The sequence below is a fragment of the Cellulomonas uda genome, from assembly GCF_006538705.1.
In the GTDB taxonomy this organism is placed as follows: Bacteria; Actinomycetota; Actinomycetes; order Actinomycetales; family Cellulomonadaceae; genus Cellulomonas; species Cellulomonas uda.
The window spans coordinates 1-57671 of the sequence record NZ_BJLP01000019.1 but is presented as its reverse complement, the minus strand read 5'-3'; the positions used below and the strand labels follow the sequence as shown (position 1 = coordinate 57671).

Below are 57671 nucleotides of genomic sequence, written 5' to 3'. Positions count from 1 at the left end.
CCCTCGCGCTCACGCACTCCTCCGAGGACCTCAACTTCGTCCTCGTCGACTTCAAGGGCGGCGCGACGTTCGCCGGCATGGCGGACATGCCGCACGTCTCGGCGATCATCACGAACCTCGGCGAGGAGCTCACGCTCGTCGACCGCATGCAGGACGCGCTGCAGGGCGAGATGGTGCGCCGTCAGGAGCTGCTGCGGGCCGCGGGCAACTTCGCGAACGTCGCGGACTACGAGAAGGCGCGTCGTACCGACCGGCCGGACCTGCAGCCGCTGCCCGCGCTGCTGATCGTGGCCGACGAGTTCTCCGAGCTGCTCGCCGCCAAGCCCGAGTTCGTCGACCTGTTCGTCGCGATCGGGCGCCTCGGCCGCTCGCTGCAGATGCACCTGCTGCTGTCCAGCCAGCGCCTCGAGGAGGGTCGCCTGCGCGGCCTCGAGTCCCACCTGTCGTACCGGATCGGCCTGCGCACGTTCTCCGCGTCCGAGTCGCGCGCCGTGCTCGGCGTGCCCGACGCGTACGAGCTGCCGCCCGTGCCCGGCGTCGGCTACCTCAAGCCCGACCCGACGACGATGATCCAGTTCCGCGCGTCCTACGTCTCGGGTCCGCCGAAGGCGCGGCGCCGCACGGCCGCCGGGGCGGGCCCCGTCGCCACGGGCCGTGCGCGCCTCGAGTCGTTCACCGCCGCGCCGGTGCTGACCGCCGCCGCGGGTCGCGACGAGCCCGACGAGCCGGACCTCGACGACGACGAGAAGCGCGCCACGTTCGACATCGCGGTCTCGCTCATGCGCGGCCAGGGCCCCGCCGCGCACCAGGTGTGGCTCCCGCCGCTCGTCGTGCCCGAGACGTTCGACCGGCTCATGCCGGACCTCGCGGTCGACCCCCAGCTCGGGCTCGTCTCGCGCGGCTGGCGCGAGGCCGGCGCGCTGACGTTCCCGCTCGGCATCGTCGACCGCCCGCTCGAGCAGCGGCGCGAGAACCTCACGCTGTCGCTCGCGGGTGCGGGCGGGCACCTCGCCGTCGTCGGCGGCCCGCGGTCCGGCAAGAGCACGGTCCTGCGGTCCGTCCTGACGGGTCTCGCGCTCACCCGCACGCCGCTGGAGGTGCAGCTGTACGTGCTCGACTTCGGCGGCGGCACGTTCACGCCGCTCGTCGGGCTCCCGCACGTCGCGGGCGTCGCCACGCGCGCCGAGCCCGACGTCGTGCGGCGGATCGTCGCCGAGGTCGAGGGGATCGTCGACGCGCGCGAGCGGTACTTCCGGGCGCACGGCGTCGACTCCGTCGAGACGTACCGCCAGCGGCGCGCCGCGGGCCAGGTCGACGACGGGTACGGGGACGTCTTCGTCGTCGTCGACGGCTGGTCCACGATCCGCCAGGAGTTCGACGAGCTCGAGCCGCGCCTCCAGGCGCTCGCCGGGCGCGGGCTCACGTTCGGCATCCACGTGCTCGCGTCCGCGAGCCGCTGGATGGACTTCCGCACCCAGATCAAGGACCTGTTCGGCACGAGGCTCGAGCTGCGTCTCGGCGACCCGACGGACTCCGAGCTCGACCGCAAGGTCGCGGCGTCCGTCCCGCGCGAGCGGCCCGGCCGCGGGCTCGTCGCGTCCAAGCACCACGTGCTCACCGCGCTGCCCCGCATCGACGGCGACGGGTCGCCCGACACGCTCGGCGCCGGCGTGCAGCACCTCGTGCAGACCGTCGCGCAGTCGTGGCGCGGCGCTCCTCCGCCCAAGCTGCGCCTGCTGCCCGAGCAGGTCACGCTCGACGAGCTGCGCGCGCGCGCACCTCAGGCGCCCGGCATCCTGCTCGGCATCGACGAGGCAGCGCTCGCCCCCGTCGTCGTCGACGTACGCGACGAGCACCACCTGTACGCGTTCGGCGACTCGGGTGCCGGCAAGTCCGCGTTCCTGCGCGCCGTCGCGAGCGAGATCCAGCGCCTGCACACGCCGCAGCAGGCCCAGATCATCGCGGTGGACTTCCGCCGCGCGCTGCTGGGCGAGATCCCCGACACCTACCTCACGAGCTACCTGACCACGCACGAGCAGGCGACCGCCGAGCTCACGGACCTCGCCGCGTACCTGCGCGGGCGGCTGCCCGGCCCCGACGTCACACCCGACCAGCTGCGAGCCCGCTCCTGGTGGACCGGTGCCGAGGTGTACGTCCTCGTCGACGACTACGACCTCGTCGCCACCTCGTCCGGGAACCCGCTCACGTCGCTCGTCCCGCTGCTCGCACAGGCCGGCGACGTCGGGCTGCACCTGGTGCTCACCCGACGCACCGGTGGCGCGTCACGCTCGCTGTACGACCCCGTCCTGCAGGCCGTGCGCGACCTCGCGGCGCCCGGGATCGTCATGTCGGGCAGCCCCGACGAGGGTGCGCTCGTCGGCGCCGCACGGCCCGTGCCGTCGGTGCCCGGACGCGCCCAGCTCGTCACGCGCGAGGCGGGCCTGCAGGTGGTCCAGCTCGCCTGGACGCCGTCGACGACCTGAGTCAGCGCGCCTCGATGCGCACCGTGCGCTCGCCCAGACGCAGCGACCAGCCCGGGCCGACGCTCGCGCGCGTGCCCGCCGGCAGGGTCGCCGCCGTCCCGTCGGGACGCACCACGAGCGTGCCGTTGGTCGAGCCGCGGTCCACGACCCACAGCGTCCCGGGCTCGGCGGGGCCGAACGCGAGGTGCGTCTTCGACAGCGACCGCGCCGGGTCGTCGATCGCCACGACGTGCTCGACGTCGCCCTGGGGCGCGCGCCCCACGACGCCCTCACCCAGCACGTCGACGCGCTCACCCGTGTCGAACACCAGGCGCAGGCCGGGCGGCACGGGCGGCTGACCGGTCACGGGCGTGCGCAGGCGCGTGAGCTCGATGTCGTCGAGCTCCTCCGTCCAGCGCGGGTGGTCCGCCGCCGCCCGCGCGATCGGCTGCGCGGCGGTCGACGTGTCCTCGCCGCGCGCGGCCGCGGGCTCGACCCGGTCATGGCCCGCGGGCGGGGTGTCGCCCGGCGTGCGCCGCACCTCACCGGCGAGCGTGTCGGACCAGCCCGACGTGGGCGCGGGCGGGGCCGGCTCGGCGGACGTGGGCTGCGTGCGGGCGGGCGGGCCCGTGATGAGGCCGTCGGCCGGCGGGCGCTCGGTGGGCCGGCCCGTCCCGACGCCCGGCGGGAGCGGCACGAGACCGATCGCGGCGGCGGGCTCCGGCTCCGCCGCCGCGGCGTCCGCCGCCGGCTCCGCCGGGGGCGCAGCCGCGACAGGCGGCGCGGTGACGGGCGGGGTGGTGACGGGCGCAGCGGTCACGGGCGCAGCGGTCACGGGCGCAGCGGTGACGGGCGCAGCGGTCACGGGCGCGGGGGTCACGGGTGCGGGGGTCACGGGTGCGGGGGCGACCGGCGCGGGAACAGGGGCGGGAGCAGGCGCCGGCGCAGACGACGGCGGCGGCGGGGGCACGGGCCCGACCGCGCGCGCCACGGCCCGGTCCCACGCCTGCGCGGGGTCCTCGGACCGGGCGACGCCCGTCGCGTTCGCGAGCAGCACGATCGTGCCCGCGGCCTTGTCGTGCCAGCCCCGCTGCGCGGGCGTCTTGTCGAACACGCCCGACGCCACGACGAGCCACTCCCCGACGAGGCACGCGACGTAGCCGAGTCCCACGACGAGCTGCCGGACGAAGATGCGCAGCAGACCCGCGGGACGGCCGGTCTCGGCCGACACCGTCCGGATCCCCAGCAGCGCACCACCGACGGTCGCGCCGGTGACCGACTCGCAGATCCACAGCGCGAGCCCGCCGAGCCCGCCCAGCAGGGACGGCAGGAACGACGCCGCGCTCGGGCGCACTCCCGCCTCGGGGGTGCCCGCCACGGCCAGCGAGATCACCACGCCCAGCCCGGCGAGCAGTGAGAGCGCGGCGAGGTCGATCGCGTACGCGGCGACGCGGCGCCCGACGGGCGCAACGCTCCCCGGCACGACCGGGAACGTCCCGGCCGCACGCGCGTCGCGACGCCCACCGCCGCTCGGCGGTGCGGCGGCCGACGCGGCGGTGACCGGCTCCGAGCCCCACGCGGTCGCGGCCGTCGTGGGCGCAGGAGCCGGCGCGGCGGTCGCGGCGGGCGCGCTCGGGGGCACGTCGCGCGACGTCCGGACGGGGTCGTCGGCAGCGGGTACGGCAGCGGGCGCGGCAGCGGGTACAACAGCGGGTATAACAGCGGGTACGGGTCCGGGCGCCGGCGGCGCGGGCGGGGCCTGGACGCGCGCGCCACACTCGGCGCAGAACATCGCCCCCGCCTCGAGCTCAGCCCCGCACGTCCCGCACAGCTTGCCGCTCACGCTCGCCACCCTCCTCGTCGCGGTGGCCGGTCCGCTCGCGCGCTCCCCGGCCTGCCGCGAGCATCGTGCCAGATGCGCCCGATGCGTTCGCCCGGTCCGTGCACAGCACCGCACGTGCAGGTCGTACCGCGAGACGCGCGGGGCCCGAGGTGTCCCCCGCACGGGTGGTGCGCGGGGTGCGACGGCCCGTCGTCAGGACGCGCGGTCGACGAGTGCGTCGGCGAAGGAGACGAGCGCGTCCTTGACCGGCCCGGCCGGCAGCGGCTCGAGCACGCGCACGGCGTCGTGCGCGAGCGCGACCGCCTGGTCCCGGGTCTCGTCGAGGACGGCGTGGGCCCGCAGCAGCGCGACGGCCTCGTCGAGCGCGGCGTCGTCGGACAGGTCCCCGTCGAGGCGCGCGAGCAGCGCCCGGTCCTCGTCGCTCGCGGCGGGACCCGCGCAGCGGGCCCGCAGCAGGAGCACGGGCATCGTCGGGACACGCTCGCGCAGGTCCGTCCCGGGGGTCTTGCCGGTCAGCGCACCGTCGGAGGTGAGGTCGATGACGTCGTCGGCGAGCTGGAAGGCGACGCCGATGCGCTCGCCGAACTCCATGACGATGGAGACGACCTCGGGCGTGCAGCCGGCGAACATCGCGCCGAGCCGCGCGGACGTCGCGAGCAGCGACGCGGTCTTGTCGGCGAGCACCTGCAGGTAGTGCGCGACCGGGTCGTCACCCTCGCGCGGGCCGACCGTCTCGTGGAGCTGGCCGAGGCACAGCCGCTCGAACGTGCGCGCCTGGATGCGCACCGCCTCGGGGCCGAGGCCGGCGACGGTCGTGGAGGCCCGGGCGAACAGGAGGTCGCCCGTGAGGATCGCGACGGAGTTGCCCCAGACCTCGTGCGCGGACGGCGCACCGCGGCGCAGCGGTGCGGAGTCCATGACGTCGTCGTGGTAGAGCGTCGCGAGGTGCGTGAGCTCGACGACGACGGCAGCGTCGATGACCTCCCGGCGCGCCCCGTCACCCAGCTCGGCGACGAGCAGGGTCAGCAGCGGGCGCAGGCGCTTCCCGCCGGCGTTGACCAGGTGGCGCGACGCCGAGTCCGCGAGGGCGTCGGCGTTGCCGACCGCGTCACGCAGCGCCTCCTCGACGAGGGCGAGGCGCGCGGTGAGCCGGTCGGCGAGGGCCTGGTCGGCCAGCGGGATGGCCGCGGTCGAAGTCACGAGACGAACCTATCCCGGCCACGAGGGTGCGCCGGCACGCCCGACCGGGCGTAACGGACGAACCGGACGGTGATCTCGGGAGCCGGACCGGGCCTGGTCAGGGCAGGAACCTCGCGACGTCGGAGATGAGGTCGAGCACGGGCGTCGGGAACACGCCGAGCACGACCGTGAGGACGGCGGCGACCGCGATCGCGACCGCGGCGAGCCCTTCGGACGGCACGACCGTCGTCGTGGTCGTCGCGGTCGGCGCGGCCACGAGCGTCGCGACGGCGGACGACCCGTCGGCCCCGGCGAGCGCGACGTCCTCGCCCGGTGCGGCGTTCTCGTCGGACGCGCGGCTTTCGACGACCGGTGCGGCGTCCTCGTCGGACGGCTCCACGGCGGCGTCGTCGCGGCCGGGCGCGGGCGTGAAGTACATCAGCACGATGATCCGCACGTAGAAGAACGCGGCCGCGGCCGAGCTCAGCACGCCGACGAGCGCGAGCGGCCAGGCGCCGCCGTCGACCGCGGCGGAGAACACGGCGAACTTCCCGATGAACCCCGCGGTGAGCGGGATGCCCGCGAAGGAGAGCAGGAACAGCGCGAACGCGCCCGCGAGCGCGGGGTGCGTGCGCCCGAGCCCGGCCCACTGCGACAGGTGCGTGGCCTCGCCGAGCACGCTGGTGCGCAGGTCCTCGTCCCCGGCCTCCGCGAGCTCGTCGGCCGCCACGTCGGTCGACGCCTGCGGGACCGTGCGCTCACGCACGAGCCACACCACGCCGAACGCCCCGACCGTCGCGACGCCGTACACCAGCAGGTAGAACAGCACCGCGCTGATGCCCGCCTCGTCGAGCGCGACGACGCCCGTGAGGATGAACCCCGCGTGGGCGATCGACGAGTACGCGAGCAGGCGCTTGATGTCGGTCTGGACCAGCGCCACGACCGTCCCGACGACCATGGTGGCGATCGCGACGGTCCACAGGAACACGTCGAGGTCCCACTGCAGGCCGGGGAAGATCGTGTAGTACACGCGCAGCAGCGCACCGAACGCGGCGACCTTGGTGCACGCGGCCATGAAGCCGGTGATCGGGGTCGGGGCACCCTGGTAGGCGTCGGGCGTCCACGAGTGGAACGGCACCGCGCCGACCTTGAACAGCAGGCCGACGAGCAGCAGCACGGCGCCGACGAGCAGCAGCGGGTCGAGCGCCGAGGGCGTGCCCGTGGCGGCGGCGATCTCCGAGTAGCGCAGCGTGCCCGAGTAGCCGTAGACGAGCGCGACGCCGAAGATCAGCAGCGCGGACGCGAACGCACCGAGCAGGAAGTACTTGAGCGCGGCCTCCTGCGAGAGCAGGCGGCGGCGGCGCGCCATGCCGGTCAGCAGGTACAGCGGCAGCGAGAGCACCTCGAGCGCGACGAACAGCGTGAGCAGGTCGCCGGTCGCGGGCAGGATCATCATGCCGCCGGTCGCGAGGAGCAGCAGCGGGTAGACCTCGGTCTGCGTGAGGCCCTTGCGCCGTGCGAGCTCCTCGTAGTCCGAGCCGGGGATCGACGCCGCGGTGGGTGCGAACGCGTCCTCGCCGGTGGCCGTGCGGTCGGCGACGACGAGCAGCGCGAGCAGGGTGAGGACCGCGATGACGCCCTGGATGACGAGCGTCGGGCCGTCGACGAGCAGCGAGCCGTCGAGCACGTCCGTCCCGCCGGACGACGAGACGCCGTCCCACAGCGCCGCGACCGCGACGATCGCGCCGACGGGCGCGCCGAACGCGAGCACGAGCTGTGCGGCCCGCCGCGCGCGGTCGGGCACGAACGCCTCGACGAGCACGCCGACGATGCCCGCGACGAGCACGATCACGACGGGGCTGAGCGCGCCCCAGGCGATCTCCGGTGCGGTGAAGCTCACTGGTCGCTCCCTTCGAGAGCAGCGGCCGGGACGTCCTGCACGCCGACGACGTCGAGCGTCACGGACGCGGGCGGACGCACGAGGTCGAGCGCGGGGCCGGGGACGAAGCCGAGCACGAGCATCGCGGCGACGAGCGGCGCGACGGCCCACCGCTCGGTCGCGGTGACGTCGCGGAAGCCCGCGACCTCCTCGCGCGGCGGCCCGGTGAAGATGCGCTGGTAGGTCCACAGCACGTAGATCGCGGCGAGCACGACGCCGAGCGTCGCGACGACCGCGGCGGCCGGGTGCCGGGCGAACGTGCCGACGATGACCATGAACTCGGACACGAACGTCGACAGACCCGGCAGCGACAGGGCGGACAGGCCGGCGACGAGGAACAGGCCCGCCAGGACGGGCACGACCTTCTGCAGGCCGCCGAAGGCGTCGATCTGCTGCGAGCCGCGGCGCGCGACGAGGAAGCCGGCGATCAGGAACAGCGCACCGGTCGAGAGCCCGTGGTTGACCATGTAGAACGACGAGCCCGCGACCGACGTCGACGTGAAGGCGAAGATGCCGAGCACGATGAACCCGAAGTGCGACACGGACGTGTACGCGATGAGCCGCATGAGGTCCTTCTGGCCGATCGCGAGCAGCGCGCCGTAGAGGATCGACACGACGGCGAGCACGATGACGACAGGCGCGGCCCACCGCGACGCCTGCGGGAACAGCGGCAGGCAGAGCGTGAGCATGCCGAACGTGCCGACCTTGTCGAGCACGCCGACCAGCAGGGTCGACGTGCCGGCGGGTGCCTGCTCGGCGGCGTCGGGCAGCCACGTGTGCACGGGGAACATGGGCGCCTTGATCGCGAACGCGATGAAGAACGCGACGAACAGCCACCGCTCGGTGCCGGTCGGCAGGTCGAGCCCGGTGAGCTTCTCGGTGAGGAAGCCGTCCTCGCCGCGCGGGCCCTGCAGGTACAGCGCAATGACGCCGACGAGCATGATCAGGCCGCCCGCGAGCGAGTAGAGCAGGAACTTCACGGCCGCGTACCGGCGCTCGGCTCCCCCGTACCCGCCGATCATGAAGTACACGGGGATGAGCATGGCCTCGAACAGCACGTAGAACAGGAAGACGTCACGTGCGGCGAACACCGCGACGATGAACGCCTCGAGCACGAGCGCGAGCGCGAGGTAGTGGCGCAGCGCGTCGCTCGTCGTGGTGCCCGAGCCCTGCTCGCGCCACGCCGCGAGGACGACGAGCGGGACGAGCAGCACGGACATCGCGATGAGCGCGAGGCCCACGCCGTCGACCCCGACCGCGTAGGACGCGCCGATCGCGGGGATCCACCGGTGCGTCTCGGTGAGCTGGACGGTGCCGGCGTCGGCGGTGTCGAACGCGGTGAGCGCGAGGCCGAGCAGGACGAGCTCGACGAGCGCGACACCGAGCGCCACGACGCGCGCCCGGGGGCGCAGCGCCCTCGGCGCGAACCACAGCACCAGCGCACCGAGGACCGGCCACGCGATCAGCGTGGTCAGCCAGGGGAAGTCGGGCGACATCGCTCTCCTCAGCTCTGGACGGCCAGCACGACGACGAGGAGGACCACGAGGCCTCCGAGCATCGTCGCGGCGTACGTGCGGACGTATCCGGTCTGCAGGCGGCGCAGCAGCGCGCCCAGACCGACGGTCGCGTGCGTGACCCCCTTGACCCCGCCGTCGACGACCGCGTGGTCGGCGTAGACCAGCGAGCGCGTCAGGTGCTGCCCGGGCTCGACCAGCACGGCGTCGTTGACGGCGTCCTGGTAGAGGTCGACGCGCGCGGCGCGCGTGAGCGCGGTGCCGAGCGGCGGGACGACGGGCACGGTCGCGGTCGCGTACCGGCGCCACGCCAGCACGAGGCCGACGACGACCACGGTGAGCGTGAGGGCGATGAGCACACCCGCGGGCAGGACGGGCTCCTCGTGCTCGACGTGCCCCGTGACGGGCTCGAGCCAGCCGGTGAACCGGTTGCCGAGCGCGAGGAACAGGCCGAGGCCGACCGAGCCGACCGCGAGGACGATCATCGGCCACGTCATGAGGGCCGGGGACTCGTGCGGGTGCTGCTCGGAGCCGTCCTTGCGGGTGGTCCAGCGGCGCTCGCCCTCGAACGTCATGAAGAACAGGCGCGACATGTAGAACGCCGTGATGCCGGCGCCGACGAGCGCCACGGTCCCGAACACCCACGCGCGCCACTGCGCGCCGTCGGTGGGGATGAACGCGGCCTCGATGATCTTGTCCTTGGAGAAGAAGCCGGAGAACGGCGGGATCCCGAGGATCGCGAGCCAGCCCATCATGAACGTGATCCAGGTGACCTTCATGTAGCGGGCCAGGCCGCCGAAGCGGCGCATGTCCACCTGGTCGTCCATGCCGTGCATGACGGACCCGGCACCGAGGAACATCCCGGCCTTGAAGAACCCGTGCGTCACCAGGTGGAAGATCGCGAACGCGTAGCCGACGGGGCCGAGGCCGGCCGCGAGCACCATGTAGCCGATCTGCGACATCGTCGACGCCGCGAGGGCCTTCTTGATGTCGTCCTTGGCGCAGCCGACGATCGCCCCGAACAGCAGCGTGATCGCGCCGACGACCACGACGACGAGCTGCGCGCTCGGCGCGGCCTCGAAGATCGCACCCGAGCGCACGATCAGGTACACGCCCGCGGTGACCATCGTCGCGGCGTGGATGAGCGCCGAGACGGGGGTCGGGCCGGCCATCGCGTCACCCAGCCAGGACTGCAGCGGGAACTGCGCCGACTTGCCGCACGCCGCGAGCAGCAGCATGAGGCCGATGGCGGTGAGCGTCCCCTCGCTCGCGTGCGCCGCCGGGTCGGCGAGGACGGTCCCGAAGTCGAGCGCGCCGAAGTGCGCGAACATCAGGCCCATCGCGACGAGCAGGCCCACGTCACCGACACGGTTCGCGACGAACGCCTTCTTGGCGGCCACCGCGTACGGCGTGTTGTGGTTCCAGAACCCGATGAGCAGGTAGGACGCCAGACCGACGCCTTCCCAGCCGACGAACAGCAGCACGAACGAGTCGGCGAGCACGAGCAGGAGCATCGCGGCGACGAACAGGTTCAGGTACGCGAAGAACCGGCGACGGTCGGTGTCGTGCTCCATGTACGCCACGGAGTAGACGTGGATGAGCGTGCCGACGAACGTCACGAGCAGCACGAACGTGAGCGACAGCGGGTCGAACCGCAGCCCCGCGTCGAGGTGCAGCGCACCCGCGTCGATCCACGTCCCGAGCCGCAGGTCCCACACCCGCGAGGACGCGGCCTGCCCGAGGACCTCGAGCATCGCGAGCAGGCCGACGACGAACGCGCCGGTGGAGGCGAGCACGCCGAGCCAGTGCCCCCACCGGTCGGCACGCCGGCCGAGGAGCAGCAGCACGGCCGCGGAGGCGAGCGGCAGGGCGACCACCAGCCAGGCGAACGACCAGACACCGCCGGAGGCGGTCGCCCCGGCCGGGTTCACCACCGGGGACACCGCGGGCAGGGTCGCCGCGAGGGCAAGAGAGTGCACAGCCGTCCCCTCAGCTCTTCAGCAGGTTGACGTCGTCGATCGAGGCCGACCGACGGGTACGGAAGATCGCCACGATGATCGCGAGCCCGACGACGACCTCGGCGGCGGCCACGACCATCACGAAGAACGCGAGCACCTGGCCCGTGAGCTCGCCGTGCATGCGCGAGAACGTCACGAGGCAGAGGTTGGTGGCGTTGAGCATGAGCTCGACGCCCATGAACGCGATGATCGCGTTGCGGCGCAGCAGCACGGCGGCCGCACCGATCGAGAACAGGATCCCCGACAGCACGAGGTAGTGGGTGAGCGTCACTTGCCCTCCTCCGAGTCCGGTGCGCCGGCGTCCACGCCCGCGACCGCGTCCGCGATGCGCGGCTCGCCGATCGGCGCCGACTGCGGCTCGGCGTGCGGCGGCGCGGTGGTGCCCTGCTCGTCGGACGCGCTCGTGCCGCGGTCGACCGCCGCCTTGCCCGCGAGCACGCGGTCGATCCGCGCGGCGTACTCGGCGGCGTCGGCCTCCTGGCCGCGCACGCGCAGCACGCGCGGCACCGAGCTCTCGATCGGCTGCCCGTACGGGTCGAGCGCGGGCACGTCCATGGCGTTGTGCTTGGCGTACACGCCCGGCGCGGGCAGCGGCGCCAGGTGCTGCCCGTCGCGCACGCGCGCCTCGGCGCGCTCACGCTGGCCGAGGCGCGGGGTGAGCCGGCGGCGGTGCGTGTAGACGAGGGCGCCGAGCGCGGCGGTCACGAGCAGTGCGCCGACCACCTCCATCGCGAACACGTACCTGCCGAAGATCAGGTGCGCGATGCCCACGGGGTTGGACGCCTCGTTGGCGCTCCCCAGCCCGGTGGGCTCGGGGTACGCGGCGGTCCCGATCACGCCCGCGAGCACGACCAGCAGCCCGAGCCCTGCCACCCAGCCGATCCAGCGCTGCCCGCGGATGGTCTCGACGAGCGAGTCCGCGGTGCTCACGCCGACGAGCATGAGGACGAACAGGAACAGCATCATGATCGCGCCGGTGTAGACGACCACCTGGACGACGCCGAGGAAGACCGCACCCTGCGTGACGTACATGAACGCGAGGCAGATCATCACGAGGATGACCGACAGCGCGGCGTGCACGGCCTTGCGCGCGAAGAGCAGCCCGAGCGACGCGAGGACCATGACGGGCGCGAGCACCCAGAACAAGACGGCCTCGGCGGTCGACGGGTCCCCGGCCGAGTCGACCGCGCGGGGCAGCGCCCCGACGGCGGGCAGGCTCGAGGTGAGGTCGGCGGCCAGCGCGGCCGCCGAGAGCGCTGCGCTCATCGGGCACCGCCCTGGCGGTGCGCGGCGGCGACGTTCGCGGCCATGGCCGCTGCGGTCGGCCCGACCTGCTCGGCCGGGGTGAGCCCCGGTCCCTCGGGCAGCGTCGGGTCGTCGGGCCGCTGCTCGCGGACCCAGTCCTGCTGCTCCTGCGTGGCCCCGGTGACCTCGCCGCGGTAGTAGTCGGTGTCGGTCGTGCCCTCGGCCATGGGGTGCGGCGCCGCGAGCATGCCGTCACGCAGCGGCGCGAGGAGGTCCTGCTTCTCGTAGATCATCCCGGCGCGCGTCGGCCCCGCGAGCTCGTAGTCGTTCGTCATCGTCAGCGCGCGCGTGGGGCACGCCTCGATGCACAGCCCGCAGAAGATGCAGCGCAGGTAGTTGATCTGGTAGACGCGGCCGTAGCGCTCCCCGGGCGAGTACTGCTCGTCGGGGGTGTTGTCCCCGGCCTCGACGTAGATCGCGTCCGCGGGGCACGCCCACGCGCACAGCTCGCAGCCGATGCACTTCTCCAGGCCGTCGGCGTAGCGGTTGAGCTGGTGACGGCCGTGGTAGCGCGGCTTCGTCGGGACCGTCTCGCGCGGGTACTGCTCGGTGACGGTCTTGCGGAACATGTTCGACAGCGTCACGCCGAACCCGCCGACGGGGGCGAGCAGCGCGCGCAGGCCCGACGACTGCGGGATGAGCGACTCGTACTGCGGTGCCGCGGGCGCTCCCACCTCCGAGGCGGGCTTGCGGGCGACGGCCTTGCCCCCGGCGGGCGCACCGGCCTGCTGCGGGCGCGGGGCGGGCGGCTTCTTGCGCGGCTCAGCCACCGTGCACCTCCTTCGTGTCGGTCTGCGCATCGGGCTCGTCGGGCTCGCCCGGGGCACCCGCGGGCACGCGCGCCCGGCGCGGCGACGGCGGGAGCACCTGACCGGGCAGGGGCGGGACGGGGTAGCCGTCGGCGAACGCGTCGAGGACGCGCGGCGGCGTCGCCGGCTCCGGGCGCTTCTTCTCGGGGACGAACAGCGAGATCACCACGCCGACCGCCACGATGCCCGCGATGACGAACAGGATGGTCCGCAGCTCGAGGTCCGCGAACTCGGGGAACTGGCGCAGCCCCTGCACGACGGCGACGAGGACGAGCCACGCGAGCGCGGCGGGGATCAGCACCTTCCAGCCGAGCTTCATGAACTGGTCGTACCGGAACCGCAGCACCGAGCCGCGCACCCAGACGAAGAAGAACATGAGCGCCCACAGCTTCGCCAGGAACCACAGCACGGGCCACCAGCCCTGCTGCAGGAAGTGGTCGGCCGGGATGAACGGTGCGCGCCAGCCGCCGAGGAACAGCGTCGTCGCGACCGCGGAGACGTTGAGCATGTTGATGTACTCCGCGAGGAAGAACCACGCGAACTTCATCGACGAGTACTCGGTCATGTAGCCGGAGACCAGCTCACCCTCGGCCTCGGGGAGGTCGAACGGCAGACGGTTGGTCTCGCCGACCATCGAGATCACGTAGATCACGAACGCGGGCAGCAGCGGCAGGAACCACCACAGCTGCGTCTGCGAGGACACGATCTGCGACGTCGACATCGACCCGGCGAGCACGAACACGCTGACCAGCGACAGGCCCATCGCGAGCTCGTAGGAGATCACCTGGGCGGTGGAGCGCACACCACCGAGCAGCGGGTACGTCGAGTTCGACGACCAGCCGCCGAGGACGATGCCGTACACGCCGACCGACGCGCACGCGAGGATGTACAGCACGGCGACCGGGAAGTCGGTGAGCTGCAGCGGCGTCTCGACGCCGAACATGCTCACGGTCGGCCCGAGCGGGATCACCGCGAACGTCAGCAGCGAGCAGAACACCGCGATGAGCGGCGCGACGATGTACACGACCTTGTCGGCCGCCTTGACGGTCATGTCCTCCTTGAACAGGAGCTTCATGGCGTCGGCGAGCGACTGCAGCAGGCCGAACGGCCCGTGCACGTTGGGGCCGGGGCGCACCTGCATGCGCGCGACGACCTTGCGCTCGAACCAGATCGCGAACAGCACGCTCGTGAGCAGGAACACGAGGATCGCGACGGCCTTGATGAGCCAGATCCACCACGTGTCGTTCGAGAAGTCGGCCGTGACCGGCGCGACGGGCTCGGCGAGCAGGATCGTGTGCACGTCAGACCTCCTCGTCCTGCGTGACGGCGGTGCCGGGCGCGAGCCGCACCAGGTCACCGCCGACGGCGTGCAGCGTGTCGCGCACGGCCGAGCCGGGCGCGTTCGTCGGCAGCCAGACGACGAAGTCCGGCACGTCGCTGACCTGCGCCGGCAGCGTCACGGTCCCGGCGTCGGTGCTCACCGCGAGCGGCGCGCCGTCGGCCACGCCGACCGACGCCGCGGTCGCTGCCGAGACGCGCGCGACGGGTCGCTTGGCCGTGCCGGCCAGGTGCGGCTCGCCGTCCTGCAGCCGGCCCGCGTCGAGCAGCTGGTGCCACGTCGCGAGGACCGCGTGGCCCGCGGGCACGGCGGGCGGCTCGCCGGGCCGGACGTCGGGCGCGTCGAGCCGCGTCCCGTCCCACCCGCCGAGCTGGTCGAGCTCCGCGTGCACGTCGCTCACCGAGCCGAGCCCGAGGTCGACCCCGAGCTCCGCGGCGAGACCGTGCAGGACGCGGTGGTCGCTCAGCGCGTGGGACACGAGCGCCTGCGGGAACGGCCGCGGTCGGCCCTCCCACGTGACGAACGTGCCCGGCTTCTCGACCGGAGGCGCGACGGGCAGCACCACGTCCGCGCGCTCCGTGACACCCGACGGGCGCACCTCGAGCGAGAGCACGAAGCGGGCCTTCTCGAGAGCGTCGCGCGCGAGCGCCGGGTCCGGCAGGTCCGCCGGGTCCACGCCGCCGACGACGAGCCCGGCGAGCGAGCCGTCGCGCGCGGCGGCGACGATCTGCGTGACGCTGCGGCCGGGAGCCTCGGGGAGGTGCTCGGCGCCCCACACCGCGGCGATGTCGACGCGCGCGGCCGCGTCCGCGACCGGGCGACCGCCCGGCAGCAGCGTCGGCAGCGTGCCTGCCTCGACCGCACCGCGCTCACCGGCGCGACGCGGCACCCACGCCACGCGCGCCCCCGTGCGGGCCGCGAGCCGCAGCACCGCGGAGAGCGCACCGGTCGACGAGGCCGCGCGCTCACCGACGAGCACCACGGCACCGGGTGCGGCGAGCGCCTCGGCGGCGCGCGCGAGCACCGGCTCGTCGGAGCCGGCGTCGATGCCCTCGATCACCTCGGCCTCGGTGCCGGGCGCGGCCGGCACGAGCGTGCCGGACAGGCGCTCCAGCCCGCGGCTCGCGAGCGCGGCCACCGAGAGCACGGCCGTGCCGCGCTTGACGACCGCGTCGCGCAGCCGCAGGAACAGGATGCCGCCCTCCTCCTCGGCCTCGAGGCCGACGAGCAGCACGGTCGGCGCGGACGTCACGTCCGCGAACGTCACGTCCAGCGTGCGGCCCGCGACGTGGTGGCCGAGGAACGCGGCCTCCTCGTCGGAGTGCGGGCGCGCCCGGTGGTCGACGTCGTTGGTGCCGAGCACGACGCGCGCGAACTTGGCGTACGCGTACGCGTCCTCGAGCGTGACCCGGCCGCCGGGCAGCACGCCCACGCCGCCCGCGGCGAGCGCGTCGCGCAGGCCCGCGGCCGCGGCCCCGTAGGCCTCGACCCAGCTCGCGGGGCGCAGCTCGCCGCGCGTGCCGTCGGGGTTGCGGTCGCGCACCAGCGGGGTGGTGATGCGGTCCGGCGAGGACTGCCAGCGGAACGCGAAGCGGTCCTTGTCGGTGATCCACTCCTGGTTGACCGCCGGGTCCTCGCCCGCGAGGCGACGCATGACGACGCCGCGGCGGTGGTCGACGCGGATCGCGGAGCCCTGCGAGTCGTGCTCGGACACCCCGGGCGTGGAGACCAGGTCGAACGGGCGTGCGCGGAACCGGTAGGCGGCCGACGTGAGGGCGCCCACGGGGCAGATCTGCACGGTGTTGCCCGAGAAGTACGACGCGAACGGCTGCCCGCTCGTGTCGAGCGTCGACGCGCCGACGGGCACGTCGCCCGCGAAGCCGAGGACCTCGACGTCGAACGTGCCGATCTGCTGCTGCGCACCGCGCTTCTGCAGGTCGATCCAGACGTCGCCGGCGATCTCCTCGGAGAACCGCGTGCAGCGCTGGCACAGGATGCACCGCTCGCGGTCGAGCAGCACCTGCGTCGAGATCGCGATGGGCTTGGGGAACGTGCGCTTGACGTCGACGAACCGCGACGTGGCGCGGCCGTTGCTCATCGCCTGGTTCTGCAGCGGGCACTCGCCGCCCTTGTCGCACACCGGGCAGTCGAGCGGGTGGTTGATGAGCAGCAGCTCCATGACGCCGTGCTGCGCCTTGTCCGCCTCGGGCGACGTGTGCTGCGTCTTGACCTGCATGCCCGGCGTGGCCTCGAGCGTGCACGAGGCCTGGGGCTTGGGCATCTTGGCGAGGTTGCCGTCGCGGCCGGGTGCCCAGACCTCGACGAGGCACTGGCGGCACGCACCGGCGGGTGCGAGCAGCGGGTGGTCGCAGAACCGCGGGATCTGCACGCCGAGCTGCTCGGCGGCCCGGATGACGAGCGTGCCCTTGGGCACGGTCGTCTCGACGCCGTCGATGCTGAACGTGACCGTGTCCGCCGGCACGGGCGTGGCGACGGGCGGGGCGGCCGGGACGAGCGGCGACCCCGTCTGCGAGCGGTCCGAGGTGATCGTCATGCGTGCACCCCCGCGAGTGCCGCGCCGCGACGGCGAGGCGTGTAGTCGAACAGCGCGCTGCGCTCGGGCGGGAACAGGACGTCCGCGGGCGTGTGGCACCCGGCCTCGAACTCGTCCCGGAAGTACTGGATGGCGCTCGTCACGGGGCTCGTCGCACCGTCGCCGAGCGCGCAGAACGCGCGACCCAGGATGTTGTCGCACAGGTCGAGCAGCAGCTCGATGTCGGCGGGCGTGCCCTGACCGCGCTCGAGGCGCTGCATGACCTGCGCGAGCCAGAACGTGCCCTCGCGGCACGGCGTGCACTTGCCGCACGACTCGTGCTTGTAGAACTCGGTCCACCGCGTGACCGCACGGACCACCGAGGTGGTCTCGTCGAAGATCTGCAGCGCGCGCGTGCCGAGCATCGAGCCCGCGGCGCCCACCGACTCGTAGTCGAGCGGGACGTCGAGGTGCTCGGCCGTGAAGATCGGGGTGGACGAGCCGCCCGGGGTCCAGAACTTCAGCTCGTGGCCCTCGCGGACGCCGCCCGCCATCTCGAGCAGCTCACGCAGCGTGATGCCCAGCGGTGCCTCGTACTGGCCGGGCCGCGTGACGTGGCCCGACAGCGAGAACAGGCCGTGCCCGGTCGACCGCTCGGTGCCCATCTGCTTGAACCAGTCGGCACCGCCGACCAGGATCCCGGGCACCGACGCGATCGACTCGACGTTGTTGACCACCGTCGGGCGCGCGTACAGGCCCGCGACCGCGGGGAACGGGGGCTTGAGGCGCGGCTGGCCGCGCAGGCCCTCGAGCGAGTCGAGCAGCGCGGTCTCCTCACCGCAGATGTACGCCCCGGCGCCTGCGTGCACCGTGACCTCGAGGTCGAAGCCCGAGCCCAGGACGTTCTTCCCGAGGTAGCCCTTCGCGTAGGCCTCCTCGACCGCGCGCAGCAGGCGGCGGTACACGTGCACGACCTCGCCGCGTACGTAGATGAACGCGTGGTGGCAGCCGATCGCGTAGGACGTGATGGCGACGCCCTCGATGAGGTGCTGCGGGCTCGCCATCATGAGCGGGATGTCCTTGCAGGTCCCCGGCTCGGACTCGTCCGCGTTCACGACGAGGTAGCGCGGCCCGCCGTCGGGCGCGGGCAGGAAGCCCCACTTCATGCCCGTCGGGAAGCCCGCGCCACCGCGGCCGCGCAGGCCCGAGTCCTTGACCGCGGTGACCACGTCGGCCGCCGGCATGCCCAGCGCGCGCCGCAGGCCGCGGTAGCCGCCGTTGGCCTCGTACGTCGCCAGGCTCCAGGAGCGCTCGGCGTCCCAGTGGTCGGTGAGCACCGGTGCGAGGGTCGTCGCCATCGCTCAGTCCTCCTTCGCGTCGGACGAGGCCTGCTTGGTCTCCTGCTGCTGCGACGACGCGTCGCGCTCGCCCGTCACCGGGCGCTCCGCGCTCGACTGCTCGTCGCCCGTGCGGGGCTCGGACGCGGCGGCGCGGGCGGTCCCCGTCCGGGCGCGCGTCGTCGTCCGCGCGCTCGTGCGACGAGGCTCGTCCTGGCCGGGCAGCGGCGGGGCGGTCCAACCCTGCTCGTGCGCGAGCACGGTGCCGCGCAGCGTCGCCTCACCGGCCCCGACACCCTCGTCGGCGCGGCCGTCGGGGAAGCCCGCGAGCACGCGCGACATCTCCTTGAACGTGACGACCTGGTCCGCGCCGCGCGTCGGCGCGACCGGCTCCCCCGCGCGCAGCGCGTCGACGACCGCTGCCGCCGACTCGGGGGTCTGGTTGTCGAAGAACTCCCAGTTCACCATCACGACCGGCGCGTAGTCGCACGCGGCGTTGCACTCGACGCGCTCGAGCGTGACCTTGCCGTCCTCGGTGGTCTCGTCGTGCCCGATGCCGAGGTGGTCGCACAGGTGCTCGTAGATCGCGTCGCCGCCCATGACGGCGCACAGCGTGTTGGTGCACACGCCCACGGTGTAGTCGCCGTTGGGGTGGCGCTTGTACTGCGTGTAGAACGTCGCGACCGCGGACACCTCGGCCGTGGTCAGCCCGAGCGTCTGCGCGCAGAACGCGATGCCCCGCGGGCTGACGTAGCCGTCCTGCGACTGCACGAGGTGCAGCAGCGGCAGCAGCGCCGAGCGCTCCTGCGGGTAGCGCGCCTTGATCACGGTGGCGTCGGCCTCGAGCCGGGCGAGCGTCACGTCGTCGTACGACGCGGCGTGCACCCGGCCGGGCTCGCGCGGGACCAGCTCCTCGACGGACATCAGCGGTCCACCCCTCCGAGCACCGGGTCGATCGACGCGACGGCGACGACGACGTCGGCCACCTGGCCACCCTCGCACACGATCGACGTCGCCTGCAGGTTGTTGAAGCTCGGGTCGCGGAAGTGCGCGCGGTACGGGCGCGTCCCGCCGTCCGAGACGAGGTGCACGCCGAGCTCGCCGCGCGGGTGCTCGACCGTCTGCCACACCTGGCCGGCCGGCACGCGGAAGCCCTCGGTCACCAGCTTGAAGTGGTGGATCAGGGCCTCCATCGAGGTGCCCATGATCTCCTTGATGTGCGCGAGCGAGTTGCCCATGCCGTCCGAGCCGATCGCGAGCTGTGCGGGCCACGCGATCTTCTTGTCCGCGACCATCACCGGCCCGGGGTTCTTCTCGAGCCGGTCGAGGGCCTGCCGCGCGATCTTGATCGACTGGTAGATCTCCTCGAGGCGGACCTCGACGCGTCCCCAGGCGTCCTCGCTCGTCACGGTCGGGACGTCGAACTCGTACGTCTCGTACCCGCTGTACGGCGCGGCCTTGCGCACGTCGTACGGCAGGCCGGCCGAGCGCAGCATCGGGCCCGTGATCCCGAGGGCCATGCAGCCCGCGAGGTTGAGGACGCCGACGTCCTTGAGCCGCAGGTGCAGGATCGGGTTGGCCAGCATGAGGTCCTCGAGCTGGCGCAGGTAGTGCTCGACGTTCTTCAGCGCCTCGCGCGTCGCCTCGACGCCGCCCGCCGGCACGTCCTGCGCGACGCCGCCCGGGCGGATGTACGCGTGGTTCATGCGCAGGCCGGAGATCAGCTCGAAGATCTTGAGGAGCTCCTCGCGCGCGGTGAAGCCGACCGTCATGATCGTCGTCGCGCCGAGCTCGTTGCCGCCGGTCGCGAGGCACACGAGGTGGCTCGTGATGCGGTTGAGCTCCATCATCAGCACGCGGATGACGCTCGCGCGCTCGGGCACGTCGTCCGTGACGCCCAGCAGCTTCTCCACCGCGAGGCAGTACGCGGCCTCCTGGAACAGGGGGGCCACGTAGTCCATGCGCGTGCAGAACGTCACGCCCTGGGTCCAGGTGCGGAACTCCATGTTCTTCTCGATACCTGTGTGCAGGTATCCGATGCCGGCGCGCGCCTCGGTGACGGTCTCGCCGTCGATCTCGAGCATGAGCCGCAGCACGCCGTGCGTGGACGGGTGCTGCGGGCCCATGTTGACGACGATGCGCTCCTCGCCGAGGCGGGCGGCCTCCTCGGCGATGTCCGACCAGTCGCCGCCGGACGCCTCGAACGAGGGGATGCCGGTGGTCTCGTCGTCGACGATGCCCGACGTGGCGCGCGGGGCGTGGGGGGCGGGGCGTGTGGTGCTCATCAGCTGTAGGACCTCCGCTGGTCCGCGGGCGGGACGGTCGCGCCCTTGTACTCGACCGGGATGCCGCCCAGCGGGTAGTCCTTGCGCTGGGGGTGGCCCGGCCAGTCGTCGGGCATCTCGATGCGGGCGAGGCCCGGGTGGCCGTCGAAGATGATCCCGAAGAAGTCGAACGTCTCGCGCTCGTGCCAGTCGTGGCCCGGGTAGACGCCCGTCGTCGACGGCATGTGGGGGTCGGCGTCGCTCACCGCGACCTCGAGGCGCAGGCGGCGCGAGTGCGTCACCGACGTGAGGTGGAAGACGGCGTGCAGCTCGCGGCCCGTGTCGTGCGGGTAGTGCACGCCCGAGACACCCAGGCCGAGCTCGAAGCGCAGGTCCTGGTCGTCGCGCAGGTGCCGGCACACCTCGACGAGGTGGTCGCGCGCCACGTTGATCGTCAGCTCGCCGCGGTCCACGACGACCGACTCGACCGCGTTCGCGAAGCCGGTCCCCGACGCGTCGAGCAGCTCGGCGAGGATGTCGACCACCTCGTCGAACCACCCGCCGTACGGACGCTCGCTCGGCCCCGGCAGGAGCACGGTCGTCACGAGCCCGCCGAAGCCCGAGGTGTCCCCCGGCCCGTGCGCGCCGAACAGCCCGTGGCGCACGTCGACGACGTCGAGCGGCGTGCGCGCCGCGCCGGACGTCGCGGGCACGTGCTGCGAGCCCGCCTCGAGCGCCGCCTCGGACGTGCGCTGCGCCTCGGTCGTGCCGTCGCCGGGCTTGACCGCCTCGGCCGCGTCCTTCTTCAGCTCGTCCTTCTTCGGCTCGTCGCTCATCGCAGCAGCCCCGTCATGTGCGAGGTGGGCGTGGCCGCGAGCGCCGCCGCCTCGGCCGCCGCGGCGGCCTCCTTGCGGTTCACGCCGAGCGGCTCGTTCTGGATCTGGTCGTGCAGCGTGAGGATCGCGTTGATGAGCATCTCCGGCCGCGGCGGGCAGCCGGGCAGGTAGATGTCCACGGGCACGACGTGGTCGACGCCCTGCACGATCGCGTAGTTGTTGAACATGCCGCCCGACGAGGCGCACACGCCCATCGACAGCACCCACTTCGGCTCGGACATCTGGTCGTAGACCTGCCGCACGACGGGCGCCATCTTCTGGCTCACCCGGCCCGCGACGATCATGAGGTCCGCCTGGCGCGGCGACGCCCGGAACACCTCCATGCCGAACCGCGACAGGTCGTAGCGCGGGGCACCCGCGGCCATCATCTCGATCGCGCAGCACGCGAGACCGAACGTGACGGGCCACAGCGACCCCTTGCGGAAGTAGCCGACGAGGTCCTCGATCGTCGTCAGCAGGAACCCGGAAGGTGCCTCCTCGATCCCCATGTCAGGACCTCCTCGTCGTCGTGCTCGTCGTGATCGTCGCCGCCCCTGACCGGGCGGCCCGTGACCTTCGTCCTACGTCCAGCCGGTTCAGTCCCACTCGAAGCCCCCGCGCCGCCACTCGTAGACGAACGGCACCGTGATGAGCACCAGGAACGCGAGCATCGCGACGAGCCCGTACAGCGCGAGCTCCACGAAGCTCACGGCCCACGGGTAGAGGAACACGACCTCGACGTCGAACACGATGAACGTCATCGCGACCAGGTAGTACTTGATCGGGAAGCGGCCGCCGCCCACGGCGTGCGGGGTGGGCTGGATGCCGCACTCGTACGCCTCGAGCTTGGCGCGGTTGTACCGCTTGGGACCGATGATCGCGCTGGCGCCGACCCCGCCCAGGGCGAGGACGGCGGCGATGCCCATGAGCCACAGGAGCGGCACGTACGGGTTGGTCATCAGGCGTCCTTCCTCGGCGCTGAGGTGCTGCTGGTCATGTCGGTCAGGCCGCCGGGGCGATCCGGGCCAGGGCGGCGATCGTCCGGTCCACCACGTCACCGCCGTGCGGCTCGTAGCAGTCGGACAGGAGCTTGAGCACGAACTTCATGAGCAGGGGCCGCGGCAGGCCGTAGCGCGTGCAGATGCGCATGACCTCGGGGTGCTCGATGAGGCGCACGAAGACCCGCCCGAGCGTGTAGTACCCGCCCAGGTCGTCCTTCATGCGGCGCTGGTAGGTGGCCAGGGCGCGCTCGCGGCCCGCGACGGTGCCCCGCGCGAGGCCCTGCGCGATCGCGTCGGCCGCGACCCGTCCCGCCTGCAGGCCGTAGGCGATGCCCTCGCCGTTGAACGGGCTGACCATGCCGGCCGCGTCCCCCGCGAGCAGCAGACCGTCCGCGTACAGCGGCCCCCGGTTGAAGCCCATCGGGAGCGCCGCGCCGCGCACGGGCGCGAGCTGGTTCTCGGGCGTGAACTCCCACTCGGCGGGCGCGTTGGCCATCCACGCCGCGAACAGGGACTTGTAGTCGACCTTGGTCGCCGCGGCCGTCGAGCTCACCGAGCCCAGGCCGACGTTGGCGGTGCCGTCGCCGAGGGCGAAGATCCAGCCGTAGCCCGGCATGAGGTTCGAGCGGCCCGGCTCGCCGTCCCACAGCTCGAGGTGCGACTCCATCCAGGCGTCGTCGTGCCGGGGGGTGCGGAAGTAGGTGCGCACGGCCACGCCCATCGGGCGGTCGTCACGCTTGGTGCGGCCCACGCCGGTCGCGAGCCGCGCGCTGACGCCGTCGGCCGCGACGACCACGCGGGCGCGGTACGTGACCTCGTCGCCGGCCCGCCTGCCGTCGGCGTCCACCGGCCGTGCGGTCACGCCGACGACCCGGCCCGTGCGCTCGTCGCGCACCGCGCCCGTGACGTTGGTGAGCTCGTGCAGCTTGGCGCCCGCGGCACGCGCGTGCTCGGCCAGGATCTGGTCCAGGCTCGTGCGGGCCCGCGCCAGGCCGAAGGACGGGTAGGACGAGATCTCGGGCCACGCCAGCTCGAGCCGGTGCCCGCCGCCGATGACGCGCAGGCCCTTGTTGCGGATCCAGCCGTCCTGCTCGCGGATCGGCACGGCCATGCGGACCAGCTCGGCGACCGCACGCGGCGTCAGGCCGTCGCCGCACACCTTGTCCCGCGGGAAGGACGCCTTCTCGAGCAGCAGGACGTCGAGCCCCGCGAGGGCGCAGTGGTACGCGGTCGCGGCCCCGGCAGGACCCGCGCCCACGACGATGACGTCCGCGTCATCGGTTGCGACCACCACGAGCGACCTCACTTGTGACGTTGTTCACGTGCGACTCGGGGGAGTCTAGTCACGCGTCCGGGAGGGTGTCTGCGAAGGCTTACCTCACCTCGCACGGGTGCCGGGTGACCGGGTGAAGAACGCCCCGCGAACAGCCGGTTCGCGCGCCCGTCGCCGCTCGTCGGACGCGGGAGCGACGGCGCGGCGTCCGCCTGACGGACGACGCGTGACCGCCAGTCGGTCGCCCGGGCCGACCGTCCACGGACCAGGTGCCCCGCGGCACGGGTCAGGCCGGCCGGGTCCCGCGGTGCAGCGCGACGATGCCGCCCGACAGGTTCCGGAACGCCACCTGGTCCCACCCCGCGCGCTTGACCGTGCGCCCGAGCTCGCGCTGGTCCGGCCAGTCGCGGATCGACTCCGCGAGGTACGTGTACGCCTCCGAGTCGCGCGTGACGGCCTGCGCGACGCGCGGCAGCGCGCGCGTGAGGTAGCCCGTGTACACCGCGCGGAACGGCGCGAACGTCGGCGTCGAGAACTCGCACACCACGAGCCGCCCGCCCGGGCGCGTGACGCGGAGCATCTCCGCGAGCGCGGCCGGCACGTCGGGCACGTTGCGCAGGCCGAACGAGATCGTCACGGCGTCGAACGACGCGTCCGCGAACGGCAGGTGCAGCGCGTCCCCCGCGACGAACGGCAGGTCCGGGCGGCGGCGCTTGCCGACGCCGAGCATGCCCTCGGACAGGTCGCACGGGACGACGAGCACGCCCGAGTCCGCGAGCGGCTCCGACGACGTGCCCGTGCCCGCCGCGAGGTCGAGCACCCGCTCCCCCGGCTGCGCCGCGAGCGCGGTGAGCGTCGCGCGCCGCCACTGGCGGTCCTGCCCCATCGACAGGACGTCGTTCGTGAGGTCGTAGCGCTGCGCCACGGAGTCGAACATCGCCGCGACCTCGTCGGGCCTCTTGTCCAGGTTCGCTCGCGCCATGCCCCCATCGTGCCAGCCCGCGGACCCCGGCACCGACCACGGTGTGACGAACGGACCAGGCCACGGGCCGGGGGCCACGACGAGCGCGACGCGGGCGCGGGCATACCCTGGGACGCGATGAGCACGACTGCCTCCGCACCCGCGGAGCGACTCCCGCACCCCCTCGTCGTCCGCACCGTCCCCCTGGACGCGCTCGCGCCCGGCGCGGTCGCCGACCCGTCGGGTGAGCACCTGCCGGACCCCGCGGACCTGCTGGACCTGCTCCCGGCGCCCGGCGCGCAGCGCGCGCAGGGCGCACCGCCGCTCGCGTGGGTGCGCCGCGGCGACGGGCTGGTCGCCTGGGGCGAGGTGCTGCGCTTCGAGGTCGCCGGGGCCGACCGGTTCGCGGACGCGGAGCGGGCGTGGCACGACGTGCTCGCGCACGCCGTCGTGCGCGACGAGGTGCGCCTGCCCGGCTCGGGTCCCGTCGCGTTCGGCTCGTTCGCGTTCGACGACGAGTCCGCGGCCGGGGGCGTCGTCGTCGTGCCCCGCGTGGTCGTCGGGCGGCGCGGCGGCCGCACGTGGCTCACCACCATGTCCACCGGCCCCGCACTGGGGCCCGTGCCGGACCTGGACGAGCTCGCGGGCGACCGCGTCCCGCCCGCCTCCCCCGGCCGCGTCACGTACGCCGACGGCGCCGTGACCGCCCACGGCTGGCGCGACGTCGTCGCCGCGGGCATCGCCGCCGTGCACGCCGACGAGGTCGACAAGGTCGTCCTCGCGCGCGACGTCGTCGCCCGCACGCAGCGCCCGCTCGACGTGCGGTGGGCGCTGGGCCGGCTCGCGGACCGGTACCCGTCCTGCTGGACGTTCAGCGTCGACGGCACGATCGGTGCGACCCCGGAGCTGCTGGTGCGCTCCGAGAAGGGCCTGGTGACGTCGCGCGTGCTCGCGGGCACCATCCGGCGCACGGGCGACGACGCCGCGGACCTCGCACGCGCCGCGATCCTCGCGCACTCCTCCAAGGACCTCGAGGAGCACGAGTACGCGGTGCGGTCCGTCGCGCACGCGCTCGAGCCGTTCTGCTCGTCGACGAACGTGCCCGACGTGCCGTTCGTCCTGCGCCTGCCCAACGTGCTGCACCTGGCCTCGGACGTCACCGGCGTCCTGACCGACGCGTCCGAGGGCGTCGTGGGCACACCGGCCCACCCCTCGTCGCTCGCGCTCGCCGCCGCGCTGCACCCGACCGCGGCCGTGTGCGGCACGCCGACGCGCGCCGCGGCGGCGCTCATCCGCCGCATCGAGGGCATGGACCGCGCCCGGTACGCCGGGCCGGTCGGCTGGTTCGGCGCCGACGGCGACGGCGAGTGGGGCATCGCGCTGCGCTCCGCGCAGACGTCGGCCGACGACCCGACGCGCGTGCGGCTGTTCGCGGGGTGCGGGATCGTCGCCGCGTCCGACCCGGCGGCCGAGCTCGCCGAGTCCGAGGCGAAGCTCGTCCCGATGCGGACGGCGCTCGCGTCCGACTGACGCGCGGCCGGACGCGCGGACGGCGGGATGCGCCGAACCCCGGTCCTGCGGAAGCCTGGACGTGCGCAAGCCTGGACGTGCGCAAGCCCGGACGTGCGGAAGCCCGGCCGGACCAGGGGTCGTCCGACCGGGCGTCCGCAGGGGGGTCAGCGGCCCTGACCCACCCCGTTCTCCTGGAGCCACTGCCACAGCTCGTCAGGGGTCATGTTCTGCAGGTCGGGCAGCTGCGAGCCGTCCTGGCCGCCGAAGCCCGGCCCGCCCTGCTGGCCGCCCTGCTGGTCGCCCTGCTGGTCGCCGCCCTGCTGGTCACCGCCCTGCTGGTCGCCACCCTGCTGGCCGCCGGCCGTGGTGTCCTCGCGCGTCGCCAGCGTGACGTCGACGTCGCTCGCCTTGCCGTCCCGCACGACCGTCAGCGTCACCGACGAGCCCGACGCGTACGAGCGCACGTACGCGGTCAGCGACTCCGCGCCGCCCACGGCCTTGCCGTCGATGCCGACGACCACGTCGCCGACCTGCAGGCCGGCCTTCGCGGCGGGCGAGCCCTCGTTGACCTGCTTGACGACGGCACCGGCGCGCGTCACGCCGTCGACCGTCGCGGTGCCGTCGTCCAGCCCCACGCCGAGGAACGCGTGCCGGGCCGTGCCCGACTCGACGAGCTGACCGGCGATGGTCTTGACGAGGTTGACCGGGATCGCGAAGCCCAGACCGATCGACCCGGACTGCTGCGACGTGGTCGCGATTGACGAGTTGATGCCGATGACGCGGCCCTGCGCGTCGAACAGCGGGCCCCCGGAGTTGCCGGGGTTGACCGACGCGTCGACCTGGATCGCGTTGGTGACGGTGGCCTGCGAGCCGTCCTCGCTCTGCGTGGAGACGGGCCGGTCGACCGCGGAGACGATGCCGGTGGTCACGGTGTTCTGCAGGCCGAGGGGGTTGCCGACCGCCATGACGGCCGCGCCCACGCGCACCTGCGACGAGTCGCCGAGCGCGGCGGGCTCCAGGTCGCTCGGCGGGTCGACGAGCTTGACGACGGCGAGGTCCGTCGTCGGGTCGGTGCCGACGACCTTGGCGGTGAAGATGCGCCCGTCGGTGAGCGTCACCTGCACCTCGCCGCCCTGCGCGCCCGCCACCACGTGGTTGTTGGTGACGATGTGACCCTCGTCGTCGATGACGACGCCCGAGCCGAGCGCGGTGCCGCCCGACGTCGTCGTCTCGATCGCGATGACCGACGGCTGCACGGCCGCCGCGACGGCGGCCCAGTCCGGGGCGTCGTCGGACGAGCCGGCGACCGGGACGGTGTCGGTGGACGAGTGGCCGAGCTCGGCGAACGAGCTGGTGCCGTTCGACGCGGCCGGGGTGGCCGTGTCGTCGAGCGCGCCCGTGACGCCCAGCGTCGCCACGGCCGCGACGAGCGCGGCGGCGGCGGCGGACGTGACGGGGATCCAGACGCGGCCCCGGCGCTCGCGGCGCGCGGGGTCCGCCGGCGGCTGCTCGGCCGGCGTCCACGGCCCGGCGGCGGCCGGCTGACCGGCGGCCGGCTGACCGGCGTCCGGCGCGGCCGGCGCGTACGGCTGGCCCGCCTGCGGTCCGACGGGCGCGCCCGGCTGCTGCGGGGCCGGCGCCTGCGGGGCCGAAGCCTGCGGCAGCTGCGCCGTCGCGGTCGTCGGCGGGGTCGTCGGCGGGGTCGTCGTCGGGGTCGTCGGCGGGGTCGTCGGTGGGGCCGGCACCGGCGGCAGGGGCTGGGTCGGCTCCGCCTGCGGGTGGTTCTCAGGGGTGGGGGTGGTCATGGTGTGAGCTCCTCCTCGGGTCGGACTCCATGACACGCCCTCGTGCTGGGCGCAGCCTTCGTCGGACCTGAGAGTTCGCTGGGAGTTCGTCAGGCGCGCAGGACGCGCGCGGCGGCGGCGGCGACCTCCTGCGCGAGCAGCGCCGACTGCGCGCGCCGCCCGGCGCGGTCGACGCGCACCTCGACGACGCTCACGCCGCGCCCGGGCGCGGCGAGCGCGGGCAGCAGCCCGTCGACCTCGACGACGCGCGAGTGCCGCACGCCGTACCCGGCGCACAGCGCGGCGAGGTCGGCGCCGTGCGGCGTGCCGAACACGCGCTCGAACACCGCGGCACGGTGCGGCTCGCCGTGCTCGAGGGTCGCGAAGATCGACCCGCCGTCGTCGTTCGCGACGACGACCTGCAGGTCCACGGCCGGCTCGGCGGGGCCGCGCAGCAGCCCACCGACGTCGTGCAGGAACGTGAGGTCCCCGACGAGCGCGCGCACGCGCCGCCGCGGGAGCGCGAGCGCGACGCCCGTCGCGGTCGCGACCGTGCCGTCGATGCCGGCGAGCCCACGGTTGGCGAGCACGAGCGGCGGGTCGTCCCAGCGCGCGACGAGGTCGAGGTCACGCACCGGGTTCGACGACCCGGCGACGAGGACGTCCTGCGGCGTGCTCGCGGCGGCGACCGCGCGCGCGAGCACCGGGCCGGTGATGCGGGCACCGGTGCGCGAGCGGCGGCCCCGCACGGCCTCGGGCCCGTCGTCGAGCACGGCGTCGACCGCGGCGCGCGCGGCGGTGTCGGCCACGAGCCACGCCTCGAGCCAGCCCGCGGGCCCGGGCATGCGCCCCTGCCGCATGCGCGCGGACGTCTCGAGCAGCACCTGGTCGGCGGCACGCGGGGCGTCGTACCAGTCGGCGCCGCGAGGGGCGAGCACGACGACCTCGACGTCGTCGCGCGCGAGGAGCCGGAGCACCGGCCGCGACAGCGTGGGCCGGCCGAGCACGACGACGCGACGGACGCGTCCGCCGAGCTCGGGCTGCGCGAGCAGCAGGCGGTAGGCGCTCACGGCGCACGGGCCGCCGCGCGCACCCGACGACGGCTCGGCGAGCAGAGGCCACGCGTTGGCCTCGGCGATGCGCCGCGCCGCGGGTCCCGCACCGTCGCCCGCGACGACGACCGTGGGCACGCCGCCGAGTCGGCCGGGTGCTCGTCGTGCGGGGCGGTCGTCGTCGGCGACGCGCTGCGCGGCCGCGACGACCGCGGGGACGGCGCCGGTCGCGGTCGGGACGCTCGGGCCGGGGCGGGACTGCACGTGCGTGAGGCCCGCCGTGCCGGGCGCGGGCCACGGCTCGTCGCCCGGGACGAGCGGCTCGCGGAACGCGAGGTTGAGGTGCACGGGGCCGGGGTCTGCGGTGCGCGCGCCGGTCGCGGCCGCCACGGCGCGCGCCGCGGTGTGCCGCACGTCGCGCGCCTCGTGCGGCAGGCCGACGGGTGCGGGCACGTCGACGAGCAGGCGGACCGCGCTGCCGAAGATGCCCGGCTGGTCGGTGGTCTGGTTGGCGCCGGTCCCCCGCAGCTCGTGCGGACGGTCCGCCGTGAGCACGACGAGCGGGATGCCGCTGTGGTGCGCCTCGAGGACCGCGGGGTGCAGGTTCGCCACCGCCGTGCCGGACGTGGTGACGACCGCGACCGGGCGGGCGGCGCCGGAGCCGCCCGTGTGCGCGGACGCCTTCGCCAGCCCGAGCGCGAGGAAGCCCGCGTCGCGCTCGTCGATGCGCACGTGCAGCCGCAGGGCCGGCGCGTGCTCGGGGCGCTCGTCGTCGCCCAGCGCGGCGTCCGCGAGCGCGTACGCGAGCGGCGCGCTGCGGGACCCCGGGGCGAGCACGACGTCCTCGACACCCAGCCGCGCGAGCGCCTGCACCAGCACGCGCGCGGACACCACGGCGGGCGCACCGGCGCCGGGACCCGTCGCGGCGCCGGTCGCGTGGCCTGCGGGGTCCGGGACAGCCGTCGTCACGCCGGACATCATGCCCGGTCCGCGCGGGCGGCGGCGGCGCGGACCGCGGCCGTGCGCGTGCGCCAGCGCGCGGTCAGGGCCTCGTCGGCGGACGCGGCGGCGACGAGCGCGGGGTCGGGCTGCGTGCGGCGGACGGGCAGCGCACCGTCCACGGGCAGCAGCGGCTGCGCGACGAGGTCCGCGGTGAGCAGCTGTGCGGTCGCGAGCCCGCACGCGTACGGCAGCTCGGGCAGCGCGGCCGCGAGCGCCACCCCGGCAGCGAGCCCCACGGACGACTCGAGCGCCGAGGAGACCACCACGGGCAGCCCGATGCGCTCCGCGAGGTCGAGGCACGCGCGCACCCCGCCGAGCGGCTGCACCTTCAGCACCACCACGTCCGCCGCGTGCGCACGCGCGACCGCGTACGGGTCGGCGGCACGGCGGATCGACTCGTCCGCGGCGATCGGCACGTGCGTGCGCCGTCGCAGCGCGGCGAGGTCCGCGACGCCGGGCACGGGCTGCTCGGCGTACTCGAGCCCGCCGGCGGCGCGGTCGAGCACGGCCAGGCGCGCCACGGCCTCGTCGACGTCCCAGCCCGCGTTCGCGTCGACCCGGATCGCCCCGCCCGGGCCGATCGCGTCCCGGACGGCCTCGAGGCGCGCGATCTCGTCGGACACGTCCTGCCCCCGCTCGGCCACCTTGACCTTCGCGGTGCGGCAGCCGCCGGAGCCGGTCACGATCCGGTGCGCCGTCGCGGCGTCCACCGCGGGCACCGTCACGTTGACCGGCACACGGTCGCGCACGGGCGCGGGCCAGCCGAGCTCGGCCGCTTCGTGCGCCGCGCGCCACCAGCCCGCGGACTCCTCGTCGTCGTAGTCCCAGAACGGCGAGAACTCCGCCCACCCCGCGTCGCCCCGCACGAGCACGCCGTCCCGGGACGTCAGACCGCGGAAGCGCGTGCGCATCGGCAGCGACCACACGACGACGTCCGGGGCGAGCACCGGACCAGCGTACGTGCGCTGCCCTGCGGCCCCGCCGCGCGCGAGGCTCGTAGGGTGAGGCCGTGACTGCGCACGACGAGCTGCCCGCCCGCGTCTCCGACACGTTCGACCCCGCGCGCTGGCGCACGGTCGACGGGTTCGAGCACGGCACCGCCCTCACCGACCTCACGTACCACCGCGGCGTCGAGCGCGCGGCCGACGGCACGGTCGTGCGGGACCTGCCCGTCGTGCGCGTCGCGTTCCACCGACCCGAGGTGCGCAACGCGTTCCGCCCGCACACCGTCGACGAGCTGTACCGCGTGCTCGACCACGCACGCATGACCTCCGACGTGGGCACGGTCCTGCTCACGGGCAACGGCCCGAGCCCGAAGGACGGCGTGTGGTCGTTCTGCTCGGGCGGCGACCAGCGGATCCGCGGGCGGGACGGCTACCGGTACGCGCAGGGCGAGACGGCCGACGCGATCGACCCGGCACGGGCGGGGCGGCTGCACATCCTCGAGGTGCAGCGGCTCATGCGGACCATGCCGAAGGTCGTCGTCGCCCTCGTCAACGGCTGGGCCGCGGGCGGCGGGCACTCGCTGCACGTCGTCGCGGACCTGACGATCGCGTCCCGCGAGCACGCGCGGTTCATGCAGACCGACGCGAACGTCGGCTCGTTCGACGGCGGGTACGGCTCGGCGCTGCTCGCGCGGCAGGTCGGGCAGAAGCGCGCGCGGGAGATCTTCTTCCTGGCCCGCGAGTACTCGGCCGAGCAGGCGTGCGCGTGGGGCGCGGTCAACGACGTCGTGCCGCACGACGAGCTCGAGGACGCGGGCCTGGAGTACGCGCGGATCGTCGCGACCAAGTCGCCGCAGGCGATCCGGATGCTGAAGTTCGCGTTCAACCTGGCCGACGACGGCCTCGCGGGCCAGCAGGTGTTCGCGGGCGAGGCGACACGCCTGGCGTACATGACCGACGAGGCGGTCGAGGGCCGGGACGCGTTCCTGCAGCGCCGCGACCCCGACTGGTCGGGCTTCCCGTACGCGTACTGAGCGCGCCGCGGCCGGTGCGCTCGGTCCCGGTGCGCTCGGTCCCGGTGCGTCGTCAGTCGACGGCGAACCAGGACACGAGGTCGACGAGCTGCGCGACGACGAACGCGGCGCCGACGACGAACGCGAGCAGGACGACCCCCGCGGTGACGACGGCACCCACGGCCGCGATGTCGTGCTCGACGGGCTCGGTGAGAGGTTCTGTGGTCATGCGACCAGCCTCGTCCGCGCAGGTCGGTGCGGGCATCGGCCGCCGGGCTCGTCCTGCCCGCGGCGCGGACCGTCCCGGGGCGGGTGCACGACGGCCGGGCCTCCACCCGCGGGTGGACGGCCCGGCCGCCGCAGGGTGGACGTTCAGCTCGTCGTGAGCGACCCCGAGCCCAGCGGGACGAGCTCGACCCAGGTGTTCCCGGGGGCGAGCAGGGCGTCCGAGCCGTCGGCGAGGAACAGCCGCAAGGGCGCGTCCTGCGCCTCCTTCTTCCACGTCACCGCGACGGTCTTGCCGCCCGTGGCGAGGGTGCCCTCGCCCTGGCCGACCAGGTCGTAGGTGGGCACGCGCGCGCCGCCCTGGGCCGGGAAGGCCGTGTTCGGGTGGTTCGCGACGACCGACACGACGTTCACCGCGGACAGCCGCGTGCCGCTGCGCGCCGTGGCGGGCGACGAGCCCTCCGAGCGCAGCCAGGTGCCCGTCGCGTCGTCCCACGCCCACGACGGGTTCGACGCGCTCGACAGCCGGAACGACAGCGTCGAGGCGGGCGTACCGCCCGTGACGGCCGCGGCCTCGTCGGCGGTCCGGGCGAACAGGAACTGCTCGCCCGGGGACGCCGAGTGGGACGCGTCCGCCTGACCCCACAGGGTCTTCATGTCGCCGTACACGTTGTGCGGGGCGGCGCGGTCGCTCGAGCGGTACATGCCGTCGACGCCCTCGTCGTTCGACAGGATCTGCAGCCCGGACTGCCGGGCGAGCGAGACGATGCCGCCCTGCCCGCCGGAGAACGCGAGCAGGCCCTTCGTCGGCGCGAGGACCAGCGGGTCCATGGGACGCACCGAGCGGATCGGGCCGACCGTCTCGGGGACCTGCGAGTGGTACACGGCGATGAACCGCGAGACCTGGAACTCGACGATCGTCTCCCACACCACGTCGGCCTGCTCGAGGCCGGACTGCGGGCGCGCCGCGGACGTGTTCTCGACCTTGACGGCCAGGGACGGGCGCTCGACCAGGTCGCCACCGGCCGGCAGGCCCGTCAGCGGCCACGTCGCGGGCAGCGAGGGCGTCGGCACGGGCTGCTTGTCCGGGGTGATCACGGGGGCCGCCGTCACCGGTTCGGGCGTCTCGGGCGTCGTCGAGCTGCACGCCGCCGTGAGCGTGAGCGCAAACGCGCCGAGCAGGCCGAGCACCCGGGTGCGCGCGCGACGGTGGGACGTGGACGTCATGTGGTCTCTCCCCTGGGGTCGTAGCGGGTCCAGGGTGCCACGGACCGCGCGCGCGGCGTGCATCCGCGCGCGCGTGGCGACCTACTCTGGGACCGTGAGCCGGCCGCTGCGTGACGTCCCGCCGCGCGCCGAGGACCTGCTCGACGCGCTGGGTCCCGCGCTCGACGGCGCGGGACCCGCCGTGCGCGTGGCGACCGCGACCGGGTGGGACCACGCCGCGGCCGTCGCGGTCGACGACGACGTGGCGCTCGCCGTGGCGACGTCCGGCTCGACCGGTGAGCCGCGCACCGCGCTCCTGACGGCCTCGGCCCTGCGCGCCTCGGGCCGCGCGACCGAGCGGCGCCTCGCCGGTCCGGGTCGGTGGCTGCTGGTGCTGCCCGTCGAGCACGTCGCGGGGCTGCAGGTGCTCGTGCGCTCGGTGCTCGCCGGCACGCGGCCCGTCGTCGCGCTCGGCACGCCGTTCACCGCCACGCGGTTCGCGGCCGCGGTCGCCGACCTGCGCACCGGCACCCCCGCCGGCACGCCGACGTACACCTCGCTGGTCCCCACGCAGCTCGTCCGGGTCCTCGACGACGAGGCGGCGACCGACGCCGCGCGCACGCTCGACGCGGTCCTGCTCGGCGGCGCCGCAGCGCCGGCCCCCCTGCTGGAGCGCGCCCGCGCCGCGGGGGTGCGCGTCGTCACCACGTACGGCATGACCGAGACGTGCGGCGGCTGCGTCTACGACGGCGTACCGCTCGACGGGGTGCGCGTCCGGCTCGACGCCTCCGGGCGGGTCCTGCTGGGCGGGGACGTGCTCACCGCGGGCTACCTCGGCCGCCCCGACCTGGACCCGTTCGTGACGCTCGACGGCTCGCGCTGGCTGCGCACGAACGACCTAGGCCGGCTCGACGACGGCGTGCTGAGCGTCCTGGGCCGGGCCGACGACGTCGTCGTCACGGGCGGCGTGAACGTCGCGCCCGCGGCGGTCGAGGCGGCGCTCGCCGCGGCACCGGGGGTCGCCGAGGCGCTCGTCGTCGGCGTGCCCGACGAGACGTGGGGGCAGGCCGTCGGCGCGCTCGTCGTCCCCACGGACCCGGCCGCACCACCGACCCTCGCCGACCTGCGCGCGCACGTCACCGCCGCGCTCGGGCCCGCGCACGCCCCGCAGCACCTCGTCGTGGTCGGCGCGCTGCCGCTTCGCGGCCCGGGCAAGCCCGACCGCCGGGCCGCCGCCGCGCTCGTCGTCGACCACGTCTCCTCGCCCGCACCGCACGCGGGACCGACCACCACCTCAGGGAGCACCGCGTGACCACACCGCAGGAATGGGTCGCCGGCGCGCGGCCCCGCACGCTGCCCGCCGCCGCGGCCCCCGTGCTGGTCGGCACCGGTGCGGCCGCGCAGCTCGACGCGTCGCACCTGGGGCGCGCCGCGCTCGCGCTCGGTGTCGCGCTCGCGCTGCAGGTGGGCGTGAACTACGCCAACGACTACTCCGACGGCGTGCGCGGCACCGACCTCGAGCGCGTGGGACCCATGCGGCTCACCGCGTCCGGCGCGGCGCGGCCCTCGGCCGTGCGCAACGCGGCGTTCACGGCGTTCGGCGTCGCCGCGGCCCTCGGCCTGTGGCTCGCCGTCGCGGCCGGCGCCTGGTGGCTGGTCGGCGTCGGTGCCGTGTCGATCCTCGCCGCGTGGGGCTACACCGGCGGGCGCAACCCGTACGGGTACCGCGGGCTCGGCGAGGTCGGCGTGTTCGTGTTCTTCGGCCTGGTCGCCGTGCTCGGCACCACCTACACGCAGGCCGGGCGGCTGTCCTGGGTGGCGTGGGTCGGCGCGGTGGCCGTCGGGCTGCTCGCGTGCGCGCTGCTCATGGTCAACAACGTCCGCGACATCCCGACGGACGCGGTCTCGGGCAAGCGCACGCTCGCCGTGCGGCTCGGCGACCGCCGCGCGCGCCGGGCGTACGCCGCGCTCGTCGTCGTGCCCGTGCTGCTCGGCATCGTGTGCGCGTTCGCCTCGCCGTGGGCGCTGATCGTCTCGATCCTGCTGTTCCCCGCCGGTCTGCTCGCTGGCGTCGTGCTCCTCGGCGCGCGCGGCCGCGCGCTCGTGCCCGTGCTCGCCGGCACGGGCATGCTCGAGCTCGCGTTCGGCGTGCTGCTGGGCGTGGGGCTCGCCGTCTGACGAGCGGGGGCGTCAGGCCTCGTCGGCCGGGCGGTCCGCCCGCGCGGCCTCGTCGGCCGGGGTGGCCCGCGCGGCCTCGTCGGCCGCGTCCTCCAGCCGCGCGTCCTCGTCGGCCGCCGTGGGCCGCCGCTCCCCCCGCTGCGCGGCACGCCGCTCGACCCACTCCGCGGCCGCGCGGCCCTGCTTCGCCAGCAGCACGTACGACAACCCCCACGCGACCAGCAGCCCCGCGAGCGGCGCGAGCCACGAGCGCATGCCGACCGCCCACAGCAGGACGGTCACGAGGGCGAACAGGACCAGGCGCAGGAGCGTGTAGACGAGGACGGGCACGGTCCCAGCGTAGGCGGCGCGGGGTCCCCGCCCACCCTCGGGGTCGCGCCCGCACCTGTGGCACGCGCCACCGACTAGCCTGGGGGCGTGCGCTACCTCGGGACGCTGCTGCTCATCGGATTCGTCGTCTACTGCGTGATCGACATCGTGCGCAGCGACGAGGACGAGCGCCTGGGCGTCCACCCCGCGCTGTGGGTGCTGCTCGTGGTGCTGTTCCCGGTGATCGGCGGCGTGGTCTGGCTCGCGGTCAGCCGCACGAAGCGCGGCCAGCGCACCCCCTACCGCACGCAGACGGCCCCGGCTCCCGGAGCGCCCGTCGCCCCGGACGACGACCCGGAGTTCCTGTGGCGTCTGGAGCAGGAGCGCCGCCGCCGCGAGGCCCGCAAGCCCGACGACGAGCCCCACGACCAGCCCGGCCCCACCGTCTGACCCCACCACCGGACCCCATCACCGGACCCCACCGCCGGGCCGCCCGGCTGAGGGGAGTCCAAGGGCGTGGGTCCGACGCGAGGTCGCGCGTCTGTCGCCAGGTCGCGCGGACGACTGCACGACCTGGCGACGAACCCGCGACCGGAGGCGCGGACGCGCGCTCCCCGGTTAGAAGGCGTAGGAGTGCAGGCCCTTGATCGCCAGGTTGACGACCGTGAAGTTGGCGATCACGCACGCGTAGCCGGCGAAGACGAAGTAGGCCGCCTTGCGGCCGCTCCAGCCGCGCGTCGTGCGCGCGTGCAGGTAGGCGGCGTACACGACCCACCCGATGAAGGTGCCGACCTCCTTGGGGTCCCAGTTCCAGTACCGGCCCCACGCGTCCTCGGCCCACACCGCGCCGCCGATGAGCGTCAGGGTCCACAGCACGAACGCGATGGCGTTGAGACGGAAGGACAGGGCCTCGAGGCGCCGCGAGTCGGGGACCTGCTCGAGCCAGCGGAAGCGCGGGCCGGTGACGGCGAGGCCGGAGAACGCCTGACGCAGGCCGTCGGCGCGCGACCACCGGTGGCCCAGGTGCGTGCGGTCGGTCTCGCGGCCGTAGCGCATGACCTGGAGGACGGCGGCGGCGAACGCCACGGTGAAGATGCCGGTCGCGATGATCGCGACGCCGACGTGCAGCACCAGCCAGTAGTTCTGCAGCGCGGGGCGCACCGCGTCGGCGCGCACGAAGAAGCTCTCGATCGCGACGACGAGCGCGGTCACCGCGATGCCCATGACGACGACGCCGAGGAACGCGATGACGCGCCGGCGCTGCACCACCGCGAGCACCGTGGTCGCGACGAAGACGCCGACGAGCGTGAACTCGTACATGTTGGCCGTGGGCCAGCGGCCCGCGGCGACGCCGCGCAGGACGATCGCGGCGAACAGCAGCACGATGCCGAGGTAGGTGGTCGAGCGCGCGATGCCCTCGGCGCGCGGCGAACGTCCCGGCGCCGCGTCCACCGTGGCGCCCGCGATCGCGGAGTCGGGCCCGCGCGAGAGGGTCGCGGTGCCGCCGCGCACGCCCGCGCCCGCGAGCGCCTCGACGCGCGCCTCGGCCTTCGCCTCCTCGGGCACGTCGAGGCGCTGCGCGTTGTCCGCGAGGCGCGCGAGGTCGACGGTGTAGGCGACGAGCGCGATCAGGAACGCGGTCGCCGCGGCCCACACCAGAAGCGTGCTCAGGTCACCGACCTGCATGGTCTCTCCCGTCCCTCGGCGCGTCCGGGGTGTCCGGCTGCGTCTGGTCCGCCGAGGTCGTCGGCGGGACCCGTGTGTCCGCTGTCGTCGTGCGCACCGTCGTCGTGCCCGGTGCCGTCGTGTGCTCGACCGTGACCGGGTCGAACGTGGTCAGCGCGTCCGCGAGCACGCGATCGAGCTCGGGCTGGAGGCCGACGTCGTCGCCGCGCGCGAGGCCCGCGGCGCTCACCACTGTAGATCCCGGCCGCGTGCCGGGCACCGCGCGCACCCAGAGCCGGCGCCGCGGGGCGAACAGCGAGGCCGCGAGCCCCGCGAACGCGGCGAGCGCGAACACGAGCACCCACGTCAGCGCGGGGTCGTGGCGCAGGTCGAGCGCGACGTACCGGGTCAGCGAGTCGAACGAGACGCTCCCGAGCCCGTCGGGCAGCTCGACGCTCTCGCCGGGACGCAGGTAGATCGTCACGGCCTTGCCGTCGGCGTCGACCGCCTGCTCCATGCGCGACTCGTCGAGCTGGTACACGTTCTGCGGCACGCCGGTGTCGAGGCCCAGGTTGCCGGACCACACCGAGAGCACGAGCAGCGGCGCGTCGGGCTGCGGGTCGACCGACTGGTAGAGCCCGTCGGTGATCTCCACCGCGGTGGGCAGCAGGTAGCCGACGAGGCCGACCTGCGCCTGGTCGCCGGAGACGTCCGGCACCTTCACGACGCCGCGCGAGGTGTAGACCTCGTCCTGCGGCAGGAACGGCACCGCGCCGGAGAACGCGACCTCGCCGGCCGCGTCCCGCACGGTGAGCTCGGGTGCGTAGCCGTTGCCCTGCAGGTAGATCTTGGCGCCGTCCCGCTCGAGCGGGTGGTTGACCTTGATGGTCTCGGCGCTCGGGGTCCCGTCGGGGTCGGTCACCGTGACGTACGCGGCGAAGTCGCGCGGCTCGAGCGTCTCGTCGTCGAACCGCGCGGTGAAGTCGTCGAGGCGCAGCGTGAACGGTTCGAGGCTGTCCTCGCTGAACGCCGTGCCCTTCTCGAACGTGTCGTACTCCTTGACGGAGTTCGCCATGCCCCGGCCCTGCACGACGATCGCCTGACCGCGGTAGTGCAGCATCTGACCGGCCGCGACGGACACGAGCAGCCCGACGAGCGCGAGGTGGAAGACGAGGTTGCCGGTCTCGCGCAGGTACCCGCGCTCCCCCGCGGCGGACCAGGCGCCGCCGCCCTCGTCGTGCACGTCGACGCGGTAGGACCGCACGAACGGCGCCCACCGGGGGCCGCGGCGCATCGCGCTCGCCGCGCGGCGTGCGACGTCCTGCGGCGTGCCCGCGACCTCGGCGCGCGCCTGCGCGGGGAACCGGGTGAGGCGCCGTGGCGTGCGCGGCGGGCGGCCGCGCAGCGCGCCCAGGTGGGCGCGGGTGCGCGGCAGGATGCACCCGACGAGCGAGATGAACAGCATGAGGTAGATCGCGGAGAACCAGACGGAGGAGTACACGTCGAAGAACCCGAACCGGTCGAGCCACGGCCCGGTGGACGGGTGGTCGTCGATGTACTGCGCGACCTCGGAGACGTCCTGCGCGCGCTGCGGGAAGATCGTGCCGGGGACGGCGGCCACGGCCAGCAGCATGAGCAGCAGCAGCGCGACGCGCATGCTCGTGAGCTGCCGCCAGGCCCAGCGGGCCCACCCGGTGGGGCCCAGGCGCGGGAGCCGGGGCGGGGCGGCGGGTGCGTCCGACGAACCGTCGGCGCCCGGTGCGGCGGCGCTCGTCGCGAACGTGTCCTCGAGGCCCTCGGGGCGGTAGGTCGCCACGTCACACCACCGGCACGAAGTCGTCGGTGAACACGCCCTGCAGCCACTGCGCCCACGTGTCCCACACACCGGTGACGAGCGCGAGACCGAGCACGACGAGCAGGCCGCCGCCGACCCGCATGATCGCGAGGCGGTGCCGGCGCAGGAAGGACAGCGCACGCGCGGAGCGCTCGACGCCGAGCGCGACCAGCAGGAACGGCAGCCCGAGGCCCACGCAGAACGCGACCGCGAGCAGCGCTCCGCGCCCGGCGGACGCCTGGTCGAGCGACAGGCTGTAGATCGCGGCGAGCGTCGGGCCGATGCACGGCGTCCACCCGAGCCCGAACGTCACGCCCAGCAGCGGCGCACCCCACAGCCCGGCGCGCGGCGCCAGGTGCAGGCGCTTCTCGTACTGCAGGAACGGCACGAGGCCGCAGAACGCCAGGCCCATGAGCACGACGACGACCCCGAGCACGCGCGAGAGCACGTCGGACCACTGCACGAGCGCCGAGCCGAGCGTCCCGGCGAGCACGCCGAACACGACGAACACGAGCGAGAACCCGGCGACGAACAGCCCGACCCCGGCGAGCACGCGCGCGCGGGCCGGGTGGCGCCGCGGCGCGTCCTGGTCGGCGCCGACGACCGGCTGCCCGGGCGCGACCCCGCGCACGACGCCACCGGCCACGGCGGACCCGGCCGGCCCGGTCGGCGCACCGGCGCCGAGCCGCGTGCTCGTCGCGCCCGTCATGCCGCCCAGGTAGGCGAGGTAGCCGGGCACGAGCGGGAGCACGCACGGCGACGCGAACGCGACGACGCCCGCGACGACCGCGACCGGCACGGCCAGCAGGAGCGACCCGCTCGCGGCGGTCTGCCCGAACGACCCGCCCGCGGCGAGCACCTGCGTCGACCCCGCGAGCGTGGACAGCGCGCCCGGCGTCACGACGGCACCGGCTCGGCGAGGAGGTCGTCGACGACGGTGCGCAGCGTCGAGGCGTCGAGCAGCCCGACGACGCGCGCGGCGACCTTGCCCTCGCGGTCCAGCACGACGGTCGTCGGGACGGCGTTGAGCGGCACGACGCCCTGCAGCGCGAGCACGCCCTGCCCGCTGGTGTCCTCGAGGCTCGGGTACGGCACGTCGAACGTGCGCTGGAACGCCTGCGCGGCACCGGCCTCGTCGGTCGAGTTCAGCCCCAGGACGCGCACGCCCTGCTCGGCGTACTCGTTCGCGAACGCGACGAGGTCGGGGGCCTCGGCCCGGCACGGCGGGCAGGCGGCGTACCAGGTGTTGAGCACGACGACGTCGCCGCGCCAGGAGGCGACGTCCTGCGCGGTGCCCTCGTAGTCCGTGCCCGCGAGCTCGACGGGGCCCTGGCGGTCGCCGGGCGCCCACGTCTTCGTCGAGCCGTCGCCCGAGACGTAGCCGTCGTCGGTGGTGTCGGTGGACTGCTCCTGCGCGGGGCCGCACGCGGCGAGCACCCCGACGAGCACGGTGAGCGCGGCGGCGACCAGCGCGCGCGGGGCGCGGCGGGCCGCCCGGGCCCCGGCGAGCGGCGTCACGTCACGCACCTGCCACGGTCGCGGCGCCGGGCAGCAGCGCGGCGGCGGGCTCGGTGTAGGTGAGGGCCACGAGCGTGTCGTCCTCGAAGGACAGGCTCGTGAGCGACGCGAGCGAGCACTGGCGGCGGCGCGGGTCGTGCCACAGCCGACGCTTCTCGAGCGCGAGCCGCGTGACCCACACGGGGAGCTGGTGCGAGACGAGCACGACCTCGTGCCCGCGGGCGAGCTCGCGCGCAGAGTCGACGGCCGCGAGCATGCGGTCGACCTGCTCGCGGTACGGCTCGCCCCAGGACGGCCGGAACGGGTTGCGCAGGTACGGCCAGTGCTCGGGGTGCCGCAGCGAGCCGTCGCCCACGCCGAACGTCCTGCCCTGGAAGTGGTTGTCGGCCTCGATGAGCCGGGGGTCGGTGCCGACCTCGACGCCGAACGCCGCCGCGATGGGCGCGGCGGTCTCCTGCGCGCGCTCGAGCGGCGAGGCGATCACGGCGACGACGTCCCGGCGCGTCCCGGCCAGGGGCGCGGCGCCCGCGGCCTGCGCGAGGGCGCTGCTCGCGACCACGGCGTCGGCGGCGGCGTCCTCGTGCCCCAGCTCGCTGAGCCACTCGCCCTCGTACCGGCGGCCGGACAGGTGCGCGGCGACGAGGCGCGCCATCGCGCGCCCGCGCTCGGACAGGCGGTACCCGGGCAGACGTCCGTAGAGCACGCCGTCGGGGTTGTGCACCTCACCGTGGCGCATCAGGTGGACGGTGGTCGCGACCATGGGAGCCAGTGTCCCTCACGCAGCCGTGTGCTCGGGGCCGGGCCGGGGGTCAGCCGGGGTGAGACGCGCCACCGGACAGGTGCTCGGCGACGGCGTCCATCGCCTCGCCCAGCGCGCGGAACTGCTCGGGGGTGAGGACGTCGACGAGGTGCGCGCGCACCGACCGCACGTGGCTGGGTGCGGCGGCGACGAGGCGCTGCCACCCCTGCTCGGTCATCGTGCAGTTCACACCGCGCGCGTCGTGCAGGCACTGGTGCCGCTCGACGAGGCCCTGCTCCTCCATGCGCCGGATGGTGTGCGTGAGGCGGCTGCGCGAGTGCGCGAGCCCGGTCGCGATCTCGGACATGCGCATGGTGCGCTCGGGGGCCTCGGACAGGCGCACGAGCACCTCGTACTCGTGGATCGACAGGCCGGTCTCGGCCTCGAGCTCGTGCGCGAGGGTGTCGTTGAGCATCGCGACGCCGTTGCGGTACGCGCGCCAGCTCAGCTGCTCCTCGGCGGTCAGCCACCGCACCTCGTCGGCGCTGGGGGCCGCGGGTGCGGACGTCGTCGGTGTGGTGGTGGCCACGTGTCTCACCTCTCGTGCGGCGCCGTGCTCGGCGGTGTGCGTGCGTCGGGCGTGCGCGCGTCGTGCGTGCGTGCGTCAGGGGCTGCGTCGTCGGGTGCCCGGCGGCTCGCCGGACGAGTGTCCCAGCCGACCGGGTGCGCGACGAGTCCCCGGTGGGGTCTTGCGCTCCGCCTCCCACTGTAGTACAACTTTGAACTAGCAGCAGTTGAGAGTTCAACGACTCGACCGACTGCCCGGACCATCCGGCACCACCGACCTCTCAGGGAGAACCACCATGAGCGCCACGACCACCACCGCCCTCCCCGCCGGCCTCACCACGGGCACCTGGGCCATCGACGCCTCGCACACCGAGGCGGCGTTCAGCGTCCGCCACGCGGGCATCTCCAAGGTCCGCGGCACGGTCGCCGTCACCGGCGGCACCATCACGGTCGGCGAGGACCTCGCCTCGACCTCCGTCACCGCGACGCTCGACCCGTCGACCGTCTCAACGGGCGACGCGAACCGCGACGGCCACCTCAAGAGCGGCGACTTCTTCGACGTGGAGGCGTTCGGCGAGTGGTCGTTCACCTCGACCGCGATCCGTGCCGAGGGCGACGCGTACGTCATCGCCGGTGACCTGACGATCCACGGCGAGACCCGCCCGGTCGAGCTCGCCACCGAGTTCAACGGTGTCGCGGTCGACCCGTTCGGCAACACGCGCGCCGGGTTCGAGTCCTCGGTGACGATCTCCCGCAAGGAGTTCGGCCTGACCTGGAACGCCGCGCTCGAGGCCGGCGGCGTGCTCGTCTCCGACAAGGTCACCATCACGCTCGACGTCTCGGCCATCAAGCAGGCCTGAGCCCGGGCGCCCCAGCGGCGCCCGACCACCGCGGCAGCGCACCCCCTGACGCCGCCGCGTGACCCGCGGGCGGGTCCGGCACCACGCCGGGCCCGCCCGCGGCGTCTGCCCCGGGACGTGCGGCAGCGCGTCCGGCGTCAGCGCGTGCGGCGTCAGCGCGCGCGACGACGCGCGTCGTGGAACGCGAGGATCTGCAGCTCGCTCGCCACGTCCACCTGCCGCACGGTCACGTGCTCGGGCACGTGCAGCGCGCGCGGCGCGAACGTCAGCAGCGCCGTCACCCCCGCACCGACGAGCGCGTCGCACACGGGCTGCGCGTGCGGCGCCGGGACGGCGATCACCCCGACCGACGCCGACGTACGCCCCACCACGCGGCCGATCGCGTCGGCGGGCTCGACGACGAGCCCCGCGACGGTCGTCCCGACGACCTGCGGATCGGCGTCGACGAGCGCCGCCACCTCGAACCCGCGCTCGGCGAACCCGCCGTAGCTGGCCAGCGCGTGCCCCAGGTAGCCGATCCCGACGATGACCACGGCGCGCCGTGTCTGCACGCCCAGCACCTCGCCGAGCTGCCGCTCGAGGTGCGCGACGTCGTACCCCACGCCCCGGCGACCGTACGAGCCGAGGAACGACAGGTCCTTGCGCAGCTGCGCCGGCGAGACACCCGCGGCCGCCGCGAGCTCCTCGGACGTCACGACCCGCGAGCCGCGCACGGACTCCAGCGCGTGCAGGTACCCGGGCAGGCGGGCGACGGTCGCGTCCGGCGGCTCCCCGCGGTCCGGCGTCGTGCGCACGCCCGTGCCCTCAGCGGGCGGCCAGCGCGCGCCGCAGCCGCGCCGGCTCGATGCGCCAGTACCCCTGCCGCACGCCGTCGACCTCCACCACCGGCACCAGGTCGCCGTACTGCGACAGGTCACGCCCCGGCTCGTCGTCGCGGTCCACGTCGACCTCGCGCCACGCGGTGCCCGCGAGGGACGCCTCGGCGGCGACGACCGCGCGCGCGTCGTCGCACAGGTGGCACCCCGCGCGGGAGAACAGGACCACGCGTGCGGTGGTCGTCGGCTCGTCGTCGTGCACGAGCCCGACCCTAGTGCGCGCGGGACCCGCGTGCGGGCGCCTCGGACCACCGACCCGGCGCGGGCCGCTCGGGGCTGGTTACAGTGACCGGATGCCGGAGCCGACGCACGACCGTGCCGCGGTGGGCGCCGGGCGCACGGCCGCGTTCTTCGACGTCGACAACACCGTGGTGCGCGGCGCGAGCGCGTTCCACCTGGCCGTCGGGCTGTACCGACGAGGGTTCTTCCGGCCGTGGGACCTGCTGCGGTTCACGGGCCACCAGCTGCGCTACCGGCTCGTCGGTGAGGACCGCCGGCAGATCGACCGGCTGCGCGGCGAGGCGCTCGCGATCATGCGCGGGCACTCCGTCGCGGAGGTCACCGCGATCGCGGAGGACGTGTACGACCAGGTGCTGCACCTGCGCCTGTACCCCGGCACGCGCGCGCTGATCGACGCGCACGTCGCGGCCGGCGACGAGGTCTGGTTCGTCACCGCGTCGCCGATGGAGATCGCGGGCCTGCTCGCGCGCCGGCTGGGGACGACGGGGGCGCTCGGGACGGTCGCCGAGGAGGTCGACGGCTTCTACACGGGCCGGCTCGTCGGCGACCTGCTGCACGGCGAGGCGAAGGCGCGCGCGGTGCGGGCGCTCGCGGAGCGCACCGGGATCGACCTGGCGCGCTGCGCCGCGTACGGGGACTCGACGAACGACCTGCCGCTGCTGTCCGCGGTCGGGCGCCCGTGCGCGATCAACCCGGACCGTCGCCTGCGGCGGCACGCGGCACGGCAGGGATGGCCGGTGCGCGACTTCCGGCCCGCACGGCGCTCGCTCACGCGCGGGGTCCGCGCCGCCACCGTGGCGGGCGCGGTGTGGGCGACCGCCGTCTCGGCGCGGGCCGCCCGGCGCGGGCTGACGCGACACGCCGGAGGCTGAGGAGCCGTTCCGCGCGGTCCCGGCGGGGCGCAGGTCGGACGAACACGCGCCGGACGTCACGACGTGGCCCGGCCTGGGTGCCAGCGCCCTTCCCGGGCCCCGGAGGCACCCCGCGAGCGTCCTAGGGTTCCTCCGTGACAACCGTTCGCCGCGCGCGGCTCGACGACCTCGCCGCTCTCGCCGACCTGGCAGCCGTGACGTTCCCGCTCGCCTGCCCCCCGGGGTCGACGCCCGAGGACCAGCGGGCGTTCGTCGAGACCGTGCTGTCGCACACCGCGTTCGAGGGCTACCTCGCGGACGGCAGGCGCACGGTGCTCGTCGCGCACGACGAGGCGGGCACGCTCGAGGGCTACACGATGCTGGTCGCCGGCATGCCCGCGGACTCCGACGTGCGCTCCGCGCTGTCGCTGTGGCCGACCGCCGAGCTGTCCAAGTGCTACGTGCACCCCGACCGCCACGGGCGGGGCGTGGCCGACGCGCTGATGACCGCGACCCTCGCCGACGCGCGCGGCCGCCACGCGCTCGGGTGCTGGCTGGGCGTGAACCAGCTCAACGCGCGCGCGCAGCGGTTCTACGAGCGCCACGGCTTCCTGCGGGTCGGCACCAAGCACTTCCGTGTGGGGTCCCGCATCGAGGACGACTTCGTCCTCGAGCGCGCGCTCTGAGACACCCTGCTCGGGCGTCCGAGGCGCCGGGACAGACAGCGAGGGCCCGGCCGGACGGCCGAGCCCTCGCTCACGCGCTGCCGGGGCAGCGGGTGGTCACTTCTTGTTGCGACGCTGGTGACGCGTCTTGCGCAGCAGCTTGCGGTGCTTCTTCTTGGCCATCCGCTTGCGGCGCTTCTTGATGACGGAGCCCATGGGTCCACTCTCGCTTCCGGTGGGGCCCGCGGCAGCGGACCAGTGCTGGTCGTTCGACGCGCGGTCGCCCGGTCAGGGCTCACGGCCGTGCTCGCGCACTGCCGCCCGCACAAGGAAAGTCCGAGGGCCTACCTTACGCGATGACGGCCGGTGCCCGCGACGTGCGTCGGACAGGACGTCAGGAGGAGCGGCGCTCGGTGTCCTGCTCGGGGGTCACGCTCGACATCGACGAGCGCAGGTAGGCGTCGAGCGCGTCCTGCGGGACGCGGAACGAGCGGCCCACGCGCACGCCCGGCAGCTCGCCGGAGTGGAGCAGACGGTAGACCGTCATCTTGGAGACGCGCATGACGTCCGCGACCTCCACGACGGTCAGGTAGCGCACGCGGCCCGGCTGGTCGCTCATCGGTGCGGATCGTCCTCCTGGGGCGCCCTGCGGCACCCGTCCCCCGGTGCTCACGCGCCGGCCCTGTGACCCGTCGTCGACGGGCTGGCCCAACCCTAGTGGCGCCTGGGACACGAGTGAAAGGGGTGACGGGTGTGACGACCGGTCTGCCCGGATCCCTCCCACCCGGGCGTCTGACCCGCACGAGCGCCGACGACGCGCGCGGCAGGCCGGTCACTCGTGGTGGACGTCCAGACCCAGCAGCGGGAACGCCTCGGCGCGGGTCGCCCGGATCGCCCGGTCGACCTCGTCGGCCGGGTCGAAGCCCGACTCCCAGGTGCGGAACGCCGGCACCGCGCCGTCGGACATCGACACCGGCCCCTCGCGCCCGAAGTCCCGCGCGACCCGGTCGCGCCACGCCTGCGGGACCACCTGGTCCGGGTCGACCGGCCGGTGCGCAGCGACGGCGAGCAGGTGCGCCCACGCGCGCGGCACGACGTCCACCACGGCGTACCCGCCGCCGCCCAGCGCGACCCACCGGCCGTGCGCCACCTCGTGCGCGAGGTCGTGCAGCCGCTGCGCCACGAGCCGCTGCGCGTCCACCGTCACCCGCAGGTTGCTCAGCGGGTCCATGCGGTGCGTGTCGCACCCGTGCTGCGTGACCAGCACGTCGGGGCCGAACGCGTGCAGGACCGGGGGGACGACCGCGTCGATCGCGCGCAGCCAGCCCGCGTCCGACGTGCCCGCCGGCAGCGGGAGGTTCACCACCGAGCCCTCGGCGTGCTGCCCGCCCGTCTCGTACGCGTGGCCCGAGCCCGGGAACAGCGTCCGGCCCGACTCGTGCACCGAGACCGTCAGGACGCGCGGGTCGTCCCAGAACACCGCCTGCACGCCGTCGCCGTGGTGCGCGTCGACGTCGACGTACGCCACTCGCTCCGCGCCCGCGTCGAGCAGCGCACGGATCGCGACCGCCGCGTCGTTGTAGACGCAGAACCCCGACGCGGCGCCCGGCATCGCGTGGTGCAGGCCGCCCGCGATGTTCACCGCGTGGTCGGTCTCGCCGCGCCACACCGCGAGCGCCCCGTCGTGGGTGCCCTGCACCGCGCGCGCGGACGCCTCGTGCATGCCCGGGAAGATCGGGTCGTCGCGCGTGCCCAGCCCGCGGGCCTCGTCGCGCACGCCCTCGTCGGCCGCGCGCCGCACCGCCGCGACGTACGCGGCCTCGTGCACCGTGGTCAGCAGCTCGTCGGGCGCGACCTGCGCGGCGACGACGTCGACGTGCTCGAGCAGGCCGAGCTCGCCCGCCAGGTCGATCGTCAGGGCGAGCCGTGCGGGCGACATCGGGTGCCCCGTGCCGAAGTCGTAGCGGAGCATCTCGGGCGCCCACTCCACGCGCGGCCGCGGCGTCATGACCACACCCAAACACCGAACCGGCGCGGTGTCGAACCCCCGTGGCGCGTCGCGCGGCGGCGCGTGGCGGCGGGCCGGACGAGCGCGGGCGCGTCGCGGACCGCGCGCGGCCCACGGGCGCGCGACGTGCCAGAGTGTGCGATGCACGCTGGTCGGGACGAGCTCGGGAGGTGGGATGGCGCGCAGCGGCCCCGGCGTCGCGTGGCGCGCGCGTGAGCTCGTCGACCGGTCCGCGCGCCAGTCGCCCGCCCGCCTCGCGCTCGGCGTGTTCGCCGCGGTGATCGCGCTCGTCACGGTGCTGCTGTCCGCGCCGTGGGCGACCGCGTCCGGGCACCGCGCCCCGTTCGTCGACGCCCTGTTCACCGCGACGTCCGCGAGCACCGTCACCGGGCTCGTCGTGGTCCCGACCGGCGAGTACTGGTCGACGTGGGGGCTCGTCGTCATCCTCGTCGCGATCAAGATCGGCGGCCTGGGCGTGATGACGCTCGCGTCGCTGCTGGGCATGGCGGTCTCGCGGCGCATCGGCCTCACGCAGCGCCTGCTCGTCTCGTCGGAGACCAAGTTCACGCGGCTCGGCGAGGTCGGCTCGCTCGTGCGCACCGTCATCGTGACCTCGACGACCCTCGAGGTCGCGATCGCGCTCGTCCTGCTCCCCCGCTTCCACATGTACGACGAGTCGTGGGGCACGGCCGCGTGGCACGCGATCTTCTACGGCGTCTCGTCGTTCAACAACGCCGGGTTCGTGCCGACGCCCGAGGGGCTCGCGCCGTTCATCTCCGACTGGTGGGTGCTGCTGCCGATCATCGTCGGCGTGTTCATCGGGTCGCTCGGCTTCCCCGTGATCCTCAACGTCGCCAGGCACCTGCGCGAGCCGCGGCGGTGGAGCCTGCACGCCAAGCTGACGATCACGACGAGCCTCGCGCTCGTCGTCGCGGGCTCCGTGCTCGTCGCCGCGTTCGAGTGGACGAACCCGAGCACGTTCGCACCCATCGACGCGTCGGGCACCGCGCTCGCGTCCCTGTTCGCGGGCGTCATGCCCCGCTCGGCGGGCTTCTCCACTGTCGACGTGGGCCAGATGCACGAGTCGACCTGGCTGCTCATGGACGCACTCATGTTCGTCGGTGGCGGCTCGGCGTCGACCGCCGGCGGTATCAAGGTGACGACGCTCGCGGTCATGCTGCTCGCGATCGTCGCGGAGGCCCGCGGCGACCGGGACGTCGAGGCGTACGGCCGGCGCATCCCGCGCGACGCGCTCCAGGTCGCGATCGCGGTCTCGCTCATCTCCGCGACGTTCGTGCTCATCGCCTCGCTGCTGCTGCTCGCGATGACGGGGCTGCGCCTCGACGTCGTGCTGTTCGAGGTCATCTCCGCGTTCGCGACGTGCGGGCTGTCGACCGGCATCACGCCGGGCCTGCCCGACGCCGCCAAGTACGTGCTCACCGTCCTGATGTTCATCGGCCGGACCGGCACCATGACGCTTGCGGCCGCGCTCGCGCTGCGCAACCGTCGTCGGGTCATCCGGCTGCCGGAAGAGAGGCCGATCATTGGCTGAGACCATGCGCGACGCACGCGCAGGCACGCAGGGCGCCCCGCGCACGCCCAAGAAGGACTCGGGTGTGCTCGTCATCGGGCTGGGCCGGTTCGGGTCCGCGATCGCGGCGACGCTGGACCGGCTCGGGCAGGACGTGCTCGCGGTCGAGCGCAGCCCCGAGCTCGTGGCCCAGTGGGCGGGGCGCATCGCGCTCGTCGAGGCCGACGCGGCCAACCCCGAGGCGCTCGAGCAGCTCGGCGCAAGGGACTTCCCGGTCGCGGTCGTCGGCGTCGGGTCCTACCTCGAGGCGTCGGTGCTCATCACGGGCAACCTCGTCGACATCGGCATCCCCCAGATCTGGGCGAAGGCGGTCTCCAACGAGCACGCGCGCATCCTGCAGCGCATCGGCGCGCACCACGTGGTGCTGCCCGAGGCGGACGCGGGCTCGCGCGTCGCGCACCTCGTCTCGGGCAAGCTGCTCGACTACATCGAGGTCGAGGACGGCTTCACGGTCGTCAAGATGCGCCCGCCGAAGGAGACGCAGGGTTTCACGCTCGCGCAGTCGAAGATCCGCGAGCGGTACGGGGTCACGGTGGTCGGCGTGAAGTCGCCCGGCACCGAGTTCGTCTACGCGACCCCCGAGACCCGCATCTCGCAGAACGACATCATCATCGTCTCGGGTCACGCCGACCTCCTCGAGCGGTTCGCCGCCCGCCCCTGACGAGGTCTCGCGCGGCACGCCGTGCGCCGATAGCATCCGAGCGCGGGGCACGCCCCGCGTCCCATCGCTCGCCGACGAGAGAGGCGGTCCCCGTGGCCAAGCGGCCGTCGGACGACGAGGTGCGCGAGCGGCTCGACCACGTGGCCGAGGCCCTGCGCGCCGTCCCGGGGCGGTCCGTCACGGAGCTCGACCCCGCCTCCACGCCCGGGTACACGCGCGGCAAGAAGGAGGGCCGCTCGACCCTCGAGGCCATCGGCGGGCGGATGTCCGACCTGCAGGAGCGGCTGTTCGCGGAGGGCCGCACCGGGGGCACGCGCTCCGTGCTCGTCGTGCTCCAGGGGCTCGACACGGCCGGCAAGGGCGGCATCGCGCGGCACGTGCTCGGCCTGGTCGACCCGCAGGGCGTCGCGCTGCGCGGCTTCGGCCGCCCGACGCCCGAGGAGCTCGAGCACCACTTCCTGTGGCGCATCCGCAACGCGCTCCCGCCCGCCGGGCGCATCGGCCTGTTCGACCGTTCGCACTACGAGGACATCCTCGTCCCGCACGCGTCGGGCACGGCGGACGCCGCCGAGCTCGACCGGCGGTTCGCCGAGATCGAGGCGTTCGAGCGTGACCTCGTCGCGAACGGCACGACGGTCGTCAAGGCCGTCCTGTGGGTCTCGCGCGACGAGCAGTACACGCGCCTGCTCGAGCGGCTCGAGCGCCCCGACAAGCACTGGAAGTACGCGCCGCACGACGTGGACGTGCGCCTGCAGCGCCCCGCGTACGAGGCCGCGTACGACGAGGTGCTCGCACGCTCGTCGTACGACGTGGCGCCCTGGTACCTGGTGCCCGCGGACCACAAGTGGTACGCCCGCCTGGCCGTGAGCGCGCTGCTGCTGCGTGCGCTGCTCGACCTCGACCTGACCTGGCCGCAGCCGTCGTTCGACGTGGCCACCGAGCTCGCGCGTCTGGAAGCCACCCGCTGACGCGCGCACCGATGTCAGCTGGCCGGCACAACGGGGTGTCGACCAGCTGACTGCCCCGCCCCCGCGACGCGCGTGGTGGTGAGCAGGACCGCGTGGTCGACCTCGACCGCGGGCGCCGCGACGCCCACCGTCGCGAGCACGTGGCCCGTCAGCCGGACAGGTGCCGACCACCAGGCCGGGCGGTCCCACGTGCTGTGCGGCGCGTACGGGCCGTGCGGCGCGACCTCGTACAGCGCGTCCGGGTCGAGGCCCGGCAGCCGGACGCGCCCGGGCGGCCACGTCGCGGGCCGTTCGCGCTGGACGAGCGCGTACAACGCCCGCGCGCGGTCGGGGGCGACCACGCCGTGCACCCACAGCCCTGCGGACGGCACCTCGTCCCGCACGACGACGCCCGTGTGCAGCAGGGCACGCTCGGACCGGTACAGCGCGACCCACGCGGCGAGCTCCGCGCGCTCGTCGTCGGACGCGGCCGCGAGGTCCCACTCGATGCCGAACGAGCCGAGCAGCGCGGTGGACGCGCGGAACGACAGGGCGAGCACCCGACCGGTGGTGTGCGCCCGGGCCGCACCGACGTGCGACCCGACGAGCTCGGGCGGCAGGAGCTGCGCGGTCCACCGCTGGATCTCGTGCCGCTCGCGCGCGTCGATGCAGTCCGACGCCCACACGCGGTCCGCGCGCTCGAGGATCCCCAGGTCGACGCGTGCGCCGCCCGACGAGCACGACTCGATCTCGAGCCCCGGGCAGTCGGCGCGGATCGCGTCGAGCAGCGCGTACACCGCGGCGGTCTGGGCGTGCACGCCCGCGGCGCCGCTCGCCCCGCCCGCCTCGACGAGGTCACGGTTGTGGTCCCACTTCACGTAGTCGAGACCGAGCTCGCGCACCAGGCTCACGACGCGCTCGCGCAGGTACGCCGCGACCTGCGGCCGTGCGACGTCGAGCACCTGCTGGTGGCGCACGAGCGGCGGGGTACGGCCCGGCACCTGCAGGACCCACTCGGGGTGCGCCCGCGCGAGGTCGGAGTCGGGGTTGACCATCTCCGGCTCGAACCACAGCCCGAGCTGCATGCCGAGGCCGTGCACGTGCTCCGCGAGCGCCCGCAGGCCGTCGGGCCACACGTCCTCGTCGACGTACCAGTCCCCCAGGCCCGCCGTGTCGTCCCGACGGCCGCGGAACCAGCCGTCGTCCACGACGAACCGCTCGACGCCGACCGACGCCGCGAGGTCCGCGAGCTCGCGCAGCCGCGGCAGCGAGTGGTCGAAGTACACGGCCTCCCACACGTTGAGGGTCACGGGTCGCGGCGTGCGCGGGTGGTGCGGGCGGGCCCGCAGCAGCGCGTGGAACCGGCCCGCGAGCGCGTCGAGCCCGTCGCCGTACGTGCCGTACAGCCACGGGGAGGTGTAGGCCTGCCCGGGCGCGAGCCGCACCTCGCCCGGCAGGAGCAGCTCGCCGCCGCCGAGCAGGCGCGTGCCGTCGGGCATCAGCTCGGCCTGCGTGCGGTGGTTGCCGGACCACGCGACGTGCACGCCCCACGCCTCGCCGCGCCGGAAGTCCGTGCCGGGCTCGGCCGCGACGAGCACGAGCGTCGCGTCCGCGCCCGTGCGCCCGCGCCGGCCCTCGCGCACGTGCGTGCCGACCGTGAACGTGTGCCGCTGGGGCGTGCGCTCCTTGCCCCACCGGCCCGCGAGGTCGACGATCTCGGCGGCGTGCGCGGGGACCGGCAGCGCGGGCTGCAGCGCGTCCAGCGTGTACGTGCCCGCGCCCGCGTTGGTGAGCGTCGCGCGCGTGCGCACCACGCCCTGCGGCGTGAGCTCGACGACGAGCTCGAGGTCCAGCCCCGCGTCCTCGTCGGCCGCCTGCACCCGGACGGTCCCCCCGGCCTGCGCCACGTCGAGGGACGACGAGCGCACGACGAACGACGGCGACCACGCGAGCCCGTCCCGGTGCCCCGCGACGCCGGGCGTCCCGAGCCACGCCTCGGCCTGGCCCGGCAGCACCGGCACCGGCACCGGCTCGTCGACCTGCGCGCCCGCACGCGGCGGCGCCCACGCACGCACGAGCTCGGCCGCGGCGTCGGCGTCCAGGCCGTCGCCCAGGTCCCGCCCCCAGTGCAGGACGTGCGGCAGGCGGTCGTCGGTCGCGGTCAGCAGCAGGCTCACGCCCGCCGCGCGCAGGTGCACGAGCATGCGCCCATCCAACCAACCGACCCCGTGCCCGCGTCGCGCCGCGCCGGTACACCGACGGGCCGCGTCCGCCCCTGTGCGGAGGGGTGGACGCGGCCCGTCGGGCGGGTCAGCGCGGGTTCACGACGAGCGTCGTGCCTCCGGTCGACCCGGTGATGGTCGTCGACCCGCCGTAGGTCGCCGACACCGCGTAGGTGCCCCTGGCGAGCTTCGGCAGGGTCACCGTGACGACGCCGCTGCGCAGCGTGCCGGTGACCTTCGCGACGACCGTGGTCCCCTTCCTGACGGTCACGGTCGCCTTGCCGGTGACCGTGACGTTCGAGATGACGGTGACCGTGGCACGCGGCGCCGTGCCCACCGTCACGGACGGCGTCGAGACCTTGGTGCGCGACGTGGTCCGCATGACCTTGACGGTCACGGTGGCCTGCGACGTCGCGTGCGTGGCGTTGCCGTCGTACACGACCGTGAGCGTGTGCGTGCCCACCGCGAGCCCGCGCAGCCGGAACGACGCGGCGCCACCCGAGAGGGTCGTCGTCCCGAGGTTCCTCGAGCCCTCGAGGACGCGCACCTTGCCGGTCGGGGTGCCCTGGGTGGACGTGACCTTCACGGTCACGGCGACGGGGCGGCCGTACTTCACGGGCGTCGTCGCGAGCGCGAGGGTTCGTTCTCTCCCCGACGGTGACGGCTGCGCCGTGCGCTCAGCCGTACCGTGCGGGCGGGCGCGACGGGCGCGGGACCACGTCGTCCCGCGCCCGTCGTGTCCCCTAGTTCCGTCTCGCGACGAGGACGCGCTGCAGCAGCACGAAGCCGAGCAGGATCGCGCCGATGAGGATGCGGTTCCACCAGGGCTCGAGGCCCTCGCGGTTGCAGACCACCAGGATCAGGCCGTACAGCGTCACGCCCGCGAACGTGCCGAGCACGTAGCCGACGCCACCGGTGAGCAGCGCGCCACCGATGACGACCGACGCGATCGCGTCGAGCTCCATGCCGACGCCCGACAGGTTGTAGCCGGACTTCGTGTAGAAGGCGAACAGGATGCCGCCGATGCCGGCGCAGGTGCCCGACACGACGTAGACCCACATCTTCGTCGCGCCCGGCCGCAGACCCATCAGGCCCGCCGCCTGCCCGCCGTCGCCCGCGCCCAGCCCGTACACCGTGCGGCCGAACCGCGTGTAGTGCAGCAGGTACACGGCGGCCAGCAGCACCACGGCCGCGATGATCATCGACAGGTTGACGTACCAGATGTCGGGACGCTCACCGAACTTGATCTTCCAGGACGCCAGCTTCTCGAAGCCCGGGTCCTTGATGCCGATCGACGTGGTCCCGATCATGTTCGCCAGCCCGCGGGCCAGGAACAGACCTGCGAGCGACGCGATGAACGGTTGGATGCGGAAGTACTGGACCATCACGCCGATCAGCGAGCCGATCGCCGTCCCGACGAGCACGCCCACCACGAGCACCACCGGCAGCGGTACCCCGTTGAGCAGCAGCTTCGCCACCACCAGGCCGACGAGTGCCACCACGCCACCCACCGACAGGTCGATGCCGCCGGAGATGATGACGAACGTCATGCCGATCGCCAGCACCAGCAGGTACGAGTTGTCGATGAACAGGTTGGAGAACAGCCGCATGCTGATGAAGCTGCGGTCGTCGGTGCTGTAGCGCAGCTGGCCCACCACGAGGAGCAGCAGCAGCGTCGCCACCGTGCCCGCCGTCGGCAGGTACCGGCGGTCCAGCAGTCGCTTCCAGCGCGCGTCCGGCGCGCCGGCCGGCCTCTTCTTCGTCGGCAGCTTCTCCGACACCGTCTGCGCGGTCACGCCGCCACCTCCACCTTCTTGGCCGCCGTCGGGCCACCCGGAAGACGCGGCACACGCCGCAGGCCCGACAGCTCACGCAGACGCTCGGAGCCGGCGATGCAGATCGCGATGACCACGATCGCCTTGAACAGGTCCTTCGACTCCGACGGCAGGTGGAAGATGATCACCGCACGGTCGAGCGTCGTCAGGATGAGCGCACCGACGATCGTGCCCGCGAGCGAGAACTTGCCGCCGTCGAGCTTGGTGCCGCCGATGACGACCGCCATGATCGCGTTGAGCTCCATGAGCTGGCCGATGTTGTTCGCGTCGGCCGCCATCGTCGGCGCGCCGTAGACCAGGCCGGCGAGGCCGGCCAGGACGCCGCAGATCACGTACACGAGCCACGTGATGTTGCGCGACCGCACGCCCGCCATGTGGCTCGCGGTGCGGTTGATGCCGATGGACTCCAGCAGCATGCCGAGCGCCGTGCGCCGCACGACGACCGCGACGACCGCGAACACGACCGCCCCGATCACCACGGGCGTCGGGATGCCCAGCACGAAGCCGGACCCGATCGACTTGAACGGAGCCGAGTGCGTCGTCGTGATCTGCCCGCTCGTGAACGCGAGCGCGATACCGCGGCCCGCGACGAGGATGATCATCGTCGCGATGAACGGTTGGATGCCCAACCCGGCGACGAGGAACCCGTTGAACGCCCCGACGACCGCCGCGACCGCGAGCGCGATCGCGATCGCCGACAGCGCGACCGTCGCGTTCTCGCCGTTGCCCGAGCTGTCGATGTACGTCAGGGCCACCGACAGCGAGATCGCCATCACCGCGCCGACCGACAGGTCGATGCCGCCGGTCGCGATCACGAGGCACATGCCCAGCGCGAGCAGCAGGAACGTCACCGAGTTGCGCGTGATGTCGACGAGCTGGCCGAACAGGTGCCCGTCGACGACCTTGATATCGAGGAAGCCGGGGCTCACGATCCCGCACGCGACCCACAGCGCGACGAGCGCGAGCACGGGCCAGAACAGGTGGTGCCGCGTGACCCGCGTGAGCCACGCGAGCCCCGAGGTCTGGACGGTTCCGGTCATCATGCTGCGTCACTCCCGCTCGCTGCGATGGTTTCGAGGACCGTGGACGAAGTCACGTCGGGGCCGTTGACGAGCTCGCCGACCTTCTCGCGGTCGCGCAGCACGACGAGGCGGTGCGACAGGCGCAGCACCTCCTCCAGCTCGGAGGAGATGAACACGACGCCCATGCCCTGCGACGCGAGCTCGACGACGAGGCGCTGGATCTCGGCCTTCGCGCCGATGTCGATGCCGCGCGTCGGCTCGTCGAGGATGATCAGCTTCGGCGACGTCGCGAGCCAGCGCGCCAGCAGCACCTTCTGCTGGTTGCCGCCCGACAGGTTCTTGATGAGCATGTTCGGGTTCGGCGGCTGGATGTTCAGGGCCGTCATGTAGTGGTCGACGACGTCGTCGAGCTCCTTGGCGGGGATCCGCCGCCAGATGCCGCGGTTCGCCTGGATCGCGAGGGCGATGTTCTCGCGGACCGTGAGGTCCCCGATGATCCCCTCCTTCTTGCGGTCCTCGGTCGAGTACGCCACACCGTTCTTGAGCGAGGACAGCGGCGCGGCCGAGCGCACCTGCTCGCCGAACACCGTCAGATCGCCCGCGTCGGGCTTGTCCGCGCCGTACAGCAGGCGCGCGAGCTCGGTGCGGCCCGAGCCCAGCAGACCCGCGAAGCCGACGATCTCGCCCTCGTAGACCTCGAGGTCCACCGGCTCGACCGAGCCCGAGCGGCCCAGCCGCACCGCGCTCAGCAGGGGCGTGCCGCGCTCGTCGTCGTGCGCGACGCGCTGCGCACCCGCCTCGATCGCCGCGAGCTCGTCGCTCGCACGGCCCAGCATCTTCGAGATGAGATCGATGCGCGGCAGCTCAGCGGTGAGGTACTCCCCCACGAACCGCCCGTTGCGCAGGATCGTCATCCGGTCGCTGATCTCGTAGATCTGCTCGAGGAAGTGCGAGACGAACAAGATGGCCACGCCGCTGTCCCGCAGCTGGCGCACGACCGTGAACAGCTCCGCGACCTCCGCCTTGTCGAGGCTCGAGGTCGGCTCGTCGAGGATCAGCACCTTCGCGTCGACGACCATCGCACGTGCGATCGAGCACAGCTGCTGCACCGCGATCGAGTGCGAGCTCAGCTGCGACAGCGGGTCGATGTCGAGGTTGAGGCGCGCGAGGTACTCCTTGGCCTTGCGCCGCGTCGCGGACCAGTTGATGAACGGTCCGACGCGGACCTCGTGCCCGAGCATCACGTTCTCGGCGACCGAGAGGTTCCCGCAGAGGTTGACCTCCTGGTACACCGTGCTGATGCCGGCGGCCTGCGCCTCGGCGGTCGAGTGGAAGCGGTGCGGCTCGCCCGCGACGCGGATCTCGCCGGCGTCGACCTGGTAGACGCCCGTGAGCGCCTTGATCATGGTCGACTTGCCCGCACCGTTCTCACCCATGAGTGCGTGGACCTCACCCGGCCGGAGCGTGAGGTCGACACCGTCGAGGGCCCGCACACCGGGGAACTCGATGGTGATCCCACGCATCTGCACGACGGGGGCGGAGTCGGACGTGAGGGACATCGTTGGTCATCCGTCCTGCTGAGGGGCCGCCGAGGGCGGCGACGTGGTGCCGTGCACCGTGCCGAGCGGCCGGGCCGCGGGGTGGTGCACTCCTTGCGACGACGCGCCGTGCGGCGGGGCGGGGGGCCCCGCCGC

The 57671-nt window shown here is 74.2% G+C and carries 51 protein-coding genes and 2 pseudogenes (1 of these 53 running past the window's edge); 12 read left to right on the top strand and 41 right to left on the bottom strand.

Translation table 11 applies throughout. From position 1 onward, the window contains the following. Window positions 1-2483, top strand: the 3' portion of a protein-coding gene (gene eccCa / locus CUD01_RS07295) for a type VII secretion protein EccCa (protein ID WP_141319888.1). Its footprint begins 1486 nt before the window's first position; only the last 2483 of its 3969 coding nucleotides appear in the window; its start codon lies off the left edge, out of view; the stop codon is at window positions 2481-2483. Between the two features lies 1 nt (window position 2484). On the opposite strand, the gene CUD01_RS17225 is transcribed toward eccCa, so the two are convergent. From CUD01_RS17225 to CUD01_RS07205, 19 genes and pseudogenes are all read right to left on the bottom strand, one after another. After that, window positions 2485-4104 carry an RDD family protein gene (locus tag CUD01_RS17225; protein ID WP_141319886.1) on the bottom strand — a complete coding sequence of 540 codons (1620 nt, stop codon included), beginning with the start codon at window positions 4102-4104 and terminating at the stop codon, window positions 2485-2487. A 126-nt stretch (window positions 4105-4230) separates the two neighbouring features. Further along, window positions 4231-4305: pseudogene (locus tag CUD01_RS17365) on the bottom strand (zinc-ribbon domain-containing protein); the annotation flags it as partial. A gap of 192 nt (window positions 4306-4497) precedes the next feature. Next, a complete protein-coding gene (locus CUD01_RS07285) occupies window positions 4498-5505 on the bottom strand; it encodes a polyprenyl synthetase family protein (protein ID WP_094180801.1) in 1008 nt (335 codons plus the stop codon). A gap of 97 nt (window positions 5506-5602) precedes the next feature. Next, on the bottom strand, window positions 5603-7384 hold the full coding sequence (gene nuoN, locus CUD01_RS07280) for an NADH-quinone oxidoreductase subunit NuoN (RefSeq protein WP_141319884.1): 1782 nt from the start codon (window positions 7382-7384) through the stop codon (window positions 5603-5605). Next, on the bottom strand, window positions 7381-8919 hold the full coding sequence (locus tag CUD01_RS07275; protein ID WP_141319882.1) for an NADH-quinone oxidoreductase subunit M: 1539 nt from the start codon (window positions 8917-8919) through the stop codon (window positions 7381-7383). The genes nuoN and CUD01_RS07275 overlap by 4 nt, the downstream gene beginning before the upstream one ends. A gap of 8 nt (window positions 8920-8927) precedes the next feature. Then, entirely contained in the window at window positions 8928-10916 is a 1989-nt protein-coding gene (nuoL, locus tag CUD01_RS07270) for an NADH-quinone oxidoreductase subunit L (protein ID WP_141319880.1), read from the bottom strand. A 10-nt stretch (window positions 10917-10926) separates the two neighbouring features. After that, on the bottom strand, window positions 10927-11226 hold the full coding sequence (nuoK, locus tag CUD01_RS07265; RefSeq protein ID WP_094180805.1) for an NADH-quinone oxidoreductase subunit NuoK: 300 nt from the start codon (window positions 11224-11226) through the stop codon (window positions 10927-10929). Next, window positions 11223-12221, bottom strand: coding sequence for an NADH-quinone oxidoreductase subunit J (locus CUD01_RS07260; RefSeq protein WP_141319878.1), 999 nt, complete (start codon window positions 12219-12221; stop codon window positions 11223-11225). The genes nuoK and CUD01_RS07260 overlap by 4 nt, the downstream gene beginning before the upstream one ends. Next, window positions 12218-13030 (bottom strand): NADH-quinone oxidoreductase subunit NuoI, encoded by an 813-nt coding sequence (nuoI, locus tag CUD01_RS07255; RefSeq protein WP_141319876.1) that lies wholly within the window; start codon window positions 13028-13030, stop codon window positions 12218-12220. Before nuoI ends, CUD01_RS07260 begins: the two co-directional genes overlap by 4 nt. Next, window positions 13023-14369: an NADH-quinone oxidoreductase subunit NuoH gene (nuoH, locus tag CUD01_RS07250; RefSeq protein ID WP_094180808.1), complete on the bottom strand. Its 1347-nt coding sequence runs from the start codon at window positions 14367-14369 to the stop codon at window positions 13023-13025. Before nuoH ends, nuoI begins: the two co-directional genes overlap by 8 nt. Window position 14370: 1 nt before the next feature. After that, a complete protein-coding gene (locus tag CUD01_RS07245; protein ID WP_141319874.1) occupies window positions 14371-16962 on the bottom strand; it encodes an NADH-quinone oxidoreductase subunit G in 2592 nt (863 codons plus the stop codon). Further along, a complete protein-coding gene (nuoF, locus tag CUD01_RS07240) occupies window positions 16959-18299 on the bottom strand; it encodes an NADH-quinone oxidoreductase subunit NuoF (RefSeq protein ID WP_094180810.1) in 1341 nt (446 codons plus the stop codon). The genes CUD01_RS07245 and nuoF overlap by 4 nt, the downstream gene beginning before the upstream one ends. Window positions 18300-18302: 3 nt before the next feature. Next, window positions 18303-19202 (bottom strand): NADH-quinone oxidoreductase subunit NuoE, encoded by a 900-nt coding sequence (gene nuoE, locus CUD01_RS07235; protein ID WP_141319872.1) that lies wholly within the window; start codon window positions 19200-19202, stop codon window positions 18303-18305. Further along, the gene (locus CUD01_RS07230; protein WP_094180811.1) at window positions 19202-20563 is read right to left on the bottom strand and encodes an NADH-quinone oxidoreductase subunit D; all 1362 of its coding nucleotides are present in this window, start codon (window positions 20561-20563) and stop codon (window positions 19202-19204) included. The genes nuoE and CUD01_RS07230 overlap by 1 nt, the downstream gene beginning before the upstream one ends. Continuing rightward, complete coding sequence (locus CUD01_RS07225; RefSeq protein WP_141319870.1) at window positions 20563-21378, bottom strand: NADH-quinone oxidoreductase subunit C; 816 nt, start codon at window positions 21376-21378, stop codon at window positions 20563-20565. The genes CUD01_RS07230 and CUD01_RS07225 overlap by 1 nt, the downstream gene beginning before the upstream one ends. Beyond that, window positions 21375-21926 carry a NuoB/complex I 20 kDa subunit family protein gene (locus CUD01_RS07220; protein WP_141319868.1) on the bottom strand — a complete coding sequence of 184 codons (552 nt, stop codon included), beginning with the start codon at window positions 21924-21926 and terminating at the stop codon, window positions 21375-21377. Before CUD01_RS07220 ends, CUD01_RS07225 begins: the two co-directional genes overlap by 4 nt. Before the next feature lie 87 nt (window positions 21927-22013). Beyond that, window positions 22014-22376, bottom strand: a complete 363-nt coding sequence (locus tag CUD01_RS07215; RefSeq protein WP_094180814.1) for an NADH-quinone oxidoreductase subunit A — start codon at window positions 22374-22376, stop codon at window positions 22014-22016. Between the two features lie 43 nt (window positions 22377-22419). Continuing rightward, complete coding sequence (locus CUD01_RS07210; RefSeq protein ID WP_094180815.1) at window positions 22420-23712, bottom strand: geranylgeranyl reductase family protein; 1293 nt, start codon at window positions 23710-23712, stop codon at window positions 22420-22422. A 265-nt stretch (window positions 23713-23977) separates the two neighbouring features. Next, a complete protein-coding gene (locus CUD01_RS07205) occupies window positions 23978-24673 on the bottom strand; it encodes a demethylmenaquinone methyltransferase (protein ID WP_141319866.1) in 696 nt (231 codons plus the stop codon). Window positions 24674-24790: 117 nt separating this feature from the next. Between CUD01_RS07205 and CUD01_RS07200 the strand changes: the two genes are divergently transcribed. Beyond that, complete coding sequence (locus CUD01_RS07200; protein WP_141319864.1) at window positions 24791-26182, top strand: isochorismate synthase; 1392 nt, start codon at window positions 24791-24793, stop codon at window positions 26180-26182. Window positions 26183-26328: 146 nt separating this feature from the next. On the opposite strand, the gene CUD01_RS07195 is transcribed toward CUD01_RS07200, so the two are convergent. The 3 genes from CUD01_RS07195 to CUD01_RS07185 all read right to left on the bottom strand — a co-directional run bounded on the left by CUD01_RS07195 (window position 26329) and on the right by CUD01_RS07185 (window position 30949). Beyond that, entirely contained in the window at window positions 26329-27969 is a 1641-nt protein-coding gene (locus tag CUD01_RS07195; protein ID WP_141319862.1) for a S1C family serine protease, read from the bottom strand. Between the two features lie 89 nt (window positions 27970-28058). Continuing rightward, window positions 28059-29981, bottom strand: a complete 1923-nt coding sequence (gene menD, locus CUD01_RS07190) for a 2-succinyl-5-enolpyruvyl-6-hydroxy-3-cyclohexene-1-carboxylic-acid synthase (protein ID WP_141319860.1) — start codon at window positions 29979-29981, stop codon at window positions 28059-28061. Further along, window positions 29978-30949, bottom strand: a complete 972-nt coding sequence (locus CUD01_RS07185; protein WP_141319858.1) for an o-succinylbenzoate synthase — start codon at window positions 30947-30949, stop codon at window positions 29978-29980. The genes menD and CUD01_RS07185 overlap by 4 nt, the downstream gene beginning before the upstream one ends. Window positions 30950-31011: 62 nt before the next feature. Between CUD01_RS07185 and CUD01_RS07180 the strand changes: the two genes are divergently transcribed. Further along, window positions 31012-31980 (top strand): 1,4-dihydroxy-2-naphthoyl-CoA synthase, encoded by a 969-nt coding sequence (locus CUD01_RS07180; RefSeq protein WP_141319856.1) that lies wholly within the window; start codon window positions 31012-31014, stop codon window positions 31978-31980. A 52-nt stretch (window positions 31981-32032) separates the two neighbouring features. On the opposite strand, the gene CUD01_RS16475 is transcribed toward CUD01_RS07180, so the two are convergent. Together CUD01_RS16475 and CUD01_RS07175 are read right to left on the bottom strand one after the other, a co-directional pair. Then, window positions 32033-32188, bottom strand: a complete 156-nt coding sequence (locus CUD01_RS16475; protein WP_166772189.1) for a hypothetical protein — start codon at window positions 32186-32188, stop codon at window positions 32033-32035. Between the two features lie 143 nt (window positions 32189-32331). Further along, on the bottom strand, window positions 32332-33411 hold the full coding sequence (locus CUD01_RS07175; protein ID WP_094180823.1) for a DUF3048 domain-containing protein: 1080 nt from the start codon (window positions 33409-33411) through the stop codon (window positions 32332-32334). 94 nt (window positions 33412-33505) lie between these two features. Here CUD01_RS07175 and menE point away from each other — a divergent pair, with 94 nt between their 5' ends. Further along, on the top strand, window positions 33506-34702 hold the full coding sequence (gene menE / locus CUD01_RS07170; RefSeq protein ID WP_174773837.1) for an o-succinylbenzoate--CoA ligase: 1197 nt from the start codon (window positions 33506-33508) through the stop codon (window positions 34700-34702). After that, entirely contained in the window at window positions 34699-35568 is an 870-nt protein-coding gene (locus CUD01_RS07165) for a 1,4-dihydroxy-2-naphthoate polyprenyltransferase (RefSeq protein WP_141319852.1), read from the top strand. The genes menE and CUD01_RS07165 overlap by 4 nt, the downstream gene beginning before the upstream one ends. Window positions 35569-35580: 12 nt before the next feature. Here the strand turns inward: CUD01_RS07165 and CUD01_RS07160 are convergent, their stop codons facing one another. Next, on the bottom strand, window positions 35581-35898 hold the full coding sequence (locus CUD01_RS07160; protein WP_094180826.1) for a DUF4229 domain-containing protein: 318 nt from the start codon (window positions 35896-35898) through the stop codon (window positions 35581-35583). Window positions 35899-35985: 87 nt separating this feature from the next. On the opposite strand from CUD01_RS07160, the gene CUD01_RS07155 reads away from it, so the two are divergent. Next, on the top strand, window positions 35986-36327 hold the full coding sequence (locus tag CUD01_RS07155; protein WP_141319850.1) for a PLD nuclease N-terminal domain-containing protein: 342 nt from the start codon (window positions 35986-35988) through the stop codon (window positions 36325-36327). Between the two features lie 168 nt (window positions 36328-36495). Here the strand turns inward: CUD01_RS07155 and ccsB are convergent, their stop codons facing one another. Genes ccsB through CUD01_RS07125 form a run of 6 tightly spaced genes read right to left on the bottom strand, consistent with a single transcriptional unit; the run spans window position 36496 to window position 42222 of the window. After that, window positions 36496-37563, bottom strand: a complete 1068-nt coding sequence (gene ccsB, locus CUD01_RS07150) for a c-type cytochrome biogenesis protein CcsB (RefSeq protein ID WP_141319848.1) — start codon at window positions 37561-37563, stop codon at window positions 36496-36498. Further along, window positions 37550-39358 carry a cytochrome c biogenesis protein ResB gene (gene resB / locus CUD01_RS07145; protein WP_141319846.1) on the bottom strand — a complete coding sequence of 603 codons (1809 nt, stop codon included), beginning with the start codon at window positions 39356-39358 and terminating at the stop codon, window positions 37550-37552. The genes ccsB and resB overlap by 14 nt, the downstream gene beginning before the upstream one ends. 1 nt (window position 39359) lies before the next feature. Further along, window positions 39360-40277 (bottom strand): cytochrome c biogenesis CcdA family protein, encoded by a 918-nt coding sequence (locus CUD01_RS07140; protein ID WP_166772188.1) that lies wholly within the window; start codon window positions 40275-40277, stop codon window positions 39360-39362. Then, the gene (locus tag CUD01_RS07135) at window positions 40274-40894 is read right to left on the bottom strand and encodes a TlpA family protein disulfide reductase (RefSeq protein ID WP_371860764.1); all 621 of its coding nucleotides are present in this window, start codon (window positions 40892-40894) and stop codon (window positions 40274-40276) included. Before CUD01_RS07135 ends, CUD01_RS07140 begins: the two co-directional genes overlap by 4 nt. Window position 40895: 1 nt before the next feature. Then, window positions 40896-41654, bottom strand: a complete 759-nt coding sequence (locus CUD01_RS07130) for a histidine phosphatase family protein (protein WP_141319844.1) — start codon at window positions 41652-41654, stop codon at window positions 40896-40898. A 49-nt stretch (window positions 41655-41703) separates the two neighbouring features. Beyond that, the gene (locus CUD01_RS07125; protein WP_141319842.1) at window positions 41704-42222 is read right to left on the bottom strand and encodes a MarR family winged helix-turn-helix transcriptional regulator; all 519 of its coding nucleotides are present in this window, start codon (window positions 42220-42222) and stop codon (window positions 41704-41706) included. Window positions 42223-42496: 274 nt separating this feature from the next. On the opposite strand from CUD01_RS07125, the gene CUD01_RS07120 reads away from it, so the two are divergent. After that, window positions 42497-43060, top strand: a complete 564-nt coding sequence (locus CUD01_RS07120) for a YceI family protein (RefSeq protein ID WP_141319840.1) — start codon at window positions 42497-42499, stop codon at window positions 43058-43060. A gap of 152 nt (window positions 43061-43212) precedes the next feature. Here CUD01_RS07120 and CUD01_RS07115 read toward each other — a convergent pair whose 3' ends face one another. Together CUD01_RS07115 and CUD01_RS07110 are read right to left on the bottom strand one after the other, a co-directional pair. Continuing rightward, window positions 43213-43854 (bottom strand): redox-sensing transcriptional repressor Rex, encoded by a 642-nt coding sequence (locus CUD01_RS07115; protein WP_141319838.1) that lies wholly within the window; start codon window positions 43852-43854, stop codon window positions 43213-43215. 10 nt (window positions 43855-43864) lie between these two features. Further along, window positions 43865-44137 carry a glutaredoxin family protein gene (locus CUD01_RS07110; RefSeq protein ID WP_232514433.1) on the bottom strand — a complete coding sequence of 91 codons (273 nt, stop codon included), beginning with the start codon at window positions 44135-44137 and terminating at the stop codon, window positions 43865-43867. Between the two features lie 91 nt (window positions 44138-44228). Here CUD01_RS07110 and CUD01_RS07105 point away from each other — a divergent pair, with 91 nt between their 5' ends. Both CUD01_RS07105 and CUD01_RS07100 read left to right on the top strand, forming a co-directional pair. Further along, window positions 44229-45047 (top strand): HAD family hydrolase, encoded by an 819-nt coding sequence (locus tag CUD01_RS07105; RefSeq protein ID WP_094180834.1) that lies wholly within the window; start codon window positions 44229-44231, stop codon window positions 45045-45047. A 134-nt stretch (window positions 45048-45181) separates the two neighbouring features. Continuing rightward, window positions 45182-45712, top strand: a complete 531-nt coding sequence (locus CUD01_RS07100) for a GNAT family N-acetyltransferase (RefSeq protein ID WP_094180835.1) — start codon at window positions 45182-45184, stop codon at window positions 45710-45712. Window positions 45713-45808: 96 nt separating this feature from the next. Here CUD01_RS07100 and CUD01_RS07095 read toward each other — a convergent pair whose 3' ends face one another. The 3 genes from CUD01_RS07095 to CUD01_RS07085 form a co-directional block, all read right to left on the bottom strand. Beyond that, on the bottom strand, window positions 45809-45907 hold the full coding sequence (locus CUD01_RS07095) for a 30S ribosomal protein bS22 (RefSeq protein ID WP_003792170.1): 99 nt from the start codon (window positions 45905-45907) through the stop codon (window positions 45809-45811). A 178-nt stretch (window positions 45908-46085) separates the two neighbouring features. Then, entirely contained in the window at window positions 46086-46310 is a 225-nt protein-coding gene (locus tag CUD01_RS07090; protein WP_094180836.1) for a helix-turn-helix domain-containing protein, read from the bottom strand. A 213-nt stretch (window positions 46311-46523) separates the two neighbouring features. Next, window positions 46524-47699 carry an acetoin utilization protein AcuC gene (locus CUD01_RS07085; protein WP_141319836.1) on the bottom strand — a complete coding sequence of 392 codons (1176 nt, stop codon included), beginning with the start codon at window positions 47697-47699 and terminating at the stop codon, window positions 46524-46526. A 175-nt stretch (window positions 47700-47874) separates the two neighbouring features. Here CUD01_RS07085 and CUD01_RS07080 point away from each other — a divergent pair, with 175 nt between their 5' ends. The 3 genes from CUD01_RS07080 (at window position 47875) to CUD01_RS07070 (ending at window position 50919) form a co-directional block, all read left to right on the top strand. Continuing rightward, entirely contained in the window at window positions 47875-49251 is a 1377-nt protein-coding gene (locus tag CUD01_RS07080) for a TrkH family potassium uptake protein (RefSeq protein WP_141319834.1), read from the top strand. 4 nt (window positions 49252-49255) lie between these two features. Then, window positions 49256-49951: a potassium channel family protein gene (locus tag CUD01_RS07075; RefSeq protein WP_094180839.1), complete on the top strand. Its 696-nt coding sequence runs from the start codon at window positions 49256-49258 to the stop codon at window positions 49949-49951. 92 nt (window positions 49952-50043) lie between these two features. Then, complete coding sequence (locus CUD01_RS07070; RefSeq protein WP_244937698.1) at window positions 50044-50919, top strand: PPK2 family polyphosphate kinase; 876 nt, start codon at window positions 50044-50046, stop codon at window positions 50917-50919. Between the two features lie 14 nt (window positions 50920-50933). On the opposite strand, the gene CUD01_RS07065 is transcribed toward CUD01_RS07070, so the two are convergent. From CUD01_RS07065 to CUD01_RS07045, 5 genes and pseudogenes are all read right to left on the bottom strand, one after another. Then, entirely contained in the window at window positions 50934-53102 is a 2169-nt protein-coding gene (locus CUD01_RS07065) for an alpha-galactosidase (RefSeq protein WP_141319832.1), read from the bottom strand. A gap of 106 nt (window positions 53103-53208) precedes the next feature. Further along, a pseudogene (locus CUD01_RS07060) lies at window positions 53209-53739 on the bottom strand (Ig-like domain-containing protein); the annotation flags it as partial. A 124-nt stretch (window positions 53740-53863) separates the two neighbouring features. Continuing rightward, window positions 53864-54916 carry an ABC transporter permease subunit gene (locus tag CUD01_RS07055; protein WP_141319828.1) on the bottom strand — a complete coding sequence of 351 codons (1053 nt, stop codon included), beginning with the start codon at window positions 54914-54916 and terminating at the stop codon, window positions 53864-53866. Continuing rightward, complete coding sequence (locus tag CUD01_RS07050; protein WP_141319898.1) at window positions 54913-55995, bottom strand: ABC transporter permease; 1083 nt, start codon at window positions 55993-55995, stop codon at window positions 54913-54915. Before CUD01_RS07050 ends, CUD01_RS07055 begins: the two co-directional genes overlap by 4 nt. Beyond that, window positions 55995-57536, bottom strand: coding sequence for a sugar ABC transporter ATP-binding protein (locus tag CUD01_RS07045; RefSeq protein WP_141319826.1), 1542 nt, complete (start codon window positions 57534-57536; stop codon window positions 55995-55997). Before CUD01_RS07045 ends, CUD01_RS07050 begins: the two co-directional genes overlap by 1 nt. Window positions 57537-57671 lie beyond the last annotated feature (135 nt).

Coding starts and splice junctions, on each gene's coding strand:
- CUD01_RS07085 (WP_141319836.1), bottom strand. CDS start 47,699: ATGACGCCGCGGCCGCGCGTGGAGTGGGCGCCCGAGATGCTCCGCTAC.
- menD (WP_141319860.1), bottom strand. CDS start 29,981: ATGATGTCCGGCGTGACGACGGCTGTCCCGGACCCCGCAGGCCACGCG.
- CUD01_RS07245 (WP_141319874.1), bottom strand. CDS start 16,962: ATGACGATCACCTCGGACCGCTCGCAGACGGGGTCGCCGCTCGTCCCG.
- ccsB (WP_141319848.1), bottom strand. CDS start 37,563: ATGCAGGTCGGTGACCTGAGCACGCTTCTGGTGTGGGCCGCGGCGACC.
- nuoF (WP_094180810.1), bottom strand. CDS start 18,299: ATGGCGACGACCCTCGCACCGGTGCTCACCGACCACTGGGACGCCGAG.
- CUD01_RS07080 (WP_141319834.1), top strand. CDS start 47,875: ATGGCGCGCAGCGGCCCCGGCGTCGCGTGGCGCGCGCGTGAGCTCGTC.
- CUD01_RS07065 (WP_141319832.1), bottom strand. CDS start 53,102: ATGCTCGTGCACCTGCGCGCGGCGGGCGTGAGCCTGCTGCTGACCGCG.
- CUD01_RS07120 (WP_141319840.1), top strand. CDS start 42,497: ATGAGCGCCACGACCACCACCGCCCTCCCCGCCGGCCTCACCACGGGC.
- CUD01_RS07220 (WP_141319868.1), bottom strand. CDS start 21,926: ATGGGGATCGAGGAGGCACCTTCCGGGTTCCTGCTGACGACGATCGAG.
- CUD01_RS16475 (WP_166772189.1), bottom strand. CDS start 32,188: ATGACCACAGAACCTCTCACCGAGCCCGTCGAGCACGACATCGCGGCC.
- CUD01_RS07130 (WP_141319844.1), bottom strand. CDS start 41,654: ATGGTCGCGACCACCGTCCACCTGATGCGCCACGGTGAGGTGCACAAC.
- CUD01_RS07275 (WP_141319882.1), bottom strand. CDS start 8,919: ATGTCGCCCGACTTCCCCTGGCTGACCACGCTGATCGCGTGGCCGGTC.
- nuoE (WP_141319872.1), bottom strand. CDS start 19,202: ATGTCCGTCGAGGAGCTGGTCCCGCGCGAGCCCGGCCGGGTGCACGCC.
- CUD01_RS07105 (WP_094180834.1), top strand. CDS start 44,229: ATGCCGGAGCCGACGCACGACCGTGCCGCGGTGGGCGCCGGGCGCACG.
- CUD01_RS07260 (WP_141319878.1), bottom strand. CDS start 12,221: ATGAGCGCAGCGCTCTCGGCGGCCGCGCTGGCCGCCGACCTCACCTCG.
- CUD01_RS07090 (WP_094180836.1), bottom strand. CDS start 46,310: ATGAGCGACCAGCCGGGCCGCGTGCGCTACCTGACCGTCGTGGAGGTC.
- CUD01_RS07230 (WP_094180811.1), bottom strand. CDS start 20,563: ATGAGCACCACACGCCCCGCCCCCCACGCCCCGCGCGCCACGTCGGGC.
- CUD01_RS07075 (WP_094180839.1), top strand. CDS start 49,256: ATGCGCGACGCACGCGCAGGCACGCAGGGCGCCCCGCGCACGCCCAAG.
- CUD01_RS07205 (WP_141319866.1), bottom strand. CDS start 24,673: ATGGCGCGAGCGAACCTGGACAAGAGGCCCGACGAGGTCGCGGCGATG.
- CUD01_RS07195 (WP_141319862.1), bottom strand. CDS start 27,969: ATGACCACCCCCACCCCTGAGAACCACCCGCAGGCGGAGCCGACCCAG.
- CUD01_RS07215 (WP_094180814.1), bottom strand. CDS start 22,376: ATGACCAACCCGTACGTGCCGCTCCTGTGGCTCATGGGCATCGCCGCC.
- CUD01_RS07095 (WP_003792170.1), bottom strand. CDS start 45,907: ATGGGCTCCGTCATCAAGAAGCGCCGCAAGCGGATGGCCAAGAAGAAG.
- CUD01_RS07045 (WP_141319826.1), bottom strand. CDS start 57,536: ATGTCCCTCACGTCCGACTCCGCCCCCGTCGTGCAGATGCGTGGGATC.
- CUD01_RS07175 (WP_094180823.1), bottom strand. CDS start 33,411: ATGACGTCCACGTCCCACCGTCGCGCGCGCACCCGGGTGCTCGGCCTG.
- CUD01_RS07225 (WP_141319870.1), bottom strand. CDS start 21,378: ATGAGCGACGAGCCGAAGAAGGACGAGCTGAAGAAGGACGCGGCCGAG.
- CUD01_RS07200 (WP_141319864.1), top strand. CDS start 24,791: ATGAGCACGACTGCCTCCGCACCCGCGGAGCGACTCCCGCACCCCCTC.
- CUD01_RS07050 (WP_141319898.1), bottom strand. CDS start 55,995: ATGACCGGAACCGTCCAGACCTCGGGGCTCGCGTGGCTCACGCGGGTC.